Source organism: Rhodococcus sp. NPDC056506 (genome assembly GCF_042794945.1).
Classification (GTDB): Bacteria; Actinomycetota; Actinomycetes; order Mycobacteriales; family Mycobacteriaceae; genus Rhodococcus_F.
Window position 1 is genome coordinate 1 of the sequence record NZ_JBHTSW010000035.1, and the last position, 56,818, is coordinate 56,818.

The 56,818-nt window shown below is 62.2% G+C and carries 54 protein-coding genes, 1 tRNA gene and 2 pseudogenes (1 of these 57 cut by a window edge); 36 read left to right on the plus strand and 21 right to left on the minus strand.

The genetic code is table 11. The features are described 5' to 3' along the window. From ACFQ6H_RS22600 to thyX, 4 genes are all read right to left on the minus strand, one after another. Positions 1-220: maleylpyruvate isomerase N-terminal domain-containing protein (locus ACFQ6H_RS22600; RefSeq protein WP_378648721.1), on the minus strand; the 220-nt coding region annotated here is incomplete at its 3' end. Between the two features lie 58 nt (positions 221-278). After that, positions 279-2,303, minus strand: a complete 2,025-nt coding sequence (locus ACFQ6H_RS22605) for a ribonuclease J (protein WP_378449809.1) — start codon at positions 2,301-2,303, stop codon at positions 279-281. Then, positions 2,304-3,209 carry a 4-hydroxy-tetrahydrodipicolinate synthase gene (gene dapA, locus ACFQ6H_RS22610; RefSeq protein WP_003942142.1) on the minus strand — a complete coding sequence of 302 codons (906 nt, stop codon included), beginning with the start codon at positions 3,207-3,209 and terminating at the stop codon, positions 2,304-2,306. A 43-nt stretch (positions 3,210-3,252) separates the two neighbouring features. Then, complete coding sequence (gene thyX, locus ACFQ6H_RS22615; protein ID WP_095970584.1) at positions 3,253-4,005, minus strand: FAD-dependent thymidylate synthase; 753 nt, start codon at positions 4,003-4,005, stop codon at positions 3,253-3,255. 155 nt (positions 4,006-4,160) lie between these two features. Between thyX and ACFQ6H_RS22620 the strand changes: the two genes are divergently transcribed. The 26 genes and pseudogenes from ACFQ6H_RS22620 to ACFQ6H_RS22745 all read left to right on the plus strand — a co-directional run bounded on the left by ACFQ6H_RS22620 (position 4,161) and on the right by ACFQ6H_RS22745 (position 32,209). Continuing rightward, positions 4,161-4,643 carry a toxin-antitoxin system HicB family antitoxin gene (locus ACFQ6H_RS22620; RefSeq protein WP_378648723.1) on the plus strand — a complete coding sequence of 161 codons (483 nt, stop codon included), beginning with the start codon at positions 4,161-4,163 and terminating at the stop codon, positions 4,641-4,643. Positions 4,644-4,730: 87 nt separating this feature from the next. Further along, positions 4,731-5,165, plus strand: a complete 435-nt coding sequence (locus ACFQ6H_RS22625; RefSeq protein WP_378449811.1) for an SRPBCC family protein — start codon at positions 4,731-4,733, stop codon at positions 5,163-5,165. 180 nt (positions 5,166-5,345) lie between these two features. Next, complete coding sequence (locus ACFQ6H_RS22630) at positions 5,346-5,738, plus strand: hypothetical protein (RefSeq protein ID WP_230817164.1); 393 nt, start codon at positions 5,346-5,348, stop codon at positions 5,736-5,738. 228 nt (positions 5,739-5,966) lie between these two features. Then, on the plus strand, positions 5,967-6,326 hold the full coding sequence (locus ACFQ6H_RS22635; protein WP_378449812.1) for an NADH-quinone oxidoreductase subunit A: 360 nt from the start codon (positions 5,967-5,969) through the stop codon (positions 6,324-6,326). An 80-nt stretch (positions 6,327-6,406) separates the two neighbouring features. Continuing rightward, entirely contained in the window at positions 6,407-6,961 is a 555-nt protein-coding gene (locus tag ACFQ6H_RS22640; protein ID WP_095970587.1) for an NADH-quinone oxidoreductase subunit B family protein, read from the plus strand. Further along, positions 6,958-7,620: an NADH-quinone oxidoreductase subunit C gene (locus ACFQ6H_RS22645; protein WP_378648725.1), complete on the plus strand. Its 663-nt coding sequence runs from the start codon at positions 6,958-6,960 to the stop codon at positions 7,618-7,620. Before ACFQ6H_RS22640 ends, ACFQ6H_RS22645 begins: the two co-directional genes overlap by 4 nt. Then, the gene (nuoD, locus tag ACFQ6H_RS22650; RefSeq protein ID WP_378648726.1) at positions 7,620-8,951 is read left to right on the plus strand and encodes an NADH dehydrogenase (quinone) subunit D; all 1,332 of its coding nucleotides are present in this window, start codon (positions 7,620-7,622) and stop codon (positions 8,949-8,951) included. The genes ACFQ6H_RS22645 and nuoD overlap by 1 nt, the downstream gene beginning before the upstream one ends. Beyond that, positions 8,948-9,772: an NADH-quinone oxidoreductase subunit NuoE gene (gene nuoE, locus ACFQ6H_RS22655; protein WP_378648727.1), complete on the plus strand. Its 825-nt coding sequence runs from the start codon at positions 8,948-8,950 to the stop codon at positions 9,770-9,772. The genes nuoD and nuoE overlap by 4 nt, the downstream gene beginning before the upstream one ends. 1 nt (position 9,773) lies before the next feature. Continuing rightward, positions 9,774-11,093, plus strand: coding sequence for an NADH-quinone oxidoreductase subunit NuoF (gene nuoF / locus ACFQ6H_RS22660; RefSeq protein ID WP_378648729.1), 1,320 nt, complete (start codon positions 9,774-9,776; stop codon positions 11,091-11,093). After that, entirely contained in the window at positions 11,090-13,504 is a 2,415-nt protein-coding gene (locus tag ACFQ6H_RS22665) for an NADH-quinone oxidoreductase subunit G (protein ID WP_378648731.1), read from the plus strand. The genes nuoF and ACFQ6H_RS22665 overlap by 4 nt, the downstream gene beginning before the upstream one ends. Then, positions 13,501-14,868, plus strand: coding sequence for an NADH-quinone oxidoreductase subunit NuoH (gene nuoH, locus ACFQ6H_RS22670; protein ID WP_378648733.1), 1,368 nt, complete (start codon positions 13,501-13,503; stop codon positions 14,866-14,868). Before ACFQ6H_RS22665 ends, nuoH begins: the two co-directional genes overlap by 4 nt. Further along, positions 14,861-15,433 carry an NADH-quinone oxidoreductase subunit NuoI gene (nuoI, locus tag ACFQ6H_RS22675; protein WP_378648735.1) on the plus strand — a complete coding sequence of 191 codons (573 nt, stop codon included), beginning with the start codon at positions 14,861-14,863 and terminating at the stop codon, positions 15,431-15,433. The genes nuoH and nuoI overlap by 8 nt, the downstream gene beginning before the upstream one ends. Beyond that, positions 15,430-16,227: an NADH-quinone oxidoreductase subunit J gene (locus ACFQ6H_RS22680; RefSeq protein ID WP_378648737.1), complete on the plus strand. Its 798-nt coding sequence runs from the start codon at positions 15,430-15,432 to the stop codon at positions 16,225-16,227. The genes nuoI and ACFQ6H_RS22680 overlap by 4 nt, the downstream gene beginning before the upstream one ends. After that, a complete protein-coding gene (gene nuoK, locus ACFQ6H_RS22685) occupies positions 16,224-16,523 on the plus strand; it encodes an NADH-quinone oxidoreductase subunit NuoK (RefSeq protein WP_003942238.1) in 300 nt (99 codons plus the stop codon). Before ACFQ6H_RS22680 ends, nuoK begins: the two co-directional genes overlap by 4 nt. A 1-nt stretch (position 16,524) precedes the next feature. Beyond that, on the plus strand, positions 16,525-18,417 hold the full coding sequence (gene nuoL / locus ACFQ6H_RS22690) for an NADH-quinone oxidoreductase subunit L (RefSeq protein ID WP_378648740.1): 1,893 nt from the start codon (positions 16,525-16,527) through the stop codon (positions 18,415-18,417). Continuing rightward, positions 18,411-20,015: an NADH-quinone oxidoreductase subunit M gene (locus tag ACFQ6H_RS22695; protein WP_378648742.1), complete on the plus strand. Its 1,605-nt coding sequence runs from the start codon at positions 18,411-18,413 to the stop codon at positions 20,013-20,015. The genes nuoL and ACFQ6H_RS22695 overlap by 7 nt, the downstream gene beginning before the upstream one ends. After that, positions 20,012-21,607 (plus strand): NADH-quinone oxidoreductase subunit NuoN, encoded by a 1,596-nt coding sequence (nuoN, locus tag ACFQ6H_RS22700; protein ID WP_378648744.1) that lies wholly within the window; start codon positions 20,012-20,014, stop codon positions 21,605-21,607. The genes ACFQ6H_RS22695 and nuoN overlap by 4 nt, the downstream gene beginning before the upstream one ends. A 4-nt stretch (positions 21,608-21,611) precedes the next feature. Then, complete coding sequence (locus ACFQ6H_RS22705) at positions 21,612-22,295, plus strand: lysoplasmalogenase family protein (RefSeq protein WP_378545567.1); 684 nt, start codon at positions 21,612-21,614, stop codon at positions 22,293-22,295. Positions 22,296-22,362: 67 nt separating this feature from the next. Next, a pseudogene (locus ACFQ6H_RS22710) lies at positions 22,363-22,824 on the plus strand (RNA polymerase sigma factor); the annotation flags it as partial. Further along, positions 22,821-23,561, plus strand: coding sequence for a hypothetical protein (locus ACFQ6H_RS22715; RefSeq protein WP_378648746.1), 741 nt, complete (start codon positions 22,821-22,823; stop codon positions 23,559-23,561). The pseudogene ACFQ6H_RS22710 and the gene ACFQ6H_RS22715, both read left to right, overlap by 4 nt. A 20-nt stretch (positions 23,562-23,581) precedes the next feature. After that, positions 23,582-24,208, plus strand: coding sequence for a class I SAM-dependent methyltransferase (locus ACFQ6H_RS22720; protein WP_378648748.1), 627 nt, complete (start codon positions 23,582-23,584; stop codon positions 24,206-24,208). Between the two features lie 102 nt (positions 24,209-24,310). Then, a tRNA-Cys gene (locus tag ACFQ6H_RS22725) sits at positions 24,311-24,381 on the plus strand. Positions 24,382-24,541: 160 nt separating this feature from the next. Then, positions 24,542-26,134, plus strand: a complete 1,593-nt coding sequence (locus ACFQ6H_RS22730) for an ABC transporter substrate-binding protein (RefSeq protein ID WP_378533506.1) — start codon at positions 24,542-24,544, stop codon at positions 26,132-26,134. Positions 26,135-26,144: 10 nt separating this feature from the next. Continuing rightward, positions 26,145-28,499 (plus strand): molybdopterin-dependent oxidoreductase, encoded by a 2,355-nt coding sequence (locus ACFQ6H_RS22735; RefSeq protein WP_378648750.1) that lies wholly within the window; start codon positions 26,145-26,147, stop codon positions 28,497-28,499. Further along, positions 28,486-29,883, plus strand: coding sequence for a PLP-dependent cysteine synthase family protein (locus tag ACFQ6H_RS22740; protein ID WP_378630773.1), 1,398 nt, complete (start codon positions 28,486-28,488; stop codon positions 29,881-29,883). Before ACFQ6H_RS22735 ends, ACFQ6H_RS22740 begins: the two co-directional genes overlap by 14 nt. Before the next feature lie 877 nt (positions 29,884-30,760). Continuing rightward, positions 30,761-32,209 carry an MFS transporter gene (locus ACFQ6H_RS22745; RefSeq protein WP_378648752.1) on the plus strand — a complete coding sequence of 483 codons (1,449 nt, stop codon included), beginning with the start codon at positions 30,761-30,763 and terminating at the stop codon, positions 32,207-32,209. On the opposite strand, the gene ACFQ6H_RS22750 is transcribed toward ACFQ6H_RS22745, so the two are convergent. From ACFQ6H_RS22750 to ACFQ6H_RS22770, 5 genes are all read right to left on the minus strand, one after another. Further along, positions 32,158-33,003 (minus strand): siderophore-interacting protein, encoded by an 846-nt coding sequence (locus ACFQ6H_RS22750; protein ID WP_378648754.1) that lies wholly within the window; start codon positions 33,001-33,003, stop codon positions 32,158-32,160. The genes ACFQ6H_RS22745 and ACFQ6H_RS22750 overlap by 52 nt on opposite strands. Then, positions 33,000-34,301, minus strand: a complete 1,302-nt coding sequence (entS, locus tag ACFQ6H_RS22755; RefSeq protein WP_378648756.1) for an enterobactin transporter EntS — start codon at positions 34,299-34,301, stop codon at positions 33,000-33,002. The genes ACFQ6H_RS22750 and entS overlap by 4 nt, the downstream gene beginning before the upstream one ends. Continuing rightward, a complete protein-coding gene (locus ACFQ6H_RS22760) occupies positions 34,298-35,356 on the minus strand; it encodes a Fe2+-enterobactin ABC transporter substrate-binding protein (RefSeq protein ID WP_378648758.1) in 1,059 nt (352 codons plus the stop codon). The genes entS and ACFQ6H_RS22760 overlap by 4 nt, the downstream gene beginning before the upstream one ends. A 163-nt stretch (positions 35,357-35,519) precedes the next feature. Then, entirely contained in the window at positions 35,520-35,972 is a 453-nt protein-coding gene (locus tag ACFQ6H_RS22765; RefSeq protein ID WP_378545597.1) for a flavodoxin family protein, read from the minus strand. Positions 35,973-35,982: 10 nt separating this feature from the next. After that, entirely contained in the window at positions 35,983-36,105 is a 123-nt protein-coding gene (locus tag ACFQ6H_RS22770) for a hypothetical protein (RefSeq protein ID WP_378545600.1), read from the minus strand. Between the two features lie 85 nt (positions 36,106-36,190). Here ACFQ6H_RS22770 and ACFQ6H_RS22775 point away from each other — a divergent pair, with 85 nt between their 5' ends. Beyond that, the gene (locus ACFQ6H_RS22775) at positions 36,191-37,348 is read left to right on the plus strand and encodes an isochorismate synthase MenF (protein ID WP_378648760.1); all 1,158 of its coding nucleotides are present in this window, start codon (positions 36,191-36,193) and stop codon (positions 37,346-37,348) included. A gap of 7 nt (positions 37,349-37,355) precedes the next feature. On the opposite strand, the gene ACFQ6H_RS22780 is transcribed toward ACFQ6H_RS22775, so the two are convergent. Next, the gene (locus ACFQ6H_RS22780) at positions 37,356-37,790 is read right to left on the minus strand and encodes a DUF1801 domain-containing protein (protein ID WP_378648762.1); all 435 of its coding nucleotides are present in this window, start codon (positions 37,788-37,790) and stop codon (positions 37,356-37,358) included. Positions 37,791-37,995: 205 nt separating this feature from the next. Here ACFQ6H_RS22780 and ACFQ6H_RS22785 point away from each other — a divergent pair, with 205 nt between their 5' ends. Together ACFQ6H_RS22785 and ACFQ6H_RS22790 are read left to right on the plus strand one after the other, a co-directional pair. Next, entirely contained in the window at positions 37,996-38,955 is a 960-nt protein-coding gene (locus ACFQ6H_RS22785; RefSeq protein WP_378648764.1) for a hypothetical protein, read from the plus strand. Positions 38,956-39,003: 48 nt separating this feature from the next. Beyond that, positions 39,004-39,660, plus strand: coding sequence for a DUF3105 domain-containing protein (locus ACFQ6H_RS22790; RefSeq protein WP_378545612.1), 657 nt, complete (start codon positions 39,004-39,006; stop codon positions 39,658-39,660). Positions 39,661-39,694: 34 nt separating this feature from the next. Here the strand turns inward: ACFQ6H_RS22790 and ACFQ6H_RS22795 are convergent, their stop codons facing one another. Beyond that, the gene (locus tag ACFQ6H_RS22795; RefSeq protein WP_283303888.1) at positions 39,695-40,159 is read right to left on the minus strand and encodes a hypothetical protein; all 465 of its coding nucleotides are present in this window, start codon (positions 40,157-40,159) and stop codon (positions 39,695-39,697) included. Beyond that, positions 40,156-40,920 carry a 4-hydroxy-tetrahydrodipicolinate reductase gene (dapB, locus tag ACFQ6H_RS22800; RefSeq protein ID WP_378533533.1) on the minus strand — a complete coding sequence of 255 codons (765 nt, stop codon included), beginning with the start codon at positions 40,918-40,920 and terminating at the stop codon, positions 40,156-40,158. Before dapB ends, ACFQ6H_RS22795 begins: the two co-directional genes overlap by 4 nt. Before the next feature lie 102 nt (positions 40,921-41,022). Between dapB and ACFQ6H_RS22805 the strand changes: the two genes are divergently transcribed. Then, on the plus strand, positions 41,023-43,062 hold the full coding sequence (locus ACFQ6H_RS22805) for an ATP-binding cassette domain-containing protein (protein WP_378648767.1): 2,040 nt from the start codon (positions 41,023-41,025) through the stop codon (positions 43,060-43,062). Further along, a complete protein-coding gene (locus ACFQ6H_RS22810) occupies positions 43,059-43,793 on the plus strand; it encodes an energy-coupling factor transporter transmembrane component T family protein (RefSeq protein WP_378449847.1) in 735 nt (244 codons plus the stop codon). Before ACFQ6H_RS22805 ends, ACFQ6H_RS22810 begins: the two co-directional genes overlap by 4 nt. Here ACFQ6H_RS22810 and ACFQ6H_RS22815 read toward each other — a convergent pair. After that, on the minus strand, positions 43,744-44,415 hold the full coding sequence (locus tag ACFQ6H_RS22815) for a TetR/AcrR family transcriptional regulator (RefSeq protein ID WP_378545618.1): 672 nt from the start codon (positions 44,413-44,415) through the stop codon (positions 43,744-43,746). The genes ACFQ6H_RS22810 and ACFQ6H_RS22815 overlap by 50 nt on opposite strands. A gap of 225 nt (positions 44,416-44,640) precedes the next feature. On the opposite strand from ACFQ6H_RS22815, the gene ACFQ6H_RS22820 reads away from it, so the two are divergent. Together ACFQ6H_RS22820 and ACFQ6H_RS22825 are read left to right on the plus strand one after the other, a co-directional pair. Next, positions 44,641-45,588, plus strand: coding sequence for a metal-dependent hydrolase (locus ACFQ6H_RS22820; protein ID WP_378648769.1), 948 nt, complete (start codon positions 44,641-44,643; stop codon positions 45,586-45,588). Beyond that, a complete protein-coding gene (locus ACFQ6H_RS22825) occupies positions 45,588-46,748 on the plus strand; it encodes a hypothetical protein (RefSeq protein WP_378648771.1) in 1,161 nt (386 codons plus the stop codon). The genes ACFQ6H_RS22820 and ACFQ6H_RS22825 overlap by 1 nt, the downstream gene beginning before the upstream one ends. A gap of 53 nt (positions 46,749-46,801) precedes the next feature. Here ACFQ6H_RS22825 and ACFQ6H_RS22830 read toward each other — a convergent pair whose 3' ends face one another. Further along, positions 46,802-47,851, minus strand: coding sequence for a biotin/lipoate A/B protein ligase family protein (locus ACFQ6H_RS22830; RefSeq protein ID WP_378648773.1), 1,050 nt, complete (start codon positions 47,849-47,851; stop codon positions 46,802-46,804). A gap of 276 nt (positions 47,852-48,127) precedes the next feature. Here ACFQ6H_RS22830 and ACFQ6H_RS22835 point away from each other — a divergent pair, with 276 nt between their 5' ends. Next, complete coding sequence (locus ACFQ6H_RS22835) at positions 48,128-48,283, plus strand: hypothetical protein (RefSeq protein WP_003942131.1); 156 nt, start codon at positions 48,128-48,130, stop codon at positions 48,281-48,283. Between the two features lie 19 nt (positions 48,284-48,302). On the opposite strand, the gene ACFQ6H_RS22840 is transcribed toward ACFQ6H_RS22835, so the two are convergent. The 3 genes from ACFQ6H_RS22840 to ACFQ6H_RS22850 form a co-directional block, all read right to left on the minus strand. After that, a complete protein-coding gene (locus tag ACFQ6H_RS22840; RefSeq protein WP_378648775.1) occupies positions 48,303-49,118 on the minus strand; it encodes a MerR family transcriptional regulator in 816 nt (271 codons plus the stop codon). Between the two features lie 52 nt (positions 49,119-49,170). Further along, entirely contained in the window at positions 49,171-49,677 is a 507-nt protein-coding gene (locus ACFQ6H_RS22845) for a VOC family protein (RefSeq protein ID WP_378648777.1), read from the minus strand. Between the two features lie 71 nt (positions 49,678-49,748). Continuing rightward, entirely contained in the window at positions 49,749-50,930 is a 1,182-nt protein-coding gene (locus tag ACFQ6H_RS22850) for a GDSL-type esterase/lipase family protein (RefSeq protein ID WP_378648778.1), read from the minus strand. A gap of 108 nt (positions 50,931-51,038) precedes the next feature. Between ACFQ6H_RS22850 and ACFQ6H_RS22855 the strand changes: the two are divergent. After that, positions 51,039-51,610, plus strand: a pseudogene (locus ACFQ6H_RS22855) (TetR/AcrR family transcriptional regulator). Between the two features lie 175 nt (positions 51,611-51,785). Here the strand turns inward: ACFQ6H_RS22855 and ACFQ6H_RS22860 are convergent. The 4 genes from ACFQ6H_RS22860 to ACFQ6H_RS22875 form a co-directional block, all read right to left on the minus strand. Continuing rightward, entirely contained in the window at positions 51,786-52,694 is a 909-nt protein-coding gene (locus ACFQ6H_RS22860; protein WP_378648780.1) for a tyrosine-protein phosphatase, read from the minus strand. 325 nt (positions 52,695-53,019) lie between these two features. Next, the gene (locus ACFQ6H_RS22865) at positions 53,020-54,609 is read right to left on the minus strand and encodes an amidohydrolase (RefSeq protein ID WP_378648782.1); all 1,590 of its coding nucleotides are present in this window, start codon (positions 54,607-54,609) and stop codon (positions 53,020-53,022) included. Continuing rightward, on the minus strand, positions 54,609-56,102 hold the full coding sequence (locus ACFQ6H_RS22870; RefSeq protein WP_378545642.1) for a sodium:solute symporter: 1,494 nt from the start codon (positions 56,100-56,102) through the stop codon (positions 54,609-54,611). Before ACFQ6H_RS22870 ends, ACFQ6H_RS22865 begins: the two co-directional genes overlap by 1 nt. Further along, a complete protein-coding gene (locus ACFQ6H_RS22875; RefSeq protein WP_378545645.1) occupies positions 56,099-56,356 on the minus strand; it encodes a DUF3311 domain-containing protein in 258 nt (85 codons plus the stop codon). The genes ACFQ6H_RS22870 and ACFQ6H_RS22875 overlap by 4 nt, the downstream gene beginning before the upstream one ends. 192 nt (positions 56,357-56,548) lie before the next feature. On the opposite strand from ACFQ6H_RS22875, the gene ACFQ6H_RS22880 reads away from it, so the two are divergent. Beyond that, positions 56,549-56,818 carry the 5' portion of a PucR family transcriptional regulator gene (locus ACFQ6H_RS22880; protein ID WP_378648784.1) on the plus strand. The gene runs 900 nt beyond the window's last position, so the window shows 270 of its 1,170 coding nt (coding positions 1-270); its start codon is at positions 56,549-56,551; its stop codon lies beyond the right edge, outside the window.

The following is a 56,818-nucleotide window of genomic DNA, read 5'->3' on the forward strand; positions in this document are numbered from 1 at the left end:
CCTCCCACGGACGCGCCGCTGCGGCCTTTCGCACGCTCTCGGTGTGACCGGCCAGAGGGCTGAACATGATTCCGGGAGCGGCGTCGAGACGCCGCTCCCGGACGATCAGATGTGCTGCCAGGTCACGATTGGTCCACTCCCCACACAGCGTCGGAGCATCGGGGCCGAATTCGACCATGCTGTCCACCAGGGCGAGTCGTTCGTCATGAGCGAAGGTCACCTTCGCCAAAGTACTCGAACCGGACCGGGTTCGAGCGCAAGCGACCTGCTGTGCCGATCTACGGAACCGCGATGACCGTCGGAATGATCATCGGACGGCGGCGGTACTTGTCCGCGACCCAGCGTCCGACGACGCGGCGCACGGACTGCGCGATGCGATGAGCGTCGATGACGCCTTCGCTCGCCAACCGTGCCAGATCCGATTCCACGAGATCCGCGGCGGCCTTGAGGGCTGTCGGATCGTCGGAGAAACCGCGACCGGACACCTCGGGAGTGCTGACCGCGCGGCCCGTTGACTCGTTGATGACGATGGTGATGGCGATGAAGCCGCCCTCACCGAGCACCAGGCGATCGGAAAGCGTCGGCTCACCGACGTCACCGACGGACAGACCGTCGACGTAGACGTGTCCGACCGGTACCCGTCCGACGATCTCGGCGAGTCCGTCGACCATGTCGACCACGACGCCGTCCTCGGCCAATACGATGCGCTCTTCCGGAACGCCGGTGGCCTTGGCAAGTGCGGCGTTGGCACGCAGGTGGCGCCATTCACCGTGAACAGGCATGGCATTGGTGGGCCGAACCGCGTTGTAGAGGTAGAGCAACTCACCGGCGGACGCGTGGCCCGAGACGTGAACCTTGGCGCTCTGCTGTGTCACGACGGTGGCACCGCGCTTGGCCAAACCGTTGACCACGGCGAAAACGGAGTTCTCGTTGCCCGGGATCAGCGAGGACGCGAGAACGACCAGGTCGTTGGCGCGAATGTTGATCTGGCGGTGTTCGCCTCGTGCCATCCGCGAGAGCGCTGCCAACGGCTCGCCCTGCGAACCCGTGGAGATCAGAACCAGACGATCGTCGGGAAGTGTCGCGGCGGTGTCGATGTCGACGACCAGGCCGTCGGGCACCGTGAGGTAGCCGAGATCCTGTGCGATCTGCATGTTGCGGACCATCGAGCGGCCGACGAAGACGATGCGGCGGTTGTACCGTGCGGCAACGTCGACGACTTGCTGGATGCGGTGCACGTGGCTGGCGAACGAAGCCACGATGACGCGCTGCTTCGCCTTGCCGATGACGTTGTCGAGCACTCCCCCGATTTCACGCTCGGGCGTGACGAATCCCGGGACCTCGGCGTTGGTCGAGTCCACGAGGAACAAGTCGACACCCTCGTCGCCCAGGCGGGAGAAACCGGCGAGGTCGGTCAGGCGGCCGTCGAGAGGCAGCTGATCGAGCTTGATGTCACCGGTGTGCAGTACGACGCCGGCGTCGGTGCGAATCGCGATCGCGAGCGCGTCGGGAATCGAGTGGTTGACGGCGAAGTACTCGCAGTCGAACGGGCCGTGGGTGGTGGTGTTTCCTTCGACGACCTCGACGAGGTTCGGTCGCAGGCGATGCTCACGGCACTTGGCGGCAACGAGGGCGAGAGTGAACTTCGCGCCGATGACCGGAATGTCCGCGCGCAGGCGCAGCAAGAACGGCAGAGCACCGATGTGGTCCTCGTGTCCGTGAGTCAAGATGACGGCTTCGACGTCGTCCATGCGGTCTTCGATGTAGCGGAAGTCCGGGAGGATCAGGTCGACGCCAGGCTGCTGGTCCTCGGGAAACAGCACACCGCAGTCGACGATCAGCAGCTTGCCGCGGTGCTCGAACACCGTCATGTTGCGACCGATTTCACCGATGCCGCCGAGAGCGACGATGCGCAGACCTGATGCCGGCGCCTTCGGGGGTGTTCCGAGTCGACCCGTGGGATCGACGGCCGGACGGTTCTCGGGGCGCTTGTTTCCGCGCCCGTTGCCCGCCTTCGACGCTGCCGGACGGTTGCCGCCGGAAGATTTGCGCGGCGACCTGTCTTCGGTCGACTTCTTGGGTGCAGCAGATTTGGTGGCAGCGGACTTGGTCGCTGCAGACTTCGTCGCTGCGGATTTGGTTGCTGCGGCCTTCTTGGGCGGGGCGGCTGCGGCGGGGGCCGCTTCTGCCGCCGGCGCAGCTGGTGCCTCTACCGGTGCGGCCTTCGCGGCCGTTTCGGGAGCCGGAGGCGAAGGCGGACCGGCTTGACGACTGGCACTACGACGTCGGGGGGGACGGGTCATTTACAAAACTCCTGCCGCATGCAGATCGGCGGCAAGACCGTCGATCTGCTCTTTAGTGGGTGCAACCTGCGGAAGGCGTGGTTCTCCGACATCGATTCCGATGAGTCGCAGACCCGCCTTCGAAGCGCTGACACCGCCGAGGCGGGCAACGGAACGAATCACAGGGATCAAACTGAGGTTTATCTCGCGGGCGCGGGCGATGTCGCCGGACACGAACGCGGTGTGAAGGTCGCGGAGGCGACCCGGAACAAGATGGCCGATGACGCTGACGAAGCCGGTAGCACCGACAGCGAGCCACGGCAGGTTCAGCGGGTCGTCACCGGAGAAGAACTGAAGTTCGGTGGTGCCGATCAACTCTGCGCCGGCGTTGAGGTCGCCCTTGGCGTCCTTGACAGCCTTGATCCGCGGGTGCTCGGCGAGCCGGCGGATCGTCTCGGTCTCGATGGGGACGACGGAGCGGGGCGGAATGTCGTACAACATGACGGGCAGGTCGGTCGCGTTGGCGACGGCGGTGAAGTGTGCAAAAAGTCCGGCCTGGGGCGGACGCGAGTAGTACGGGGTGACGACGAGCAGACCGTGCGCTCCGGCGCGAGCCGCGTCACGGGCGAGTTCGACACTGTGGGCGGTGTCGTTGCTGCCGGCGCCTGCGACGATCTTCGCGCGGTTGCCGACGGCGTCGATCACCGCGCGGAGCAGGTCGAGCTTCTCGGACTCGGTGGTGGTGGGAGATTCACCGGTGGTACCGGCAAGGACAAGGCCGTCGCAGCCGTTGTCGACGAGATGGGCTGCGAGGCGCACTCCCGCGTCGACGTCCAACTTCCCGTCGGCAGTGAACGGGGTCACCATCGCAACGGAAATGGTGCCGAACGGACGCTCGACAAGAGAAGCGGAATCACCGTAGGTCATGGTCAGAAGGTTACCCGGTTCAGCTCTTACTTCTGCACACGAGTCACGACTCGGCCGCAAATGCACTGACGGCGATTTCCGATCCGTCGCTTCCGCGGAGAATCTCGTAGTCCCCGAACACATTTGGCGCGACGTCGCGAAGCTGACGCAGGCACTCGACCGCGACTCGCCGGATCTCCACATCCGCATGTTCGGTGGCACGCATCTCGACGAAGTGCCGCCAGGCCCGATAGTTCCCGGTCACGACCAAGCGAGTCTCGGTGGCGTTGGGCAGCACCGAGCGCGCAGCTTGCCTGGCTTGCTTCCCTCGCATCGGGGCGCCGGGCACTGATTGCAGTTTCCCTTCGAGGGCGGTGAGCAGTTCACCGTAAGCGCGACGGCTTTCGTCGGTGGCCGACAGAAACAGTGCTTCGAGTTCGGGATCGCCTTCGACAGCCGGAGGTACGACGACGTTCGCATCGTTCTCGCGGACGAATCGCTGCGAGAGTTGCGAGTACGAGAAGTGCCGGTGACGAATCAATTCATGAGTGCACGAGCGCGAGATACCGGTGATGTAGAAGCTCACGGTTGCATGCTCGAGCACCGAAACGTGTCCGACCTCGAGCAGATGCCTCAGGTAGCCGGCGTTGGTTGCCGTGCGCGGGTTCGGCTTGGACCAACTCTGATAGCAGGCTCGACCGGAGAACTCGACAAGCGCTTCGCCGCCGTCGGCGTCCGTCTCCCACGGAATATCCTCGGGCGGGAAGAACTCGGACTTCGCCACCAACTGTACTTTCAGCGACACCGTGTTCGGCACAACCCACTCCTCGACAAGCACGAGACAACCAGCACGAAACCCGGACGCTGTTCGCCTCAGGTGCGGGGCAACTCTATAGCGGTCGACCGCCCTCCGGATCGAGTGACGTCACAAGCATCCTTGACTGACGTCACTTTTGACGCCACTCTGGTGTCATGGACATTTCGGAGTACACCGCAAAGCTGCAGAACGACCTCGTCACCGCAGCCGAACTCGGCGACGATCACACGCGCCGGATTGCGACGTCGCTGTCCGCCGCCATCGAACCCTCGGTCCGCCTGGTCTTGCTGGCCGCGGGAACTGAGCTGGCCAAGGAGATCGGGGCGAAGCTCGGCGATCGAGAGGTCAAGGTCAATCTCGACGGCAGCGAGTTGCTGGTCGATGTCGTTCGCCGGCCCGGTTCGACTGGCGGCGAGGCCGCGGACAACGAGAAGGCAGACGACGAGAAGAAGGACTCCACCTACTCGTTCGACGACGTCAGCGGGGATATCAGCCGAGTGACTTTGAGGATGATGGAGCAGATCAAGGCCCGCGCCGAGGAGGCAGCCAATCAGAACGGAGTCTCCCTCAATTCGTGGGTTTCACAGGCCGTACAGGGCGCACTACGGGACCAGATGCGCAAGAACGGCATGGACTAGTTCGACGCCACCCCGATCGCCGAATGATCTAATTGCGCAACTGCAGTAATCACGAACCGTTGCCGCAAGGCGAGAAGGAGCACGTTCATGGCCGTTTCGGGCGTCAAGGAATTCGAGATCAAGGCTGATCCGGCAACGGTGATGCAGGCCGTCGCCGCGGTCGATCGACTGCCGGAGTGGTCGTCTGCGCACAAGAAGATCACCATCGAGAGCACCCACGACGACGGTCGCCCCCATCGCGTTCGCATGGCCGTGTCCATTCTCGGAATCAACGACGAGCAGGTAGTCGATTACACCTTCGAGGGCGACGAGAAGGTGACCTGGACCCTCGTCGAGAGCGGCCAGCAGAACCAGCAGGACGGCTCGTACATCTTGACGCCCACCGACGGTGGAACCAAAGTCACCTTCGAATTGACCATCGATCCCAAGATCCCGCTGCCGGGTTTCCTGGTGAAGAAGGCACAGAAGACGGCCCTGGAAACGGCAAGCAAGGGCCTGACGAAGTTCGTCGAAAACTTTTGAGCGCACACGCAATTCAGGTGGCCCTTACTTCGGCGTTCATCGCCGGGTAGGGGCCGTTTGCTGTGAAGCCGAGCTGCGATTTCGCGGAAGTTCTTGCCGATGTTGAAGATTCGCCGGTAGCCGGGGACTGCCCGGAGTAACGTCGGCCGCGTGTCCGCCGAGACCGCAGAGCCCAACTCCATGGCACCCGTGCGCATCCTCGTCTACAGCGACGACGCGCACACGCGCGAGCAAGTCCGGCTCGCTCTCGGTGAGCGTCCACATCCCTCCATGCCCACCATCGATTACGTCGAGGTCGCGACGGCGCCGATCGTCGTCGACAAGCTCGATGCCGGCGGAATCGATCTCGCCATCCTCGACGGCGAGGCCAGTCCGGCCGGCGGCATGGGCGTGGCGAAACAACTCAAGGACGAGATCGCCGACTGTCCACCGATCCTCGTACTGACCGGTCGACCCGACGATGCATGGCTGGCGTCGTGGTCGAGAGCGGAAGCCTCAGTGCCGCAGCCGATAGATCCGATCGAACTCGCTTCCACCGTCATCGCGCTTCTCCGTCGGCAACTGAGCCGGTGAGCACCCGTTGCAGCGGTGATTCGTTGCGGCGCCGACTACTTCGGACTTTCGAGAGCGAAACTCGGCACCCCGAAAATCAACCCAATGTCGGAGGCCTCCCCTAGTGTGGGTGTCGCAGGTCACATAAGTATCGAATTGCTGGCAGTATCGAAATCGAACGGCACCTTCGGGTTAACGGCACCTTCGGGCTAGGCGGACATCCGCACAGCAGAGAGGAGTTCGGGTGACATGAACGCTTACATCCCCATTCTCGTTCTCGGGGTCATCGCGATGGCCTTCGCCGTGGTGTCGGTTGTTCTCGCGTCCGTGGTCGGCCCGAAGCGGTACAACAGGGCAAAGCTCGAAGCCTACGAATGCGGAATCGAACCGGCACCCCGTGCCTCTGGTGGCGGCCGGTTTCCCGTCAAGTTCTATCTGACGGCGATGCTGTTCATCATCTTCGACATCGAGATCGTCTTCCTCTATCCGTGGGCCGTGCATTTCGATTCGCTCGGCTTGTTCGGTCTCGCGGCCATGGGCCTTTTCATAGTCAACGTCTCGGTGGCATACGCATACGAATGGCGACGAGGCGGTCTCGGTTGGGACTAGCTGGACGAAGACACGATCAACACAAAGAAGTCAGACAAAACCGGTCATACCGAAGCTGTTACGACTGAAAAGAGTCGGATATGGGTCTCGAAGAAAAGCTCCCCAGCGGATTTCTACTGACAACGGTCGAAGGCCTTGCCGGGTACGTCCGCAAAGGATCACTGTGGCCTGCCACCTTCGGGCTCGCGTGCTGCGCCATCGAGATGATGGCAACCACGTCCGGCCGCTTCGACCTGGCACGGTTCGGCATGGAGGCTTTCCGTGCGTCGCCGCGCCAGGCAGACCTTCTGATCGTGGCCGGGAGGGTCAGTCAAAAGATGGGCCCGGTACTTCGTCAGGTCTACGACCAGATGGCCGAGCCGAAATGGGTTCTCGCCATGGGTGTGTGCGCGTCTTCCGGCGGAATGTTCAACAACTACGCAGTGGTACAGGGCGTCGACCACATCGTTCCGGTCGACATCTACTTGCCCGGCTGTCCGCCGCGGCCGGAGATGCTCCTCAACGCGATCATCGAGCTGCACCGGAAGATTCAGGAGATGCCCCTCGGCGTCAACCGCGAAGAGGCTCGCGCGGCAGCCGAGCGCGCCGCACTGGCATCCACCCCCACCATCGACATGAAGGGGTTGCTGCGATGACCTCGGGCAACACCGGCGCGAGGGGGATGTTCGGGGTCCGCGGCAGTGGCGACACCTCGGGCTACAGCCGTCTTGCCCCTCCGATCTCTTTAGAAGACAAGGCTTCTCGACCGTTCGGTGGATACTTCGACGAGGTTGCAGACTGCTTGGACGCCACATTGCGCAGCGCGGGTGACACTTTCACTGACGCAATCGAGCGAGTAACAGTTTTTCGAGACGAGATGACGCTGCACGTCGAACGGTCTCACCTCCCGCAGGTCGCGCGCAGACTGCGCGACGAACCGGATCTTCGCTTCGAACTCTGCCTGGGTGTCGACGGAGTGCACTACCCGCAGGACACCGGTCGCGAACTCCACGCCGTGTATCCACTCGCCTCCATTACGCACAATCGCCGGATCAGGCTGGAAGTGTCTGTGCCGGATTCCGATCCGCACATTCCGTCGATCGTCGGGATCTACCCGACCAACGACTGGCACGAACGTGAGACCTACGACTTCTTCGGAATCGTCTTCGACGGTCACCCGGCACTGACCCGCATCGAGATGCCCGACGACTGGAAGGGCCATCCGCAGCGGAAGGACTATCCGCTCGGCGGTATTCCGGTCGAGTACAAGGGCGCCCAGACTCCGCCACCCGACGAGCGTAGGTCGTACAACTGATGAACAACACGACAGGAAGCAGCGCCGGCGCTACGACGGAAACCATCGTAACGGCGTCCGGTCAGGACTGGGACGACATCGTCACCGCGGCCGCCCGGCAGCGAACCGGCGAGGCCGAACGGATCGTGGTCAACATGGGCCCGCAGCATCCGTCCACGCACGGCGTCTTGCGCCTCATTCTCGAAATCGAGGGTGAGACCGTCGTGGAAGCACGGTGTGGAATCGGCTACCTGCACACCGGAATCGAAAAGAATCTCGAATACCGGAACTGGACGCAGGGCGTCACTTTCGTTACTCGGATGGACTACCTGTCACCGTTCTTCAACGAAACCGCCTACTGCCTCGGAGTCGAGAAACTTCTCGACATCACCGACGACATACCCGAGCGAGCCACCGTCATTCGCGTGATGATGATGGAACTTAATCGGATCTCTTCACATCTTGTCGCCCTGGCGACCGGCGGAATGGAACTGGGCGCCGTGACGGCGATGCTGTTCGGATTCCGCGAACGCGAACTGATTCTGGACGTGTTCGAGACGATCACCGGACTGCGGATGAATCACGCGTACATCAGGCCCGGCGGTCTCGCGCAGGATCTACCCGACGGCTCGGTGGCGAAGGTACGACAACTGTTGAAAGTCCTTCCGAAGCGGTTGCGCGACGTCGAACTGATGCTCAGCGACAACTCCATCTGGAAGGCCCGCACCCAGGGAATCGGATATCTCGATCTCACCGGTTGCATGGCACTCGGAGTGACGGGACCGGTCCTGCGCGCCACAGGTCTCCCCCACGATCAGCGTCGAGCGCAGCCCTACTGCGGCTACGAGAATTACGAGTTCGATGTCGTCACGCACGACGGATCCGATTGCTACGGAAGGTACGTCATCCGCGTCGAGGAGATGAAGGAGTCCCTCAAGATCGTCGAGCAGTGTCTCGACAAGCTGCAACCGGGGCCGGTCATGGTGGACGACAAGAAGATCGCCTGGCCTGCCGATCTCGCCGTCGGACCTGATGGCCTCGGCAACTCGCAGAAGCACATCGCCAAGATCATGGAGTCGTCCATGGAGGGTCTGATTCACCATTTCAAACTGGTCACCGAAGGCATCCGCGTGCCGCCCGGTCAGGTGTACGTCGCCGTGGAATCTCCGCGTGGCGAAATGGGGGTGCACATGGTCAGCGACGGGGGAACCCGGCCGTACCGCGTGCATTTCCGGGATCCGTCGTTCACAAACCTTCAAGCGGTAGCGGCGATGTGTGAGGGAGGCATGGTGTCCGACGTGATCGCTTCGGTCGCCAGTATCGATCCCGTCATGGGTGGAGTGGACCGATGACCGGCCCGAACGGTTCGACACGGGTGTTCGTCGAACTCGGACCGCGACCGGAGGAACCCACTCAATTGGTACGCCCAGGCGCACGGTCGAGCTATCCCCCCGACGTACTCGCCCGACTCGACGCCGATGCCGACACCGTCATCGCTCGTTATCGCGAGCCTGACGCCGCTGCGATAACCAGTCGATCGGCCCTCCTGCCGCTTCTTCATCTCGTGCAATCGGAGGACGGGTACATCACGCCGGCCGGGATCGATTTCTGCAGTGCCAAGCTAGGTTTGACGGGCGCTGAGGTCGCCGCCGTTTCCACTTTCTACTCCATGTATCGCCGTGGTCCGACGGGAGAGTATCTGGTCGGAGTCTGCACCAACACGCTGTGCGCGATCATGGGCGGTGACGACATCCTCGCGGCACTCGAAGAGCACCTGGGCTCGGCAGGCTCCAGGGACGAAGGCGGACACACCATCTCGACGTCCGACGGCAAGATCACCCTCGAACACATCGAGTGCAATGCGGCGTGCGACTACGCGCCCGTCGTGATGATCAACTGGGAGTTCTTCGACAATCAGACTCCGGAATCGGCGCGCTCACTTGTCGACGCGTTACGCGCCGGAGAGCGCGTGACGCCCAGTCGCGGTGCGACGCTGTGTTCGTTCCGACAGACCGCGCGCACCCTGGCCGGTTTCCCGGATACGCGAATCGAAGCGGCCGAAGCGCAGACCGTCGGCGGGGCAACTCTTGCCGGATTGCGTGTCAGCCGATCTCTCGACGACAACCGATCAGGCCCGGCTTCCGTGGTCGACGCTCCCGGCGAAGGGAAGTGACATGACACTCGCCCCCGTTCTGAGTCGTCACTGGGATCAACCGAACTCGTGGACCCTCGACAGCTACCTTCGTCACGACGGCTACCAGGCCCTACGCAAAGCTCTCGACGGCTCCCCCGATGCCGTGATCGAGACGGTCAAGGACGCGGGCCTTCGCGGGCGCGGTGGCGCCGGCTTCCCGACGGGCCTCAAGTGGAGCTTCATCCCGCAGGTCTCTGAAGACACGCCCGGAGACGGCAAACCTCATTACCTCGTCGTCAATGCCGACGAGTCCGAGCCTGGCACATGCAAGGACATGCCGTTGATGATGGCGACTCCCCACACGTTGGTGGAGGGAGTGATCATCGCGGCGTACGCAATTCGAGCAGCCAAGGCGTTCATCTACGTCAGGGGCGAGGTAGTCCCTGTCCTGCGACGCCTACAGACTGCTGTGGCCGAGGCCTACGCGGCCGGATATCTGGGCCGAAACATCCTCGGTTCGGGATTCGATCTGGATCTCGTCGTTCACGCCGGAGCCGGCGCGTATATCTGTGGGGAGGAGACAGCCCTTCTCGATTCCCTGGAGGGGCGGCGCGGTCAGCCTCGCTTGCGGCCGCCGTTCCCCGCTGTCGCCGGCCTCTACGCCTGCCCGACCGTCGTCAACAACGTCGAGTCCATCGCAAGTGTTCCGTCGATCGTCCTCGGCGGCCCGGAGTGGTTCCGGTCGATGGGAAGTGAGAAGTCACCGGGATTCACGCTGTACTCGCTCTCGGGTCATGTCACCACTCCCGGCCAGTACGAGGCGCCGCTCGGCATCACCTTGCGAGAGCTTCTCGACTACGCGGGCGGCGTTCGGGTCGGCCACACCCTCAAGTTCTGGACTCCCGGCGGATCCTCGACACCGATCTTCACCGAGGAACACCTCGATGTCCCACTCGACTACGAGGGCGTCGGCGCCGCGGGATCGATGCTGGGCACCAAGGCACTGCAGATATTCGACGACACAACCTGCATCGTGCGCGCGGTGTTGCGATGGACCGAGTTCTACGCCCACGAATCCTGCGGTAAGTGCACGCCGTGCCGAGAAGGTACGTACTGGCTGGTGCAGATCCTGCGGCGACTGGAAGGCGGAACAGGTACCGAAGCCGATCTCACCAAACTTCTCGACATCTCCGACACGATCCTCGGAAAGTCCTTCTGCGCGTTAGGTGATGGAGCGACCAGCCCGATCATGTCCTCCCTGAAGTACTTCCGCGAGGAATACGTCGCGCATTTCGACGGCAACGGATGCCCGTTCGATCCTCGCCGGTCCGTTCTCGCGACAGGAGCGTTCGTCTCATGACTGCAGCCGACGCTACCAAGGCCGACACGGCACCGCCTATTGATCTGGTCACCCTCACTATCGACGGCCGAGAACTTCAGGTTCCCAAGGGCACGTTGATCATTCGCGCTGCAGAGATGATCGGCACCCAGATTCCGCGGTTCTGCGATCATCCGCTTCTGGATCCGGTCGGGGCGTGCCGCCAGTGCATCGTGGAGGTCGAAGGTCAACGCAAGCCGGTGGCGTCCTGCACGACACCGGTTGCGGACGGCATGGTCGTCACCACGCAACTCACGTCGCCGGTGGCCGAGAAGGCGCAGCGGGGGGTGATGGAACTCCTGCTCATCAACCACCCGTTGGACTGCCCCGTGTGCGACAAGGGCGGCGAGTGCCCGCTCCAGAACCAGGCGATGTCGACCGGTCGCACGGAATCGCGGTTCGGTGAGGAGAAACGGACCTACCCCAAACCCATCCCACTCTCGTCCGAGATCCTCCTCGACCGCGAGCGTTGCGTCCTCTGCGCCAGATGCACGCGGTTTTCGGGCCAGATCGCCGGCGACCCGTTCATCGATCTCCTCGAGCGCGGTGCACTTCAACAGGTCGGGATTTACGCCAACGAGCCCTTCGAGTCCTACTTCTCGGGCAACACCATCCAGGTGTGCCCGGTCGGTGCACTCACCAGCACGGCATACCGATTCCGGGCGCGACCGTTCGATCTGGTGTCCAGCCCCAGCGTGTGCGAGCACTGCGCGGACGGATGTGCCCAGCGCACGGACCACCGTCGCGGCAAGGTTCTTCGTCGTCTCGCCGGGGACGACCCCGACGTCAACGAGGAGTGGAATTGCGACAAGGGACGTTTCGCTTTCACGTACACGACCCAAGGCGATCGGATCACCACCCCCCTCATCCGCAACGCTGATGGCGAATTGATTCCGGCGTCGTGGCCCATGGCACTCGACCTCGTTGCGCGAACCTTCGCACAGGCCCACGGTGACGCGGGCGTACTCGTCGGTGGACGCTCGACCCGGGAGGACGCGTACGCCTACAGCAAGTTCGCGCGAGTTGCTCTCGCTACCAACAATATCGACTTCCGGATCCGCGCTCACTCAGCCGAAGAGACCAGCTTTCTCTCAGCTCACGTCGCGGGCCGCACACTCGAAGAGTCGGTGACGTACCAAGATCTCGAATCAGCTCCGGCCGCGTTGCTGGTCGCTCTCGAGCCAGAGGAGGAGTCACCGATCATCTTCCTGCGGCTACGCAAAGCCGCTCGTTTCGGCAAGACAACAGTGCTCGCCAGCGCGCCGTTCGCTACGCGAGGCCTGCAGAAGATGGGCGGCGGTCTGCTTCGGACCGTACCCGGAAGTGAAGCAGCTCTGATGGATTCGTTGGCAGGCCCTGGAAGTGTGGAGGGTCAGCTCCTCCGACAACCCGGCGCAGTGATCCTGCTGGGCGAACGACTCAGTGAGGTGGCGGGCGGCTTCTCGGCGGCGGTACGCCTCGCCGAAGCGACGGGAGCTTGTTTGGCTTGGGTTCCACGCCGCGCTGGTGATCGCGGCGCCGTCGAGGCCGGCGCGTTGCCGGGATTGCTTCCCGGTGGACGCCCCGTTGCCGACCCGGCGGCACGTCAAGAGGTGGAATCGATGTGGGGCGCCTCCGTCCCGGCCTCCGACGGTCGCGATGTCTCCAGCCTCCTGGGTTCAGGGCGGTCGACTGCGGCGCTACTTGTCGGCGGCGTGGAGTTGGGTGATCTCCCGAACCCGGCAAAGGCACGAGCCGCGATCGAAGCCGCAGGGTTCGTGGTGAGTTTGGAGATCCGTCACAGCGAAATCACCGAACTCGCCGACGTCGTCTTCCCCGTGGCGCCGGTCGCCGAGAAGCCCGGTATCTTCCTCGACTGGGAAGGCCGCGAGCGCGTGTTCGACACCGCGTTGAGAACGACAGGAGTAATGCCAGATCAGCGCGTCCTTCACGCGATCGCAGCCGAGATGGGTATCGACCTGGGCTTGCCCGACGCAGCTTCCGCGCGCGCAGAGATACGCCGCCTCGGACCATGGTCCGGATTGCGCCCCACTTCACCTCAGGTACCCGCAGGCACCGTGCCCACACCGGCGCCAGGCGAGGCGGTGTTGTCGAGTTGGCGGATGCTGCTCGACAACGGCCGTTTGCAGGACGGCGAGCCCAACCTGGCCGGTACTGCACGGTCCCCGCTCGTGCGTTTGTCGGCCGAAACCGCGGCCGAGATCGACGCCGTGAGCGGCGATCAGGTTGCCGTATCGACTGAATCCGGCGTCGTCACATTGCCGTTGGAGATCACCGAGCTACCGCCTCGAACAGTCTGGTTGCCGCTCAATTCACCGGGTAGCACCGTCTACGAAACGCTCTGCGCCTCCGTGGGGTCCGTGGTGAGGATCGCGAAGGTGACGGCGCAATGACTGGCTACGAGTACTTCGCGAACGCCGATACCGTCGCCGCTCCAGTCGACCTGTCGGCGTTCGGGCACGACCCGTGGTGGTTGGTGATCGGCAAAGCTCTCGCCATCTTCGTGTTCCTCGTACTCACTCCGCTGGTGGCGATCTACGCAGAACGAAAAGTCATGGCGCGTATGCAGATGCGTGTCGGACCGAACCGCGTCGGCCCCCGTGGAATGCTCCAGAGTCTCGCCGACGGAATCAAACTCGCCCTCAAGGAAGGCATCACTCCTACCGGAGCCGACAAACCGATTTACCTCCTCGCGCCCGTCATCGCAGTCGTGCCCGCGTTCATGGCTTTTGCCGTCATTCCGTTCGGTCCGCAGGTGTCGATCTTCGGAACCCTCTCACCCCTGCAACTGACCGATCTGCCGGTCGGAGTTCTCTACATCCTCGCCGTGACCTCGATCGGTGTGTACGGCATCGTGCTTGCCGGCTGGTCCTCGGGATCGACATATCCACTACTGGGCGCACTTCGATCGACCGCGCAGGTCATCTCCTACGAGGTAGCGATGGGACTGTCCTTCGCCGCAGTCTTCCTCTACGCCGGAACGATGTCCACGTCCGGAATCGTCAGTGCCCAACAAGGTGCCTGGTACGTCTTTCTCCTCCTGCCGTCTTTCCTGATCTACGTGACAGCGATGGTCGGCGAAACCAACAGAGCGCCCTTCGACCTTCCGGAGGCCGAGGGCGAACTGGTAGGTGGGTTCCACACCGAGTACTCCTCACTCAAGTTCGCGATGTTCATGCTCGCCGAATACGTGAACATGGTGACGGTGTCCGCTCTGGCCACGACGCTGTTTCTGGGCGGGTGGCATGCACCATTCCCATTCAACCTGTGGGACGGAGCCAATTCCGGTTGGTGGCCCGTGCTGTGGTTTGTCGCCAAGGTGTGGGGCTTCCTCTTCGTCTTCATCTGGTTGCGCAGCACCCTTCCGAGGTTGCGCTACGACCAGTTCATGAATCTCGGCTGGAAGATTCTCATCCCCGCAGCCTTGGCGTGGGTGATGGTGATCGCGACTGTTCGCGCCTTCCGCAACGAGGGTTACAACACGTGGCTCGTACTGCTCTGCGTCGCACTGGTTCTCGGAGCTGCGCTGCTCACGGTGTTGGCCGGAACCTACCGGGGCCGTCGCCGAACCGCGGCGTTGGTGCCCGATTCGGGGACTCGGCCTTTCGATGCGATGTCGGGCGGCTTCCCGGTTCCACCCCTACCTGGTCAAACGCTGTCTAATCAAACGGTGCCGGACCGAAAACTACCGGGTCAGAAGGTGCCACCGCCGCGGCGGACAGATGTTTCCGACACATCGGAGGACTCCCATGCCTGATTTCCTCGGACCTATCGCGGGTTTCGGAGTGACGCTCTCGACAATGTTCAAGAAGCCCGAGACAGAGTTCTATCCGGAGGAGAAGCGCCCCACCGCGCCCGGATATCACGGTCGCCACCAACTCAACCGGTATTCGGACGGACTCGAGAAGTGCATCGGGTGCGAACTGTGCGCGTGGGCCTGCCCCGCCGACGCAATCTACGTCGAAGGTGCTGACAACACCGAAGAAGAACGGTTCTCCCCAGGTGAGCGTTACGGGCGGGTGTATCAGATCAACTACCTGCGGTGCATCGGCTGTGGCCTCTGCGTCGAGGCTTGCCCCACTCGGGCCCTCACGATGACCAACGAGTACGAGATGACCGACGACAACCGAGCCGGGTTGATCTACGAGAAGGATCGCCTCCTCGCACCATTGAAGCCCGACATGACAGCACCACCACACGCGCTGCGTCCCGGCACAACTCAGGACGACTACTACCGCGGCGACATCGCAGCAGCTGCCGAGCAAGCAGCACCCGAGCAAGCAGCACCCGAACCGGAGCCGAGCCAGGAGACCGAGAAATGATCGCGGCGGTCACGACCACGATCCTGGCGGAGGGAACGATGACTTCGACCTCCACCGGCGAAGCGGTTCAGTTCTGGATCCTCGGAACCTTGGCGGTGATCAGCGCTTTGGGTGTCGTCGCCGCTCCCAAAGCCGTCTATTCTGCACTCTTCCTTGCAATGACGATGATCATCCTGGCCGTGTTCTACATCGTGCAGGGCGCACTGTTCCTGGGCGTCGTCCAGATCGTCGTCTACACCGGCGCAGTGATGATGTTGTTCTTGTTCGTCCTGATGCTCGTGGGCGTGGATTCTTCGGATTCCTTGATCGAAACTCTACGGGGACAACGAGTCAGCGCGATCGTGATCGGCGTCGGATTCGGGCTGCTGCTCATCGGTGGCCTCGGTAATGCGTCGATCTCGGGCTTCACCGGCTTCACCGGACTCGAGCAGGGCAACATCGACGAACTCGCCGATCTCATTTTCATCCGCTACGTCTGGGCCTTCGAACTGACGGGCGCACTACTGATCACGGCGACACTCGGCGCCATGATGCTCGCGCATCGGGAGAAGATCGGAGCCACACTCAGCCAACGCGAACTCTCGCAGCAACGGTTCGCGTACCTGGGCAGCGATGAGAACAATCCCGAAAAAGGCTCGGCCACTCCACTCCCGAGCCCCGGCGTGTACGCACGACACAACGCGGTGGACATGCCGGCTTTGTTGCCGGACGGATCGTTCTCGACACTCTCCGTCAGCAGTGCGCTCACTCCGCGATCCCCGGATCCGAGTACCGGTGAGGAGTCTGCGCGATGAATCCCGAGAATTACCTGTATCTGTCGGTCCTGTTGTTCACCATCGGGGCTGCGGGAGTCCTCCTGCGACGCAACGCCATCGTGGTGTTCATGTGCATCGAGCTGATGCTCAACGCCGCCAATCTGGCGTTCGTGACTTTCGCGCGTATGCACGGCAATCTCGACGGCCAGATTTTCGCCTTCTTCACGATGGTGGTCGCTGCAGCCGAAGTTGTCGTCGGCCTGGCAATCATCATGATCATCTTCCGATCTCGGCGTTCTGTATCCGTCGACGACGCAGACCTGCTGAAGTACTGACATGTCAGGAGGAATCACGTCCGCCATCTGGTTGCTCCCCGCCCTGCCGCTGTGCGGCGCCGCTGTTCTTTTGCTGGCCGGTCGCCGCACGAACGTGTGGGGTCACCTGCTCGCCTGCGTCATGGCTCTCGCGTCGTTCGTCGTGGCAGTAGTATTTTTCATCGCGATGCTCGGCCGCGACACCGCCGACCGCACCGTTACCGAGCACCTGTTCAGTTGGGTCCCGGTCGACAGTCTTCAAGTCGAGTTCGGACTACAGCTGGACCAACTGTCGATGTGTTTCGTCCTGCTCATCACGGGTGTGGGTTCGCTAATCCACATCTACTCCGTCGGCTACATGGCGCACGACCCCGAGCGTCGTAAGTTCTTCGCGTACCTCAATCTATTCCTGGCAGCGATGCTGCTCCTGGTGCTCGCCGACAATTTCCTCGGACTCTACGTCGGCTGGGAAGGCGTCGGTCTGGCGTCGTACCTGCTCATCGGATTCTGGCAGCACAAGCCCTCGGCGGCGACCGCGGCGAAGAAAGCATTTGTCGTCAATCGTGTCGGCGACATCGGCTTGATGATCGCAATGATGTTGATGTTCAGCACATTCGGATCGCTCTCGTTCAGCAATGTCTTCGGCGACGCATCGGGCGCAAGCGAAGGTGTCCTGACGGCGATCGGTCTGATGCTCCTCCTCGCTGCGTGCGCGAAGTCGGCGCAGGTGCCGCTGCAGTCGTGGCTCGGCGACGCGATGGAGGGCCCCACCCCTGTATCGGCGCTGATCCACGCCGCCACGATGGTCACTGCCGGCGTGTACCTGATCGTGCGCTCGAATCCGATCTTCGATCTCGCGCCCGACGCTCAGCTCGTGGTTGTCATCGTCGGTGCAGTGACGCTCTTGTTCGGTGCGATCATCGGCTGCGCGAAAGACGACATCAAGAAAGCGCTCGCCGCATCGACCATGAGTCAGATCGGATACATGGTCCTGGCCGCGGGTCTCGGGCCGGCCGGGTATGCCTTCGCGATTTTGCACCTCATCACCCACGGATTCTTCAAGGCGGGTCTGTTCCTCGGCGCAGGTTCGGTGATGCACGCGATGAACGACGAAACCGACATGCGGCGCTACGGCGGACTCCGAGCGTTCATGCCACTGACTTTTGTCACCTTCGGACTCGGTTACCTTGCCATCATCGGTGTTCCGCCGTTCGCAGGGTTCTTCTCCAAGGACAAGATCATCGAAGTTGCGATCGGTGAGGGTGGCGTGAAGGGTGTCGTGCTGGGCCTTGTCACCCTGTTGGGCGCAGCGCTCACTGCCTTCTATATGAGCCGTGTGATGCTGATGACCTTCTTCGGGAAGGCCCGCTGGGAAGACCAGAAACCTCACGAATCTCCCGCGGTGATGACATCTCCGATGATCATCTTGGCGGTGGGGTCCGTCGGGGCCGGCATGCTCCTGACCATCGGGTCCAGCTTGCAGAACTGGCTCGAACCAGTAGTCGGCTCCCATCACGTCGAACCGCCCATACCAGCATGGTCCATCACCGCGCTGGCGCTGCTCGCAGTTGCCGCGGGCGTCGCGATTGCTTACCGCGAGTACGCCACCCGTGAGATTCCACTGGCGCCGCCGACTCCGGCCTCCCCGTTGACCGTTGCGGCTCGCCACGATCTCTACGGCGATGCCTTCAACGAGGCGGTGTTCATGAAGCCCGGTCGACAACTCACCAAGTCGTTGGAAGTGGTCGACACCAAGGGAATAGGCGGCATGGTGGGCAGCTTTGCGGTGGTAGTCACCGGGTTGTCTGCGCTCACGCGGAAGCTGCAGACCGGGTTTGTTCGCTCGTACGCGCTGGTGATGTTTGTCGGAGCAACACTCGTGGTCGCGACAATGATGGCGGTGACACTGTGGTGATACAAGCGGCGGTGAGCGACTCTGTGACAAATGCCGGCTTCCCTGCGCTGACGGCGCTCTGGCTGCTTCCGCTCATCGGAGCGGGTGTAGTCCTCGCCCTACCGGCACGGTCGTACCAATTTGCCAAGTCTCTCGCGTTGACTGTGTCCGTGGCGGTCCTGGTGGTCGCCGCCGTTCTCGGAGTTGCGTTCGACCGCGGCGGCGAACAATTTCAGTTTGTCGAAAGCCACAGCTGGATACCGACTTTCGGTACCAGCTACACACTTGGACTCGACGGGATCGCTCTCGTTCTGGTTCTTCTCACCGCCGTGCTGGTTCCATTACTTCTGATCGCGGGCTGGAATGACGTCCCGGCAGACCCGGCATCACCCAAGAGAATGCCGCACACCTACTTCGCCCTGATCCTTGTTGTCGAGTCCATGGTGATGATTTCGTTCAGCGCCTTGGACATTCTCTTGTTCTACATTTTCTTCGAAGCGATGCTGATACCGATGTATTTCCTCATCGGCGGGTTCGGTGGAATGGGTAGATCTCGCGCCGCCGTGAAGTTTCTGCTCTACAACCTCCTCGGCGGCCTGGTCATGCTCGCCGCCGTCATCGGCCTGTACGTGGTCACCACTCGCGACGAGAGTCCGTTCACCAGCGGCACTTTCGACTTCCGGGCGATCGCCTCAGCGGCAAACAGCGGTGAACTCGGCGTGGGCCCCGGGGTGCTCAACGCCTTGTTCCTCGGATTCATGTTCGCGTTCGCGGTGAAAGCACCCCTCTGGCCGCTGCACAGTTGGTTGCCCGACTCCGCGGTGGAATCGACTCCGTCGACAGCGGTGTTGATGATGGCGGTCGTGGACAAGGTGGGCACCTTCGCGATGATTCGGTACTGCCTGCAACTGTTCCCGGAGTCGTCGTCGACTTTTGCACCGTGGATCATCACGCTCGCCGTGATCGGGATCGTCTACGGGGCGATACTGGCGATCGCGCAAACAGACGTGATGAGACTGATCGCCTACACGTCGATCTCACACTTCGGCTTCATCATTCTCGGAATCTTCGCGATGACCAGCCAGAGCCAGGCGGGTTCCGCGCTGTACATGGTCAATCACGGAGTCTCCACTGCGGCACTGTTCTTGATCGCGGGATTCCTCGTCTCACAGCGAGGTACTCGATCGATCGCAGCGTACGGCGGCGTCCAGAAAGTCGCACCCGTCCTGGCAGGCACATTCCTCGTAGCGGGGTTGGCAACGCTGTCGCTGCCGGGTCTGGCTCCGTTCATCAGTGAGTTCCTGGTGCTGATCGGAACGTACTCGCGCTACCACGTGGCCGCTATCGCAGCCACCGCCGCGCTCGTGCTGTCCGCGATCTACATCCTCTGGCTGTATCAGCGCATGATGGGCGGACCCGTGAAGGAAGGACAGGGAACGATCCGCGACCTCGCGCGACGCGAACTCGTGGTGGTCGCCCCTCTGATCGCTCTCCTGCTGCTACTGGGCATCTACCCCAAGCCTGCCTTGGACGTCATCACTCCTGCAGTGAGTCACACAGCGGTCGACGAGGCGCCGACCCCGCTCGTCGCCGACCACGAAGGAGGTGCCCACAAATGAGCTCCTTCAACGACGTGACCGTCCTCGGCTCAGCCGGCACGGCGTCACCCAGTGTCGAATACAGCCTGCTCTCGCCGATGTTGATCGTGTTCGGTGTTGCGATTGTGGGCGTACTCATCGAGGCATTTGCACCCCGGCGTTTTCGATACCCCGTGCAACTCGTCCTCGGTGTCGCAGGCTTGGCGGCCGCATTCGTGGCAGTGCTTCTGCTCGCCGGCACGCGGTCGACGGCGATGATGGGTTCTGTAGCGGTCGACGGTCCGACCCTTTTCCTGCAGGCCACGATCCTTCTCGTGTCGATCCCCGCAGTACTGCTGATCGCCGAGCGAGGCTCGGGCAACACCGCCGAGGTGATCGCGCAACACGACGCGCTCGGCAGCTTCACCCCTCAAGCGTCGAGCGTCCCGGGAAGTGTTGCGGAACAAGAAGCGGTCAAGGTCGGTATCGCCCAGACCGAGGTCTTTCCGCTCACGCTTTTTGCGGTCGGCGGCATGCTCCTCTTTCCCGCTTCGAACGATCTACTGACGATGTTCGTTGCGCTCGAGGTGTTCTCACTGCCTCTGTATCTCCTGTGCGGCCTGGCGCGTCGACGTCGTCTGCTCTCCCAGGAAGCCGCGCTCAAGTACTTTCTCCTCGGAGCATTTTCGTCGGCGTTCTTCGTTTTCGGAATCGCGTTGCTGTACGGCTATGCCGGGACGGTCACACTCTCCGGTATCGCCGACGCAGCACGCATCGGGTCGGGTACCGACGCCTTCCTGTGGCTCGGGACAGCACTCGTGGCAGTGGGATTGTTGTTCAAAGTCGGTGCGGTGCCGTTCCATTCGTGGATTCCCGACGTCTATCAAGGGGCGCCGACGCCGATCACCAGTTTCATGGCGACCGCGACCAAGATCGCCGCATTCGGTGCCATCCTTCGTGTCTTCTATGTGGCTCTGCCCAACGAATACGTGAACTGGCGTCCACTGATGTGGGCGGTCGCGATACTCACGATGGTTGTCGGATCGATCGTCGCTGTGACGCAGACCGACATGAAGCGGATGCTCGCGTATTCGGCCATCGCGCACACCGGATTCATTCTGACCGCTGTGGTTGCGGATTCGGACGCCGGCCTGGCCTCGGCGATGTTCTACCTTCTGGCTTACGGATTCAGCACAGTGGGCGCGTTCGCAGTCGTGAGTCTGGTTCGGGACGCAGACGGTGAGGTCGCGACGCTCTCGCGCTGGGCCGGATTGGGCCGGCGCTCACCGCTGGTCGGGGTTGTGTTTGCACTGTTCCTGTTGGCTTTCGCCGGGATCCCGTTGACCAGTGGGTTCATCGGAAAGTTCGCCGTGTTCAGCGCGGCCGCCGAGGGTGGTGCCGCACCTCTCGTGATCGTCGGCGTCCTGTGCAGCGCGATCGCCGCGTACTTCTACGTGCGAGTGATCGTGTTGATGTTCTTCACCGAATCGGCCGCAGACGCTCCGACCGTCGTGGTGCCGAGTGCACTGACCAGCAGTGTGATCGGCCTCGGCGCCGGTGTCACGCTCATCCTCGGCATACTCCCCCAGCCGGCGCTCGACCTCGCCGAGCGTGCAGCGGACTTCCTACACTGAGCCGATGCGTGAATCTGATTGGGACGCCGGACTGCCGAGCACCATCCGGTCGCCATGGTTCGTGGGGTTTTCAGCGGTAGCGATTGTCCATCTGATCCTCAATGCCGCTGATGCTGCGCCCTGGGACGGGATCACCAAGGTCATGCTCGCTCCGATTCTGGCTGCCTGGGTTGTCGCCCGCCGCGGACCTCGAATTGTGGCTGCGGCACTGATTGCCTGTGCTTTCGGAGATTTGTTCCTGATCTGGGAGAGCACGTTTGTCATCGGGATGGCAGCCTTCGCGATCGGTCACCTCTGCTTCATCCGATTCTTTCTCTCAAGCGGCGCTCTTCGGGAGATACGAAGGCGGCCATGGTTTCTGTGCGCTTACACCGTCGCTGGAATCGCTCTTGTGTCGTACACCTGGACCGGTCTCGAACCTGAACTTCGAATTGCTGTCCCCGTGTACGCCGCAATCCTGGTGGGAACTGCATCAACCGCACTGGCGTACAACACGATCACCGGTATCGGCGGCGCTCTCTTCCTCGTCTCCGACGCCCTCATCCTGCTCGGTCAGGCCAACAGGTGGCAGCCTGCCGCTGCGGGCATCTGGATCATGACGCTGTACATCCTCGCTCTGTTGCTTCTGACAGTCGGAGTTCTCGGCCGGAGTAATACGACAAACCGTCCATTAGCTCAGAGACTGTAAGGATCAGCAACCAGCTGGACATCTCTTCATATGACCCACCTACCGCCACGTCGATCATCACAGCGCGCAGGAAGTTGTCGCCGAGACTTTCCTCGTAGCCTGGCGACGCTTGGACGAAGTTCCCGAGCAGGCACTGCCGTGGCTGTTGGTGGTGGCTCGAAACACCGTGAACAACAACCGTCGCAGCGTTCGGCGCCTTGACGCGCTCACCGAGAAGATGGGACGCATCGAGCAGATTGCGGCATCGACGCCGGGCGCCGACGTCACTGTCACCGAACGCACGGAACTGGTCGAAGCACTGGCAACACTCACCGTCACCGAACGTGAAGCCCTGCTCCTGACTGCCTGGGACGGATTGACCGCCACCGAAGCCGCGCGGGTCGCCGGGTGTTCGGTTCCGGCCATGCATGTTCGTCTCTTTCGCGCTCGGCGTCGATTAGGCGCCGGGTTGGCTTCGGAATCCGTCACCGTAATCCCGATGAACACCGCCCGACCTTGCGCTGCCGCCGAACACGGGAGTACCCCATGAGCAAAGATCTGCTGACCACGCTCGAGAAGCTGCGACCGAGCGATACGGTATCCGCCGAATTCTGGCCCGAGAACGTCCAGGAGGCCGCCCGCGCGCGAATAATGGCTACCGAAAACAACATTGGGGCAACCAAAGCTCCACGCCGCCGAGTCAGTGTCATCGTTCTCGTCGCAGCGGTCTGCGCTGCGGGAGTGGTGGGCTGCGCCGCTGCCACGGCGATGATGCCGAAACCGTTCACCGACATGTACTCGGGTTGGCAGACGATGCCGGGAACCAACGGCGGAATCGATCCGTCCACCGCCGAGCGGGTCGGGTCCATTCCCGGACCTGACGGAACCCTGTTCAGCGTCTTCGTTGCCCACGGCGCCAATGGCTGGAGGTGCGTCGCCCCGGTCTTCGAATCTGCCGAAGATCTCGATCAGCGAGCACCCTCCGATTTCAGCCACCTTGGAGACAGTTGCTTTCCTGCTGCAGATCCCGATATGTACCCGGAGGAGGCGTCACCCTTCCTGTTCGGAGGCGGCGCCGGCATCATGGTTGCGGGTCCGCACGAGGCAACCTACGACGCAGGGGCAGGAGGCGCCGTTCGGGCCGAACTCCACACCGTTGACGGCAATATCTATCCGACTGTTCTAGCCGAAGACCGCTTCTACGGTTGGATTCCATTGACGCTCACGTTCCCGCGACCAACCCTCGTCGGATATGCCGCGGACGGGACGGTCGTCGGCACCAGGTGAGCTGTCGGTACCCTCGGAAGATGACTGCACAGGCCCCGAACGAGCGCACCCCCAGCCAGTGGGAAGAGATCACTGCAGCCGACTCGACGCATTCCACACGATATGTCGAGCGTTTCCGTTCCATGAGAGCGGACGGCAAGGACATTGTCGGGGAAGCACGTTTGATCGACGCGATGCTCGGACGCGGTGGTCGGGTTCTCGATGCAGGGTGCGGGCCTGGCCGACTCGGCGGTTACCTGCACGACGTCGGTCACGCGGTTGTCGGCGTCGATGTCGACCCGGTTCTCATCGCTGCCGCGGAGGAGGACCATCCCGGCCCGACGTGGCTTGTCGGCGATCTCGCCGAACTCGATCTTCCGGCCCGCGGTGTCGAGGCAGATTTCGACGTCATCGTGTCGGCAGGCAACGTGATGGCATTTCTCGCCCCGTCCACCAGGCAAGCAGTACTGGCCGGATTCGCTCGTCATCTCGCTCCGAGCGGCCGAGTGGTCATCGGGTTCGGCGCCGGGCGCGGATACGAGTTCCCCGAGTTCCTTGCCGACGCGACCGCGAGTGGCCTCGAGACTGATCTGCTGCTCTCCACGTGGGATCTGCGCCCCTTCAAGGACAATTCCGAATTCCTCGTCGCGGTGTTCTCGCTCTCCTAGCCCGGCAATAGCCTTCCGCCCTGCAACCCGTCACACTGCGATCAACTCACCCTGATCGCAATCATGGCGATTGTTGTTCACTACGAACACAATTGGATCAATGCGGGTGTGGCCGAGCGGCAAGGCAGCGGTCTGCAAAACCGTCCACGCAGGTTCGACTCCTGCCATCCGCTCTAACTGCAATCCAACACCGACACCGAACCTTAAGGCTGGATCCTGCTTCGAACGAGAGTTTGAATCAGCGTTCGTAGAAGTCGACGTAATCCGAAAGATTACAAGTACTTTGACAATCGTTGAACGACAACTAGTTACGAAGACAGAACAGGAATACCCATGAAACGAGGATTATCGGTCCTCGCGATCGTAGCCATCACTGCCGCCATCGCAAGTTGCAGTTCCACCCCCGATGCTGTCGGGGTCGTCGGCGAGCCACAGACCGGGGGCCATCTCACGGTCGGCATCATCGCACCATGTGGGTTGGACAAGGCACAGACGTCCGGTTGCAATTTCACAAACGTCGAAATCGTCGACAATCTGACCGAGCAACTCCCGGACACCGGCGAAGTAGTGCCATGGTTGGCAAAGTCCTGGGATGTCTCCGAAGACGGGACCTCGTACGTCTTCCATCTCTTGGATGGTGTGACATTCAGCAACGGTGAAACGTTGGATGCAGAAGCCGTGAAGCTGAACTTCGACAATATCGTCGAACTCGGCAAGCAAGGCCGGGCTTTCCAGTCGTCTGCCTACCTGCTGGGATATCAGGGATCGACCGTCATCGACCCACGTACGGTCCAGGTGACATTCAACCAACCCAAAGCTGGTTTTCTGCAAGCCCTTTCAGAGAAGCCCCTGGGCATCATCGCCCCTGAGACGATCACCACGAAAACACCCGAGGAGCGGCTCGCCCAGGGAGTCATCGGCAGCGGCCCCTTCGTGATCAGCAATGTCGTCCAGGACCAGAAGATCGAGGTGAAGCGGCGCGACGATTACCAGTGGTCCTCGCCGAAGAACGCTCACCAGGGACCTGCGTATCTCGACGGAATCACTTTCCAAATCCTGCCCGAGAACGCGGTACGCACCGGCGCCCTTCTCAGCGACCAGATTCAGGTTGCCACCACCGTCCCGGCGAATGACTCCGAGAACATCTCGGCGCAAGGTTTCGACATCGCTTCGCGCTCGTCCGCGGGGGTGGTCTACACCTACTACGCCAACGTGAAAGACCCTGTGCTCCGCGACGAATCTGTCCGCCGCGCGATCCAATCCGGGCTCGACCGAAACGAGATCCACGACACGATCTTCGACCGGTATCAAAAGGTCCCAACCAGCATCTTGTCGTCGACTCATCCGAACTTCACGGACTTGAGCGCCGATCTTGCCTACGATCCGGACCGAGCGAGGGAGATCCTCGACAGAGCTGGATGGAAGCCAGGATCCGACGGCATACGGGAGAAGGACGGCCAGAAACTTTCCGTCAGTATCCAATTCAGCGCTTCGAGTGACAAGCCACTTCACGAACTTGCACAGCAGGAACTGAAGAAGATCGGAGTCGAGCTTCGTATCGACCAGGTAACCGCCGCCGAAATAATCACCAACCGCAATTCCGGTAACTGGCAACTGCAGTACGGAAATCTCACGAGACCCGACCCCGACGTGCTGGTGTCATCCTTCGGCCCCGGATTCAGTCTGTACTTCACCGAGGATTACGACCCCGAACTGCAAAGTTTGCTGACCGCCCAGAGCACCGAACTCGATCCGAGCCAGCGCAACGAACAAACCGCTGAAATACAGCGGATCATCGTCGAGAAGGGGTACGCGTTCCCCGCCACCGAAGGCAGCCAGACCCAAGCCGCCGGACCGAAGGTGCACGGGCTCGCCTTCCAAGCACCGTGGTGGCCGTCCTACGTGGATGCATGGATCGAGAAGTAGTGAAGTCGAAATGACGCAGATCGATTCTCGCGCAGTCACCGAATTTCCCACCGCCGGACACTTCGGTACATATCTTGCACGGTCCGATGGCAACCAGATCTTCGGACTTCGCCCCAACCCCATCGACGGCGATCCGTCTTCGATCGGGTTGGGGGTGCCGTCCACACTCGACGCGCCGTCGCGCCTGACAAGACCGCTGGTTCGTCGGAGCTATCTCCGACACGGGCCTGGAGATACACGCCGCGGTTTCGCCGCGCGTGGCGACGACCCGTATGTACCAGTCAGCTGGGATACTGCTACCGGACTGGTGGCCAACGAAATTGCAAGGGTACGTACCGAACACGGAAACGCGGCGATCTTCGGCGGCTCCTACGGATGGGGATCTGCCGGACGATTCCACCACCCGCAGTCGCAGATCCATCGCTTTCTCAATCTCGCCGGCGGATACACCGCGTCAGTCGAGTCGTACTCGTCCGCCGCGATGCAGGTCATTCTCCGTCGAGTCGCCGGAGGCTACGCAGGGGTCCTCGCATCGAATCCAACATGGGAAGAAGTGGCGCAGCATCGCAGTCTCGTTGTCGCCTTCGGAGGAATGGCCGCACACAACAGTTCCGTGAACGGCGGCGGGATAGGTGTCCATCGCAATCTCGGAGACCAGTTGACCGCCCGCCGCGCGGGAGCAGAATTCGTATTGATTTCTCCCGCCTCGGGCGACGCGCATCCAGGGCTCGAGGCAGACTGGCTTCCCGTCATCCCCGGCAGCGACGTCGCAGTCATGATGGCGCTGGCGTACGAGCTGGTTGTCTCCGGCCACCATGACCGGGAATTCCTCGATGCTCACACCGTGGGATGGCCTCAGTTCGAGGCATACTTGCTGGGGCACAGCGACGGAATACCCAAGACCCCGAAGTGGGCGGGAAGAATCTCAGGTATCGCGCCGACTACCATCGCCGAGCTGGGACGGAAGATCGTCGGCCGGAGAACGGTTTTCACCACCTCGTATTCGTTGCAACGAGCGGATCACGGCGAGCAAGCGCCCTGGATGGCGCTGACGCTGGCCGCACTGACAGGAAATCTCGGGCTTCCCGGGGGCGGTTTCGGATGTGCGTTGGGCGCATTGCACCAGGTCGGCGTACCACAGAACGGATTCAAGCCCGCATCCTTCGATCAGGGGGTTCGGCCGATCGACTCGTTTATCCCCGTGGCTCGCATCACCGACATGCTCGAAAACCCCGGCGGCACATTCGACTACGACGGCGGTCGGTACACATTTCCCGACACGAGACTGATCTACTGGGCCGGCGGTAATCCGTTTCACCACCACCAGGATCTCAACCGCCTCGTTCGTGCGTGGCAGACACCGGAGACGATCGTCGTCCACGAGCACTTCGCCAATTCGCTTGCACGACACGCTGATATTGTCCTGCCTGCAGCGACCTGGCTCGAACGTAACGATTTTGCCGCCGGCGCCGATGACCATATATCCGCGATCGTGAAGGCTGCCGAACCACCACCCGACGTGCGCACCGATTACGAGATCTTCAGCGCAATAGCCAGTCGACTCGGGTTCGGAGGAGAGTTCACCGAAAACCGCACCGCCGACGAATGGGTGCAAGAGCTGTATCGCAGGACTCGGGAGCGCGCAGCAGAGTCGGGCTTCCCAATCCCCGACTGGGACGAATTACGCCGTCGCGGAGTCATTCCCGCGCCGCCGATTCCCACGCCGCCGGGGCCACTGCGACTCCTGCGGGAGAATCCCGAGGCAAACCCGCTCGCGACGCCGTCCGGCATGGTCGAGATCTTTTCCGAGACGATCGATTCCTTCGGATACGATGATTGCCTCGGACACCCGGCGTGGTTCGAACCTCGTGAGTGGCTGGGATCAACGGCGCAACGTAACTACCCGTTCCATCTTCTGTCCGGACAACCGGAGAGACGCCTGCACTCGCAGTTCGACAACGGATCCCATTCACGCGCAGGAAAGATCCGTGAGCGAGAACCAATCCAGATCAATACAACGGACGCGCTCGAACGCGGTATCGCCGACGGCGACATTGTTCGCGTGTACAACGAGCGAGGTCAGGTTCTCGCGGGCGCGCGGTTGACGAAATCACTTCGCCGGTCTGTCGTTCGACTGTCGACCGGGGCATGGTACGACCCGATCGCCCCCGGAGGCCTCGACGTCCACGGGAATCCAAACGTTCTGACAGCCGATCGAGGGACGTCCCGGCTCGCGCAAGGACCCAGTGCTCACAGCGCACTCGTTCAAATCGAAAAGTACAACGAACCCCTACCTCCGATTCGGGCTTTCGAATCGATGTGGGAGATCGAGGACGGATCAGAAATCACCGATGGTCACCACTGACAACTGGAAGTCCGCCGCACAAGGAGTCGGCGTGTACGACTCAGTCGCAGACGCAATCGGAAACACTCCCCTAGTCAAACTCAACAGCGTGACCGACGGTGCAGCCGCGACGGTCTACGTGAAGCTCGAATATCTCAACCCGGGTGGGAGCGTGAAGGATCGCGCAGCGCTGGCGATGATCCGTGCGGCTGAAGCCGCAGGCGACCTACGCCCCGGTGGAACGGTGGTCGAAGGAACGTCAGGAAACACCGGCGTCGGCTTGGCAATGATCGCGGCCTCGCGTGGATACCGGACCGTTGTCGTGGTTCCCGACAAGACAAGCTCGGAGAAGATTGCTCTTCTCCGAGCGCACGGAGCAGAAGTGCGGGTGACACCGGGTGGTCGCCCTTCGCATCATCCCGAATTCGTCCGCAACATCGCTGCTCGCCTCGCTCAGGAGATTCCGGGCGGCTGGCTGGCCGGTCAGTACGACAACCCCGCCAACCCTGCTGCTCACCGCACATCCACAGGCCCGGAGATCTGGAACCAGACCTCCGGCCGGATAAGTCATTTCGTCGCGGGGATCGGCACAGGTGGAACCGTGACCGGAGCAGGCGGATATTTGAAGGAAGTGTCCGGTGGGACGGTCACCGTTATCGGAGCCGACCCGCAGCACTCCGTCTACGGTGGCGGCGACGGACGCGCCTGGCACGTGGAGGCGGTCGGCCACTTCTTGCATCCGGACACGGAGAAGGATGATTGGCCGGACTCTTACCACACCGACATCGTCGATCAGATCGAACAGATCACCGACCTCGAGGCTATCGTCACGCTTCATCGGCTGGCTCGTGAGGAGGGGCTGCTGCTGGGAGGTTCGAGCGGTATAGCGGTGGCGGCCGGGCTGAGAGCAGCGCGAATCCTCGGCGCAGAGGACGTCGTCGTCGTTATTGCACCGGATTCCGGAAGGGCTTACTTGTCGAAGTATTTCGATGACGACTGGCTCGGTCCACTTGGATTTCCCCTGTACCGCAGTGCTCCCGGCCCGGTCGTCCGCGACACACTGCAGAACCGCTACGACCTCTTTCGATACGTCCCGGCATCCGCGTCGGTCGCAGTGGCACGAGAGCTGATCGGCAATGGCGAATTGTTGCCCGTAGCGTTACAACGATCTGTCCGCGGGTCCGTTCCGGTGACCGAGATCCTGGGAATCGTAACCGTCGATGGGCTACGCGAGGCGGGCGATGCTGAACTGGCAGTCTCGCATCTCGCGCCGTCCCTACCGACGGTGGGTCTGACGGAGCCAACTTTTGCAGCTGCGCTGCGGCTCACCGGTCATATCGGGTACGTCGTTGTCGCCGATGCGGGTGCCGCCGTCGGGCTGGCCCATATCAGCGATATCAGCTGACGCACCTCACATAGCTTCCGCTCGAGCGGAACCATTGTCGTTGAAACCTCGCACCACCAAGATGCTTGCATGCCCCCGGAGCACCATGGTTCCGTTCGTGTCGCAGAACGTCCCGGTCGATGCACGAACTGCACACATCCCGCCCCTTCGCTGGAGCGCGGATGGATCGAGCGCTGCCTCAGGCTCGCACCGCAGCCCGCTCGGTGCGCAGAAATACTGGTAATGGACCACTACACCGGAGCGATGGAATTCTGCCGGTGCCGACATCCGTTCCACGGATCCTGATCGCGGCCGAATCGTCGACGTCCGCTGTCGAGCCGAGTCCCTCGGCGCCCCGGCTCGACAGCGGATCTCACACCTGAATCAGCTCAGCGAGCTCAGCAGCGGCTCGAGAAGCTTGTAGAGCTCGAAGATGCCGATGATCGTCGAAATGGAACCCATGGTGATCCTCCGTAATTCGTGAACTTTCCGTGACGTCGCGTCACAGGCAGAAAGCTAACAAACCCGGCATTCAAACGGGGACCTTGGATGTGTCCGGCAGATGAACTCCCTGCTCGCAGAATCATTTTGGTGACCAGCGTCATGCTTGTCGAGAAATAGGCCCGATCGTCACATCACCTGACACTGGCCGACGGCGACGGCGAACTTCGCCCGTCGTGGTCTCGCGATACCTGGCGCCACTTCCGCCCCATTCGACTCTTGCTTTGTGCGCTGACTCCGACTACATTTCTCCACAATAACGATACGCGTAACGAAATAACAAGACGCTCTACTGCACTGCCCGATACAACCAGTGCCACAACCCTTCCGGACTCTTGGTGGGGTGGCGCTTCGTCGCGTCCAGAAGCTCCTCACTCCCCGATCGAAAGAGAGCCCGATGACCACTGAGAGCAACTCCGGAAATCGGCAGCGACCGGTAGCAACAATTGCCAGCCTGACATTGCTGATCGCTGCGGTCGCCGCTCTCGAAAGCATCATCGTCCCCGCACTCCCCCTGGTACAGAGGGACTTCGGGGTGAGTGCCGACGTCGGGGCGTTGGCATCCGTCGCTCTGACGTTGAGCACCGTTCTCGTCACGCCGATGGCCGGCCGAATAGCCGACGTGTACGGCGCCCGTCCCACGTTGCTCGCGATCACGACCATCGTCGTCCTCGGCGGCACCGTGTCCGCTCTCGCAACGATCTTCCCGCTGTTCGTCCTCGGCCAGTTTCTCCAGGGATTCGGGCTCGGGTTGTTGCCCGTGAGCTTCGTGGTCCTGCGACGCACTTTGTCCTCGGAACAGCTGAAGACTGCCACCGGATTGCTCGGTGCCGTCGTCGTCGCGGGCGGCGCTCTGGGAGTCGTGCTGGCGGGACCGGTGGCCGAAAACATCTCCCGCACGGCGATGTACGCAGTGCCGACCGCCTTCGTCCTCCTCGGCGCTCTTGCTTTTGCCGTGAGCACACCACGGGATCACAACTCGAATATCGGCGGCCGTCTCGATTGGCCGGGAGCGGGTGGATTGGCGCTGGGGCTGCTGACGCTGACAGCATGGCTGGCGAGCGCGTCGAGCAACGGGTGGGGCGCACCGACGTCGATGCTGCTTGTTCTCGCTGCCGCTGCGGTGTTCTCGATCTGGGCCAGGTATCAGAGCCGGACACACGAGCCGATGGTCGACCTGACGATGATGCGGCATCGTTCGATGTGGAGCGCTGTGGTCGTCGGCGTGGTTTTCGGATTTACCTACGGCGCAGTCGTCTATCTACTTCCGCAACAACTCGCCGTACCGGCGGAGAGCGGATTCGGCCGCGGCGCGTCGACCAGTGCCATCGGATTCCTGCTGTGCATCGGCTACGGTGCAGCGGTGATCGCCTCGGTGATCTCCGGAAAGCTGGCACAACGTGTGGGTACGAAAGCCGTTGCAGTAGCGGGAGTTGCCTTCCTCGGCCTCAGCGGCGCGGTCGGCGTCTTTGCCACGACAATGTGGCAGATCGTTGTCGTCCTGATCCTGGCGGGTACCGGCGTCGCCGCCGCGTCGACAGCAGTGTTCGTCATCTCCGCCGACAGCGCAGCGGCAGACCGAGTGGGTGTCACCACGGCGATCATCACTATCGCCAGATCGTTGGGTTCCGCCGTCGGAACCCAGATCGCCGCCGGGATCATCGCGGGCGCGACTTCATCCGGCGGCCTTCCCCAGCACTCGGCATTCGCCACAGCTTTCGGAGTAGCGGCAATCGTTGCGATTGTCGGACTCGTTGTCGCGGTGACGATGCCGAAACCGGCGTCAACCGATGTTCAGTGGTCGTCGTCGTCCTCGTCGAAGTCCGCGACTCCGCGCTTCCAGTAGCCCGTGATCAGGTGGTCGCCCGAACTCAATCCGAGTTCGTCGCGCACGAATCTGCGAATCGGCTTGAGACTGGTGGCCTCACCGGAGATCCAGGCGTAGACGCGCTCGCCCTCGGGGACGGTGACCGTCCGCACTGCCTCCTCGAGCAGATCCGAGTGACCGGCTGGGACGTCGCCGCGGTGCAGCCATCGCACCTCGACGCCTTCCGGAACGGTGAGTTCGATTTCCTGCGAAGGGTCGGTGATCTCGACGAACACCCACCCAGCTGCAGCAGCGGGCATCATCTCGAGCCAACGAGCAATGGCAGGAAGGGCGGTGATGTCGCCGGCGAGCAGGTAGCGGTCGTACGTCCACGGAACCACGACGCCGCCGGGCGGCCCGGCCACGTGCACCCGAGTGCCGATCGTTGCGGCCTGAGCCCAGTCAGAGGCGTACCCCCCTTCGTGGAGCGCGAAGTCGAGGTCCAACTCTCCTGCTTCGGCGTCGTAGCGACGGACGGTGTACTCACGCGAAATTGGCAGCGGACGAGGCCATTTCAGGCTGAATCCGTCTCGTTCGGGCAGTCGCAAAGTGCCGTCGGCATCCGGGTAGACGAGGCGGACATGCTCGTCGGGAGCGTGCGATTCGAAGCCCGCCAACTCGGGTCCACCCAAGGTCAGACGCAACAGTCCTGTCCCGACCATTTCGCTGCGAACAACTTCGAGTTCGCGAATACCGATGGGGTACGGCACTTTTGCGCCGGTGGTTCCCGCCAGAACTTCGGCGATGGTCGCGAGGTGGTCTCCTCGGTTCATGAACTACCTTCCTTTTCCGGCGGAGCATTCCCCACCGGCACAGTGTTTTCGGAGTGATCGACTTCGTTGATCTCCGAAGTTACCCGGCGCACCGAACCCAATGCTGCCAGGAGCAGCAGGCCCAATGTCAGACCGGCGAGACCCAAGGCCAGCAGCGCAGCGCCAGGCTCGAGCCACTGCCCGAGGAACCCGGCTGCCATCGAACCGATCGCCGTACCCGTGACGGCTTGCACCATCCACAGACTGGACACGCGTCCGCGCAATTCGTCCGGCGTGTTCTGTTGAAGGACTGCAAATCTCAGAATGTCGTTGAGTGCGCGGCCAAGGCCGAAGCCGGCCAGGCCCAGGAACGATACGATCGCTGCTCCCGACGCACCCAGTACCACCAGGCCGAGAGGCATCAGCGCAACAGAGATCAACATGGCGGCGCCGTTGTGGTGGACCCGTCCCGTCCAACCACTGGTAAGTGAACCGATCACAGCGCCGACAGCCGGTGCGCCGTAGAGCAGACCGAGCATGGTGGGTCCGCCGCCGAGAACCTGGTCGACGAATGCCGGCAGCAGCACCATCGGTCCGCTGACGAACATGACCAACAGTCCGCTGATCAGGATGCCGCGAATGACTGTGTGCGTGCCGGCGAATTTCACGCCGGTCACGAGAGCGCGTATCGGGCTTTCGTGACTCGTGCCCGGCGCAGGGGAAGGGCCGATGGCTTGGAACAACGTGACAGTTGCTGCGGTGGCCACCGCGGCAACAAAGTATGTCGCGGGGATGCCGCCGGAGGCGATGATCACGCCGGCGATTGCCGGCGAGATCATCGTCCCGATGTCGGTGGTCAGCGCTACCAAAGCGCCGGCCGCAGCCATCTTGTTGCGCGGCAACAACATCGGCATCAAAGCCATCAAGGCCGAGCTGCTGACACCGCCGGCCAAGCCGTCGACAGCGGCCGCGACGTAGATGACCCACATCGACGGGTGCGGCATAAGCGCATTGCACCCGAGAATGACAAAGCCGAGACCCGCAGCACTGCGGGCCAACTGGATTGTGCGTCGCCGGTCGTAACGATCAGCGAGCACGCCGCCGATCAGGCTGCCGAAGAACATGGCGATGGCCATCGCCGTGGACACTCCGGCAACCTGCAAAGTCGACCCGGTGAGCTGGTACGTCTGCGCGGGGACGGCTACGACGAGCAGTCCGATCCCGAGCAGCGAGATCAATCGTGCGCAAAAGGCGTACCTGAAGGGACGGCTGGTGCGCAAGGGTGAAACATCGATCACCAGCCCACCGAATCGAGTCATGCGAAGGTCTGGCCGATCAGGTCGAGGGTAGCCATTGCGCCGTCGTAGTCAGGACGGTAGCTGCTGGCGGGGAGCTCGAACGTCGTGCCTGCCTTGAACGACGGCAACTGCGAGTAGAGCGGATCGGTGGCAAGCTCGGCCATCGGGCGACCGGACACCGGAATGACAAAGGCGACAGGCGCATCGGCGACCTGCGAGAGCAGTTCCGGGCTGACCTCGAACGAGTCACCCGAGCCGAAGAGCTGCGGGTTGCCGGCCTTGGCCATGACGTCGTCGGCCTTGAAACCGAGCTCGGCGAGCATCGCGGGCAGCGCGGCCGTCGGCGGCACGAGGTACGGCTTGTTGCTCGAGACCGAGAGGAAGTAGACGACGTTGCCCTCGGGAACCTTGATCTTGCCCTTGACCTCTTTGACCTTGTCCTCGTACGCGCTCATCAGTGCCGGAACCTGGTCGGAACGGCCAGCGGCGTCGGCGACGATCTCGAGCTGCTTGTCCCACGCGGCGACCGTCTTGGGGACCAGGACGGTGGGTGCGATAGCAGTGAGCTGATCGTAGAGTTCCTCGGACTGAACAGAGGTGATTCCCTGGCCACCGCCGATGATCAGGTCGGGTTCAGCTGCCGCGACGGCTTCGATGTTGAGCTGCTCGCCGGCAGGCAATTCCTTGGTGCCCTGCGCCTTTGCGGCATCCGACCATGCCGGCGGGAATCCGCCCTCGAAGTTGGTGACACCGAGGACGCGAGTATCGGTGGCCACTACCGGTGCGTCCAGGGCGTACAAGTATCCGGCGAGTCCGCCGCTCAGAACCACGATGCGCTCCGCCGACGCGGGCACGGTGACCGAACCCTTCGCGGTTTCGATCACGCGGGTCGTGGGCTCTGCAGCCTTGGTCGGTTCGTCGTTCGAATCGCTACTGCAACCGATCATCGCCACGAGAGCGACAATCAGCAACCCTGCGATGGCCACGAATCGTCGCAAACTCCGTATCGCCAACGGTGGCGTGGAGGTTGTCCTACTTTCTCCTGCACTCTTCTTTCGCACTGAGCCGTCTCCCATGTGGATTCTTCAGTTTGTGACGTGACCCGGCACACGAATACCGGGGCGTTCCACTAGAGGCTGCTGGGAGCAGCACTCACCGAATATGGGTAGCCTAAACTAAGAAGCTCGACGACCGGAAATTTCTCTTTCGAAATCCACCGGCGAAGAATCGCATAATCGATCAGATAGTCATGACAGCAGCGACCGTTGCCCCCAATTCATAGCATCGCTCTCGGACCGATCTGTCAACACTGCCAGCACTTTCGAGAATGTCGGCTACGCGATTCAAACCGAGTCCTTTCACGATCTTGTCCACGGAAGCGACCGCACCAGCGGTGTCGTTATTGCCGTGAACCCACAACCCGTACGGCCTGCCGTCTACCGCACCGAGGCATTGGTAGTAGGTGGTGTCGAAAAAATACTTCAAGGCGCCGGACATGTATCCGAAGTTCGCCGATGTTCCGAAGATATAACCGTCTGCACCCAATACGTCGGGCACCGTTGCAGCCAATGCCGGAATCACCTTGACTTCGACACCCTCGATATCAGGATCGTGGGCACCGGCCACAACAGCATCGAGAAGTTCATGTGTTCCAGGCGAGGGTGAGTGGTGAACCACCAAGAGCGTCTTCACCAGTCCGACACTACGGCGATTCGACGCGAACGTGCCGCAAAACCGCACCGTAGGTAGCGACGACCGTTGCCGTGAAGTAGCGGACAAATTCGAGTACACGAACGCGTCCGCCACCCACAATTTCTGTCCCCATCGACAGAAATCGTGGCGACGTAAATCGCGCAAACTTAGGCTAGCCTCAATATAGCAGATGTTCCGATCGAACTGGAAGGGTGTCCATGTCAGCACTCGCCGAAGTATCCGAATTCCCGTTGCGCAACAACCGGACTGACGATGAATCGGACTCCGTTTTCCTGCTCTCACGTAGGCAAACGTCGATCCGCACTTCGGGAGTAGTCGAAGAATTCAACTCGGCCTTCGACGCGGCTGAAGCCCTCAAAACGGGGCGTATCGACTCGGTCGTCGGCGCCCTTCCTTTTTCTTCGGAGACGCCGTCCGCCCTCACTGCGCCACTGAGTTTCACGCGAGTCAGGGGTGATCTCCATCACTCGAACATTCAGGCCCTCCCCACTGCGCGAGTTGCCGGATTCGAACCGAGCCCGCAGATCCACACCGACAGGGTCCGCGTAGCCATCGAACATCTTCGAGCAGGCGAACTCGACAAAGTTGTCCTCGCACGCTCCCTGACACTCGAGGCCGAGTCCACGATCTTCCCCGTCGCTCTGGCCGAGACACTGATTGCACTCGATCACGCGCACAACGGTTTCTGCGTCGACCTGTCCCCCGCCGGAGGAAAGTACCGCGGGCGTTCGCTGGTCGGTTCGACGCCCGAGGTTCTGATCGAAAGGCGAGGCGGCGTCGTCACCTGCCACCCTTTGGCGGGCTCGATTGCGCGCCACCCGAATTCGGATCAGGACGAGGCGAATGCCGAGCAACTCCGCGCGTCGACCAAAGATCTCGCCGAACACGCGTTTGTGGTCGACTCCATCAGCGCGATACTCGGACCACTGTGCACGTCCTTCAATGCACCCAGCGCACCGGAAATCCTTCGGACACCGCAACTGTGGCACCTCGGGACCAAGATCGAAGGAGTCCTGATCGACCCGAGCCTGACCTCGCTCGAACTCGCAATGGCGCTGCATCCGACTCCGGCTGTCTGCGGCACACCGACGGTCGCCGCACGCGAGTACATCACCGCAACCGAAGCCGATCGTGGGTTCTATGCCGGTGCCGTGGGGTGGTGCGACCGGACTGGAGACGGCGAGTGGATGGTAGCTATTCGTTGCGCCGAGGTCGCAGCAGACGGCCTCTCGGCGCGGGCCTACGCCGGCGGCGGCATCGTCGCTTCTTCCGATCCTGAAACCGAACTGCGAGAGACCAGTACAAAATTCCGCACGCTACTCAGCGCGTTCGACCTCGCTGAATATCAACTCTGACAAGAAGTCACTTTTTCGAGGTGTTCAGGGCAATCGCGGCGTGAACGAGTGCCTTGAACGCCTTTTCGTTGACGGATTCGCCCTCGTGAAAGTCGATCGCCCGCCTCGTATTGCCCTCGAGGCTGGAGTTGAAGAGACCTGAGGAGTCCTCGAGTGATGCGCCTTTGGCAAAAGTCACCTTGACTGCACTCTTGTACGTCTCACCGGTACAGATCATTCCGGCGTGGTACCACACCGGAACTCCTCGCCACTTCCATTCCTCCACTACATCCGGATCCGTCTCTTTGATCAGAGTGCGTATCCGCGAGAGCGTCTCGCCCCGCCAATCTCCGAGTTCCTCGATTCGCTTGTCGATCAACTGAGACGGGGAGTCTGCTCCTTGCTTTTCGGGATCACTCTGCTTCTCGGGATCACTGTGCTTTTCGGGATCACTCTTCGCCATCGCTTCGTCACTTCCTGCTCGTTGTCGCCGATCGCCGGTGAGTCGAGTATCCCCTCCGGCACCCACATTCATTCGGCGAACCACTGACGCATCACGACGTCGAGGCGTAGTCCATTTCTTGCTCTTTTCTGACAAACCGAGACGGACGTCCAGTATTGTCTGGGTACTAAGTCCCGATTTTCGGCCAGAAGGACTCCATTGTGATGTGGAAATTGTGATGTGGAAACGCGCGCTTGCCCATTCGATCTCCGCGGCTGCCGGCTCGGTTGCTCTCGCCGCCGCAATCGTCGGCGTTCACGCTGCTCCGGCGGCGGCGCACCAGGCCTCGCGCGTCTTCGACGCACTGTGCACACCCATCGATGCGGGCCTTTCCGAGCTGTCCGGACTCACCGTCACCGCGGCCGGGATGTACGCAATCGGCGACAGCGGCTCTGACGATCGCGTCGCCGAACTCGATTCGAACTGCCACGTTCAGCGCTGGATCAATGTGGGCACTCCTCGCGTCGATGTCGAGGATCTCTCGTCGACTCCTGACGGCCATCTGTGGCTGGCAGACATCGGCGACAACAACGCGGTACGAACGTCGATCGGGCTGATCGAACTCGATCCGACTTCAGGTACCGCTACCTCCTACCCCCTTGTTTATCCAGACGGGGCGCACGACGCCGAGACACTGTTGATCCAGAGCGACGGCCTTCCCGTCATCGTCACCAAGGACTATTTCGGCGCAAGCGTCGTCTACACAACCGCTGAGCGACAGCATGTTCAAGATCTGAGTACGTCGTCGCCGACCATATTGGCCGAAGTGGGCCAGCTGATGATGACACCCACCCTCACTTCCGGTGGGCCGGTTCCTCATGCCGGCACGATGGCCGTCACGGGCGGCGCTGTGAGCAAGGACGGCACGGTAGTAGCGCTTCGCACGTACACGGACGTCTACCTGTATTCAGCTCCCGATGGTGATGTCGTGAAAGCGTTGACCACCAAACCGATTCGTGTTCCCCTTCCCGACGAGCCACAAGGTGAAGCGATCGCGTTCGACGCTGCGGGTGATCTGATCAGCGGTTCCGAGGCATACAAAGGGCCGTTGCCGCCGCTGCGAATTCTTCGCGGTGCCAGTGACATCGCACTGTCGGGCGGTGCGAGCGGCTCTCTCGGCTCGTAGTCGATTCACGTCCCAGGGAAACCGATCGGACGCCGCTATCATGACCGAGTGAACAAACAACTTCGAGCGACAGTGGCGATCTCGGCAGTTCTCGCGCTGGCTTCGTGCGCGAATTCCGTCGAAGGAACACCTCGTCCGGATGCGTTTGTTCCGAGCGTCGACAACCCGGATCCGTCCGAAGCCATCGACGGAGTTGTCGCGGTCGATTACCCAGCCGCTCAACACGTACGCCCGAACGAACGTGTGGCGTACACGCATTCACCGCCTTTCGGCGGCCGTCATGATTCGGTCTGGGCAAACTGCACCGGAGTTGTTTATCCGCAAGCGATTCGGACCGAGAATGCGGTTCATTCTCTCGAACACGGAGCTGTGTGGATCACGTACAACCCCGACCTCGTCTCGGGCGAGGATCAGACCCGCTTGGCGCAGCGAGTCGAGGGCATGAGCTACACACTGATGTCGCCGTACCCGACCCTGGATTCGCCGATCTCGCTGCAGTCATGGGGCCGTCAACTCAAGCTCGACAACGCCGAGGACGCTCGCATCGATCAATTCGTCTCGGCATTGCGGGTCAATCCGAACACGTATCCCGAAGTGGGCGCGACGTGTTCGGTGCCGGTAACGAGCTTCGACCCGAACAACCCGCCGCCATTCGACCCCACCACTCCGGATCCGTCTTCTCCCACAACGGTTCCGGAGCGCTAGCACCTCACCGATCCCCTGGTCTCAGCAGAGGAAACTACTTGCCTCGCGAACGACGTTCCAGTTCCACTGCCCGGCGCATGGTTTCCCGCGCCCGGCTTCGATCACCGGCGTAGTCGTAGGCGCGAGCGAGTCGGAAGTTCTGCTTCCAGTTGTCCGGATCTGCTTCCCAGTCGACCTTGATCTGAGCGAACAACTCGTCGGCGGCCGCTCGCTCGATCCGACCCGAAGGCAATTTCGGAAGCGAAGAGGCGTCGACCGTGAGGCCCTCGTCGTGGATCTGCTGCGCGAGACGCTGGTGCGTGAACCCCGCACGGAGCGTGGCGATGACGAGCCACAGCCCCAGGAACGGCAGGATCAGCACTCCGATCCCGAGACCGATTGCGGCGCCACCGCCGTCCTGGATGAGCTGGATTCCGCGCTGACCGAGCAGCACGAAGTACACCGCGAGCGCGATACAGATCGCAACGATCAGCGCGAGGGTGCGGGTGGTCTTGTTCATAGATCGAGGAAGGAATCGATACCGACCGTCAGACCCGGATGCGAACCGATCTGACGAACACCGAGCAGAACGCCCGGCGCGAACGAATTCCGATCGATGGAGTCGTGCCGAATGGTCAGCGTCTCGCCCTGCGTTCCGAGAATCACTTCCTGATGCGCAACCAGGCCGGCCATGCGCACGGAGTGAACCCGGACGCCGTCGACGTCGGCTCCGCGCGCACCCTCGAGTTCGGTCGTGGTGGCGTCAGGACTGCGTCCAACGCCTGCTTCCGCGCGAGCCTCGGCAATCATGGCGGCCGTTCTGTATGCGGTGCCCGAAGGCGCGTCGGCCTTGTTGGGATGGTGAAGTTCGATGACCTCGACGGAATCGAAGAAGCGCGCCGCCGCGGCCGAGAAACGCATCAACAGCACCGCACCGATGGCGAAGTTGGGCGCGATCAGAACACCCGTTGCCGGCTGGGCGTCGAGCCAGGACTGCACAGTCGCGAGCCGGGACTCGTCGAAACCGGTGGTGCCGATCACAGCGTGAATTCCGTTGGCCACGAGGAATTCCAGATTTCCCATGACGACGTCGGGGTGAGTGAAGTCGACCACTACCTGAGTGCGGGCGTCGACGAACGTCTCGATGCGATCACCGGTGTCGACCTGCGCAACAAGTTCCAGATCGGGAGCAGCTTCCACTGCCTCGCAGATCGCTCGACCGACCTTGCCCTTGGCTCCCAGAACCCCGACCCTGATGGGTGCTGCACTCACGTCTTCCACGCTCCGTCCGATGCATTGTTTGAGGTGAAGCCTACGCAATCGCGCTGATGCGCTCACCATCAGTCGGGCAGGAGTTATGTCACCACTGGCACACTGGATGTGGTGAGCAACCGTCCGCAAGTCCGCGAAACCGGCAGCCTTCGACCACTCGAGTTGGCAACGGGTGCCGTCATGGCCGGATTCACGGTCGCGTTGTCCGTCATCGCCACGGTCATCCCCATGGCCAGCGCCCTCAACCTCGTGGCTGCGGTTCCGATGGGAATTGTTGCCCAGCGCTTTCGGGTCCGTGCGGTAGTGACGGCCGGAGTGTCGGCTACTGCGGTCGCCTTTGTCGCCGCCGGTTCCGGGTCAGCATGGGCGGTGGCACTGTGCGCCCTCCTCGGCGGAATCATCGGCACGGTCAAGCGACGTGGTCTCGGCTTCATCTCCGCATTGCTGTCGTCATTTGTCATCGGGCCGGCGCTGGCGTTGTTCTCCATAGTCTTGTTGCTTGTTCTCGCGCCCCTGCGCAACTTGTTCCTGAACTCGCTCGAGAACACCGCGCTGGGTGTGTCCACAATCTTGAAGCGTGCGCCCTCCCTGGTCGGGGCAGCCGAGTGGATCGAGAACAGCATCGGCTCGATCATCGACTACTGGTGGTTGTGGATCGCCGCGTCGATCATCTCCGGGATCGTCCTGAGCACCGTCGTCTCCTATTTTGTCCTCGGTGCCGTCCTCGATCGATTGGCTGCACTCCCATCGTCCGACCCTCTCGAGACAACACCCGACGACCGTCCGATCGATCCGTTGCCGGTGACTTTCGATCACGTGGGCTTCACCTATCCGGGTGCATCGACGCCGGCCCTCGTCGATGTCAACTTCACAGTCCGACGCGGAGAGTTCGTCACTGTCGTCGGCCACAACGGCTCGGGCAAGTCCACACTCACCCGGTTGCTCGCCGGTCGCGCACCGACCGTCGGGGCCCTGACGAGGCCCGGGTCCGCCGGCCTCGGCCGACAGGGCGGAACCGCCGTCGTCTTGCAACGACCGGAGAGCCAGATCCTCGGAACCCGCGTCGCGGACGACGTCGTCTGGGGGCTTCCCCCAGAGTCACATCCCGACGTCGATGCACTGCTCGCTGAAGTAGGGCTCGCCGGCATGGGTATGCGCGAGACCTCGGGGCTCTCCGGTGGCGAGATGCAACGTCTGGCAGTTGCTGCCGCTCTGGCGCGGCGCCCCGCTCTCCTGATCGCGGACGAAGCCACCGCGATGGTCGATCAGGCCGGCCGGGAGGAATTGGTCGCACTCCTCGCCGAACTTCCACGACGCCATCCCATGGCCGTGGTACTCGTGACACATCACCACGCCGACACCCGCGCGGCAGATCGGGTGATTCAACTGCAACGCGGACGGCAGATCGACCACCAACCCGGTTGGATGACGTCGACGTTTGCAGGTCCGCCCGCGGCGCCCTGGCCGGCCGGCACTCGCACGGTCCTCCAACTCACCGATGTGACGCACACCTACAACGACCGGACTCCGTGGTCGAGACGTGCACTGTCGGAGGTGAACCTGACCATCGGCGACGGGGACGGGCTACTGATCCTGGGCGGCAACGGCTCCGGTAAGTCGACCCTGGCCTGGATCATGGCCGGCCTGATCACACCGAGCAAGGGAACCGCAGTCTTCGACGGCAAACCTGTCTCGCGCCAACTAGGCACCGTCGGGCTCACGTTCCAACATTCGCGGCTGCAATTGCAACGCCGAACCGTCGCCGATGACATCGAGGCCGCCGGTGGTCCGGAGATCGGATCCGTACAAGTGTCCTGGGCGCTCGACGCCGTCGGACTCGACCGTCACATCGCCGGCCGCAGTATCGACGAGTTGAGCGGCGGGCAGATGCGACGCGTCGTGCTGGCCGGTCTCCTCGTCCGCCAACCCCGAGTGCTCATTCTCGACGAACCTCTCGCCGGTCTCGATCCACCCGGCCGCCACGAAATCCTGAACGTACTCCGCTGGATTCGTCGGAACGGAACAGCAGTTGTCGTCATCTCCCACGACGTCGACGGCATGGATGCCGTGTGCAGCAGAACGATTCGACTGTCGCAGGGTCGCATACTCGATCCGTCCGCCGGCGCAGCTTTGGAAGGATCGACAACGTGACCACCCTCCTGCGTGAAGTTCCGACTTCTTCTCCGGTCCATCGACTGTGGGCCGGAACGAAGATCGTGGCCGTCGTACTCGTCAGCATCGTGGTGGTTGTGACACCGTCCTGGCCGACGATCGGCGTCGTGCTCGGACTGCTGCTGCTGACAGCGGTGATCGGACGCATTCCCCCGACAGCAGTTCCCCACCCTCCGTGGTGGCTGTGGGCGCTTATTCTGCTCGGCGCATTGATCAACCTTCCGATCGGCCTCGACGCGGTGTTCCTGTACCTGCAAGCCGTGACCTTCGGCCTTGTATTGCTCTGTGTCTCACTGATGTTGGCGTGGACGACGTCGATGAGCGATGTGGCCCCTGCCCTGGCCACTCTGGGCCGACCGCTTCGATTCTTCAAGATTCCCGTCGACGAGTGGGCGATCGCGACAGCCCTCTGCATTCGTTCGCTTCCGCTGTTGATCGACGAGATGCTCACTCTCGTTGCAGCACGGCGACTGCGCCCGAAAGCTGTGGTGAACAGCGCTGCCGACAACTCGATAGTCGACCTGATCACCACAACCATGTCGGTGGCAATTCGGCGATCTGCCGAAATGGGCGAAGCGATCTCCGCTCGCGGGGGCACCGGATTGATCGCGGCGTACCCCAAGCGCCCTCAGCTGGCCGACCTGTTCGCCTTGGTCGTAGTCATTGTTGCGTGCGCGAGCGCGGTCGCTTTGACGATAACTCTGCGCTGACCGGGTCACTCTTCATCGAACCCGACTGCGCGATGATCGCGGAACCCATCCAGCGTCGTAAGTATCGCCGCAGTTCCTCATCGCTCCGCTTCGGATCGCCGGGCGCGAGGAAAAACGACTGCATAGTCCGCAGGACGTATTCGACCAGTTCCTGAAGTGATGCGTCGTCGTATCCGTAGCTCAGCCAGTCCACGTCGAAGCGGGTGATCATCGCCATTCCGAAGGCCTGCGCCTCCTGAGAGGTCAGACCTTCGGGATGAAGACTCGAATTCGTGCTTGTGAGCAGAATGCCGAGATGGGGCGTTCGGTGGACCTGGGTCAGGGTGTAGACGACACCCTCGGTCATCGCCTCGACGGGGTCTTCGATGCCGCTCACGTGCGTGGTCAGTCGATCGAGATAGCCGTCGACCGACGCGATCGCAGCTGCCCTCATCAGAGCGTCGGCGCTGGGAAAGTATCGATACACGGTCTGCCGGATCACGCCGAGTGACTCGGCGACGTCGCCGATGCTGATTTCCGAACTCGTCCGTCCGATCAGCTCGACCGCGGCCTCGACAATGCGACGAGACGCATCTTCGTCACTGTCCGGTGGATTGCCGCCCCACCCACGCCTTCGTGCCACTGCCCACTTCCTCGCTCGAACGAGGCTCGAACCATGTCTTTGCGCTCGAAGTCCAAGAGCCACAGGCTAACACAGGCGACATTTGCATCCGGACCGCTCGAATTTCCCTCCGTCGACAAAAGTGAACATACAACTGCACACCAATATGTATGATTACCGCCACACGTGGCTTCCAGTGCCAGAGCGGCCACCTGACCAGCCCCTCCGAAAGACGAGGTTCGACAAGTGACCAACCTTCAGCCCCGAAAGATGGATTTCGGATTCGAGGATCATGACGTTCCCTTCCTGTGGAACCCGGAGAACCCGGCCTGGTCGAGCATGTCCAACGCGGTCTCGTTCCTGGCCATCGGTTTCGAGAAGATGATCGTGAAGATGATCATGCAGACCAAGTCGAGGATCAGCGATCCGGAGGTCGCCGAGGAAGCCGTGGCATTCATGCGTCAAGAAGGCCATCACTCGACCGCGCACCGCCAGCATGTGAAGGCTCTGATCAGGCGATACCCCGGACTGCAGAACACACTCGACGCCGTGATCGGTGAATTCGATCTACTGACCGAGGCAACCTCGCTGAACTACCGGCTCGCATACACCGCTGATCTGGAGGCGACCTTCACTCCGGTGTTCAAGCTGATGCTCGACAACGAGGCGACCTTGTTCCGCCCGGGAGACGACCGCGTCGCGTCGCTGTTCATCTGGCACTTCGTCGAGGAGGTCGAGCATCGCAGCTCGGCTCTGATCATCTTCAATTCCGTTGTCGGAAGCGAGCTTTACCGGATGCGGATGGCACCGTCGATCTTCGCGCACGTGATGAAGGTGATTCGTATCGCCTGCGCAGGCTTCAACCAGCACGTTCCGCTCTCCGAGCGGCAAGTCGACTCACTGTCGATGTTCGCCACCCACCGCACCAAGCAGAAGGTTCTGACGTCGTTCGCTCCGTATCTGACCAAGGGCACGATGCCTCGCGCCTTCGATAACCTTCGACTCGGAGAACAACTCGTCGCACTCGGCGGTGTCTTCCGCAGCCAGATGCCCAATCACAACCCGGACCTCGAGAAACTCCCCGCACTCGCCGACCAGTGGTTCAAGCGTTACGACGACGGCTACGACTGCACACGCTGGTACACCGCCGAATCTCAGGCACAAGCCGAGTCGATCACGTCAGGGGCCAACTGATGGCAGAACACTGCTCCCCTACGTTCTCCCAGCTCGCAACAGAACTCGGTTTCTCCTGTCAGGAAGCAGGTGGACTCGTCGAGTTCCGTAACCCGGCGGCGCTGGAGAACTGGACCCTGCCCGTCCTCGAATGGACCATCATCGTCGGCTCGGTGCTCGCACTGGTCCTGGCGATCGTGCGGTTGCGCCGCAACGGCGACCCCACCAATCTGGTTCTCTGGTTCGGCGCCACCGCCTACCTGTTCATCATCGAGCCTCCGCTGTACTTCCCGGCGGCGTTCGGCATCGAAGAACAAGTGGACACGATGTTCGCGCACAACGTGTTCACCGTCGACTTCATGTGGGGTCGACTGCCGCTGTACATCGTTGCCATCTATCCACTGATGGCGACGTTGGCCTTCGAAATAGTCAGAATGCTGGGCGTTTTCCGCAAATACGGTCCACTACTGGGCGCAGTCTGCGTCGGCTTCGTCCACCATGCGTTCTACGAAATCTTCGATCACCTCGGACCCCAGTTGCGGTGGTGGGAGTGGTCGACGTCGAACCCGATCAACCAACCCATGTTCGACGCGGTTCCACTTCCCAGCGTGGTCGTCTTCGCCGCGCTGTGGCCCATGTCGCTGGCATTCTGCGTCCAGTACTTCGTCGGACGGCACGTCGATGCCGGCAAGCACTTCTCCGGGCTTCAGTTGGTATGGCGCACCATCGTGATCGGCCTGCTGGCCTCGCTGGGTACGTTCATCCTCCCGCTCCCGGCGACGGTCTTCGGGATGGGCAGTGACACCGTTCGTGGGTTCCTCTACGCCGCTGAACTTGCAGTCCTCACAGTGGTCGCGATCGTGGTTCTCGTCCGCCAATGGACGCACCTGCGCTCGGCAGAATCGAACACTCCTGTACACACCAACAGGTTCGTGCAGATCTACAGCGTGGTGTACCTGGTTGTCATGGCCGTCCTGTGGGCGAGTGCGCTTCCCGACTTCTTCGACGCGGTCGACGGTTCCACCAGCGCGGGAGATCCCATCGGGAACCTCTGGTACACAGTGGCGTGCTTCGTCATCGCAATCCTGTGCGTGAGCGCAACTTTCACCATTCCGAAGCGGAACTCCGGGACGGCCGACGCCGAGCTCCTCGGGGCAAACTCAGCGACTCCGGCTACCTAGGCGACCGGGACGAGACCGCTCGGGTCTCGTCCCGGTTTCTCGGTTTCACGGCGTCACGGGACGCGGTGAGTCCACTCTTCGGTTCTGAATTTCGTCTCCACCAGCTTGCGCGCCTGCTCCAACTCCGAGTCCGTGTAATCGCTGTCGTGGGTGTCGTATTGACCTCGGAAGTGCTGCGCAAACGACTCCAGGATTGCTGCACGCGTCATTCCGGTCTGCGAACGCAGCGGATCGACGCGCTTGGCCGCACTCTTGGTTCCCTTGTCCGACATCTTTTCTCGTCCGATTCGCAACACCTGCGTCATCTTCTCAGCGTCGATGTCGTAGGCCATGGTCACGTGATGGAGCACGGTGCCGGACGCGAATCGCTTCTGAGCGGCGCCGGCGATCTTGCCCTTGTCCGAGGCGATGTCGTTGAGCGGCACATACCGAGCGTTGATACCGACCTCGGCAAGCGCTCCCATGACCCACTGATCGAGAAACGCGTAGGACTGCTCGAAACTCAAACCCTCGACCAACGACGCCGGTACTGCCAACGAGTACGTGATGCAGTTGCCTGGTTCCATGAACATCGCGCCGCCACCGGAGATTCGGCGCACCACCCCGATGCCGTGCCGAGCAGCCGCCTCGGAGTCGACCTCGTTACGCACGGACTGGAACGATCCGATCACGACCAAGGGCGAGTCCCAGTCCCAGAAACGCAATGTCGGCGGACGCTCACCCGATGCGACCTCACGCGCGATGACCTCGTCCAGCGCGACGTGCATCGCGGGATCGAGAACCACCGGCGGGATGAGGTCGAACGTGTGATCCGCCCAGCTCGTGGCGTGGCCGAGCGCTCGCCGGATCGCGATACCGACCGACTGCGGCGTGAAGCCGATCATCGAGGCGGACTCGTCGAGCGCAGCGGAGATGGCATGCGCCAACTGTTCTGCATCCGAGTCGGCGGGCATTCCGCGCAACGCCGCGTTGATGTCGTCGAGCGCGCTGTCGGGCTCGAGGAAGAAGTCCCCCGAGACTGCGACTTCGGACAGCCGACCGTCCGCCACCTCGACGTCGACCGCGACCAGTTTTCCACCAGGAACCTTGTACTCTCCACGCATCCGTCCAGCCTATCCCTGCGGGATTCTCTGCGGTGAGCGCCGTCGAAGATCACACCGCGCGCGCAGTGCGCATCTGTTCGGAAGGCAAGGCGACCAAGCAACCACACCTGTAAGTCGCTGCGGGGCAGCACAATCGCGCGGACGGGACCGCACGTGTCGACCCCTGGCAATTTGGCCGAGCAACGGCCCTGCTTCTGCCGACAGGCGAGATGATCTCTGTGGTGGGAGGATTGCCGCAACGAGCCAACTCCCTGGCGAGCCACAACGGAGGTAGACATGAAGGTCCCGGCGTTCCACTCGACGGTTCCTTCAGATCTCGACGTCTATCACGACAACGAAAGCTGCATTTTGGCCGCGCGCATCGCAGTGTCCCATCGTGCCCCCGGAGTCGACGGCCGACCGTGGTGCACTGCCTGCGCGTCTTTGGACTGACGAGCGACCACCAGCTCACTCACACCCACGTCGCCGATTCGGGGACAACCCCGTTGGCCCGAGCATTCGCATCGATGACAGCGCGGAGCCACACTGTCAGACCGGTCTCGACCTGCTCGTAGAACGCGGTGAATCCCGGATCGGCCACGTACATCCGTCCCAGACACACCTGCATCGAATGTGTGCAGTCGAAGTAAACCCCGATCGACGCTCGGTGCCGTTCTGCCAGCGAATTCGCCTCGGCGCTTCCCGGTTCGACACCGGATCGGCACGCCAGCGCCAGGTCTTCGTTGAGCATCTCGACGCAGTCGGCAATCTTCTGCCAATCCTCAGCGGTCCTACCTGCCGACCGTTCCGCGTGCTGCGCCCACTGCGCGCTGTCACCCCAACGCTCGTTCGCCTCCGGCCCCCATGACGGCTGCCAATGTCGGCCGAAGATCGACACCTGCTCGTGTGCCGGCAACAGCACACCCGACTTCCTGGCATCGATGATGCGATCCAAGGACTCGCCCAGTTCCTCCAAGTCGGCTATCCGTTGCCGCAACTCGGCGCGCTGCCCGCGCAGCGTCTCGTCCACGTGGGCTGCGGGCGCACCGAGCAATATCCCGATCTCGTCGAGCGACAAGCCCACATCACGGTAGACAAGCACCCGGCCGATGCGGCCGAGGTCCGCGTCGGTGTACAGCCGGTAGCCCCCGTCACTGCGCCCGGACGGGCGCACCAAACCGATTGCGTCCCAATGATGAAGGGTACGTACGGTTATGCCTAGTCGTGATGCGGCAGCACCGACGGTGAGAGCGCTGTCTGCGTCGTCTCCGAAGAGTTGCTCCGTCACGGCATCCAGTCTGACAGACGCGGTTCGGGAGGCCACAGCGTCAGACCGCCGCTCAGTCGTCGGGTCCGTCAATTCCCATGCCTCGCAGATGCTCGGCCTCGGCGCTGTTCGGGTCGTACGGACGAGCGGCCGTCATGATCACACGCGCGTTCTCCGGTGTCACAATCTCCAACTCCAGTGAATTCCACGGCTTCAGATGTGGACCGCTGGTGCATCCGGGCCGCAATTCCTCACACGCCTTGGCTATCTGATCGATCTGACTCAGCACACACGCAAAGCTCACGCTGACGGACGGTGGTGAATCTGCACGCTCGCCGGGCACGAGCAGAACGTCTTGAAATGCCCAGCGTCGCAGGTGCGTCAGTCGATCCGGTGCCGAAAAGAGGTCGAAGAAACCGAGCCCACGGATCCAGAAGTCGGCCGATTCGGCCAGATTCGAAGTCGGAACCGACACGAACATGGGCATTCCGTAGAGACCTCGGAACTGTTCCGGAGGCACGGCATCTGTAGCGGGGACAGGGACGGGGCTGATGTCGAATGCTGGGTAAGTATCGGTCATGAAGTCATCGTGAGCCCTCACGCTACGTCAGGGTCAAATCGTGTGAAATCCGATCGAACCGGATTGCGCGATCACACCGTGCGTGCGAATGCACCGTCGTCTGCGAATACACGTTGGGCAAAGCGTTCGCCGATGAGGCGGTGCGTCGCAGCGTCCGGATGGAGCTGATCGGGAAGCGGCAACTCTTCGTTCTCGGCCGCACCGTAGAGATCGCAGCCGTCGACGTAATGCAGATTGGGATCATCCGCCGATCGCTGGGTTACGATGCGCGCCAACTCTTCCCGAATAGAGCGCAGCGTCAGCTTTCCGGCTGCGCGCTCGGCGGGATCGCCGGTAGCAACGAATCGCATTTCGCCTCTGGCAAGCGCGTCGAAATCGAATGCACCAGGCCCAGGCGTGTCTTCGTGAATCGGGCAATAGACAGGCGAGACGACCAGCAGTGGAGCCACTGGGTGACCGTCGCGGACCGTGTCGAGGAAGCCGTGCATTGCCGACGTGAAGGCCCGCAGGCGCATCACATCGGAGTTGACCAGATTGATGCCCATCTTGATGCTGATCAGGTCAGCTGCGGTGTCTCGCATAGCGCGGGCGGTGTACTGGTCCAGCAGGGCGCTGCCGCTGAACCCGAGGTTGATCAGATCCACGCCGCCGAGGGAGGCTGCGAGAGCAGGCCAAGTGCGGGAGGGACTTTCAGCGCCGGAGCCTTGACTGATCGAGCTTCCGTGATGGAGCCACACGCGACGCTTCGTCTCGACCGCGAGTTCGAGTGGGGCGTCGGTCCGTAGTGCGACAAGTTCGGTGGTTTCGTTGTGCGGCAACCAGATCTCGACAGCCTTTGATCGCGCAGGCAGGTCCACGAAGCGGATGGTGCTGACGGGTCCGGACTGCCTCTGAGCGCCACCGGTCGCCATGTCGATCGTCACCGTGTTGCCGCCCTCAGCGATTGCGTGCCCAGCTGGTTCGCCGTCGACGAGCAGGTCGTACACCCCCTGTGGCCTCGGCGGGGCACCGATGTAGATCATTTTTGTGGGCAGAGTGTCGAGTTCGATGGCCGTAGCGCTGGTTCGGAACACCAGCCGCACTCCGGACGGTTGTGATTGCGCCATTGCCATCTGCCCGTCAGCGAATTGTGTGCGAGCCCTGGCGGGCAGACGGTGTGTCAGCACACCGCGTTCGGTCCGCTCGAGCTCGAGGGCTCCGCGCACGATGTCCTCGGAAATTGCGGTAGTAATCCAGCTGCTCTGGCTGTTCATCTCATTCACCTGTAGATAAGTCGAGAAGGTTTTAACTACAGCACACAGTAATTTGCCTATACTATTTAGGCAAGCGGTTTCACTTCTCGACGAACAGGATCAACGGACATGCCTCGCGCAGGACTGACACCCGAACGCCTCGCCGTGGCGGGCGCCGAATTGGCCGACGAGGTGGGCTTCGAGCAGGTGACCGTATCGGCGGTCGCCAGAGCGTTCGACGTCAAGGTCGCAAGCCTGTACTCGCACGTGAAGAGTTCGAACGACCTCAAAACCAGAATCGCACTGCTTGCCCTGGAGGAGATGGCCGACCAGGCTTCCGACGCCGTGGCCGGTCCGGCCGCGACGCCTTGACCGCCTTCGCGAACGTGTACCGCAACTACGCGAGGGCACACCCCGGCCGATACGCCGCGTCACAGATGCGCCTCACACCGGAGGCCGCAGCTGCGAGCGCGGGCTTCAGACACTCGCAGATGATGCGATCAATTCTTCGCGGGTACAACCTCACCGATCTCGATCAGACCCACGCAGTTCGATTGCTCGGCAGCGTTTTCCATGGGTACGCCAGCCTCGAGTTGGGTGGATCGTTCAGCCACAGCGCACCGGACAGCGCCGAAAGCTGGTCCAAGATCCTCGAGGCACTCGATTCGATGCTGACCAATTGGCCAGCATCAAGTGCGTGATCAGGCTTGCTTTCTGCCAGCAAAGTGCTTGCGCCACTTGGTGATCGCACACGGCCAAGAAACCTCGGGCCCACCACAGGAGCAGTGCCACACAATTACGCGTTCCCTCAACCATCAGTCGCACTGGGACAGCAGCGGGTCCGAGTGGGCAAGAAGCCGAGGTGTGGGGCTACCCCTAGAGGAGAAGCTTGGCACGCAGAGAGTCGATAGTGCCCTGGTCGACGCCTAGGCCCTCCCGTACGTAAGTATCCATATCGCCGTAGAGCCGGTCGACCTGTGCATACGCCGCATCGAGCCACGACAGGTCCACCGCGTCGTCCCGGCCCAGGTACGTGTTCGACGCCATGAAATCAGCGCTGATGAACTCACGCGGGACACCGAGAATGGTCAGAAGGATCGCGGTACCCCAACCGGTGCGGTCCTTCCCTGCACTGCAGTGGTAGACGGTTGCGCCGTCGGAGTTGTTCGCGATCGCAGTCAGCAGGTCACGGAAGGCGACATCGGAACCACGGTAGTTGACCATGAACGGGTAGCCGATGCTCTGGCCGATGTTCGAGGTTCCCTTGACTGCGCCGTCGATCAACGCGCGACCGAGGGTCAGGGGAACGAACTCGTGGAACGCGATGCCGTGTTCGATACTGACGACGTCGGCGACCTGGTAGGTGACCCCGGCGGGGATCCGATCGGGATCCTCTACGCGTTCGGAGGCGTTGCGCAGGTCGACGTCGAGGGTCAGGTTCGCGGCGGTGAGTTTTGCCAGATCAGTCTCATTGAGCGAGCTGAGCTTGTTGGAACGGAACACCAGGCCTGTCCGGACGGTCCTGCCGTCGGTAGTCCGGTAGCCGCCGATGTCGCGGAAGTTCCGCGCCTCGTCGAGCCTCATCTCGGCGGCGGACGGCGGTGGGATCTCCGGCAGCGGCGGGTGCTCCCCGGACGATCCGAACTGGCTCGAACCCAATTGCAGGTCGTCGCTCGAGGCGGAGGCGAGAGTGGGACCGGTCAGGGCCGCACCCACGGCAACCAGTGCAGCGAGGGTGATTCCGAATGGGCGCACCCCTCGGCGGCGCGCGTAAGCAGTCGTCATTCTGATCCTCTCACTCGCTGTGCGGGAGGACCCCTCGCCCCGCAAACCACGTGCGAGATTACAAGGGCGGCGCGCTCCTCGTCCCGACTTTGCCCCAGAAACCGGACATGTGTTCAGGTGCCCGGACAGCCGCCATCATGCGGGAGGGAACACAATCCCGTCACTGCAGTGCCATCGACCACGCCGGACCCGCTCGAACGACAGACCGCGGCCGCGGCCGCGGCGGCACCGGTATCTGTCCGTCGCTGAACAACTTCACTGTCGAGCAACTGCACAAATCTCGACATCGAGCTGGTATCCGTTGCGAAGAAATCAATCTCACGAGCTACCGGCCGTCGACCATGACCAGTGCAGGCTGCGGAATGGCGATCGAAGCATCTGCCAGAGCAGCAAGAGTGCCGTCGAGTGCGACAAGGTCCGCACGGCGACCCGGCGCCAGCATCCCTGCCCGTCCTTCATCGTGAACTAAGTACGCACTGTCCACAGTCATGGCCTGTACTGCACGCTGCACTCCGATCCGTTGGTGGGAGCCAAGCACGGCACCGCCCATGGTCAGTCGATTCACAGCTGTCCTAATCGTCTGGAGGGGATCCATCGGAGTTATCGGACAGTCCGAGTGCAGCCCGAATTTCAAGCCGATCTCGTCAGCGCACGCCAGCGGGTCCAGGTTGCCGGCTCTCTCAGGACCGAGGAAACGGTCACGGTGACGATCGCCCCAATGAAATACATGGTTGACGAAAAAGCTCACCCCGATCTCGGCATCACGTATCGCTTCCAGGTCCGCAGGCCCACTGACCTGGCAATGCTCGATACGGTGCCGCGCTCGACGATTGTCGCTGCAGTGTGCACTTCGCAGAGCCGAGATAGCGGCGGCTACGGCCGCATCGCCGTTGGCGTGCACCGCGACCTGCCCTCCCTCGCGGTGGACCCGGAGAACCATGGCGTCGAGTTGCTCCTGAGGATAGAGCAGGTCACCGTGATGGTTCGGGCTGCACGTGTACGGGGTCCGCAGAGCTGCGGACAACCCTTGAATGGACCCATCCGCCCAGAATTTGGCGCCGGCCAAACGGAAGCGTGACCCTGGGTCCGGATTAGCTGCGAAAGCAATGTTCCCTCCCTCCAGTTCCGCGATCGCGAGATCACCCCGAAGGAAGCCAACCGTGTGCACGGGCATCTCGCCCATGGCGTCCAGGGCACGATAGGCGGCCAATTCCTGCATGCCCGCCGACAGGCCGACCCCGAGATCGTGCACGGTCGTGATTCCTCGCGAACGCGCCAGCGTCAAGCTACGCAGCAGCGCGGTCCGCACCTCCGCCTCTGTCAGGTCTGGGATCGCGGCGCTCAGCCGGGCCACGGCATCGATTTCCCAGGCCATCCCGGTGAGCCTCCCGTCCGCCCCACGCGGAAACTGCGAGTCCTCGGGTTCCACCGTCGATTCGTCGATACCTGCAGTTGCGAGCGCAACGGTGTTTGCCACCGCAAAGTGCCCCGAGATGTGCAGAACGATTATCGGGCGGTCAGTGCAGACTGCGTCGAGGTCATCGCGTGTGAGATGGCGACCTTCTCGAAGTTGGGTGTCGTCGTATCCCCATCCACGTATCCAGCCGTGAGTGGGAGCGGAGTTCCGTAGCGCCACTTGGATATCCGCGATCGAGGCGCACGGGGGTGTCCGGCAATCAGCCCATCCGTCAGTCAAGCCGGCGTAGGTCGGGTGAATGTGCGACTCGATGAGCCCCGGGATCACAGTTGCGCCAGGTAGATCGAGCCGACGAGTTTGCGGTCCGACGTGCTCCCCCATGTCCTTTCGACTTCCGGTGGCGACAACCAGGCCTCCATCGAGCACAAGGGCCTCCACCTGAGGTGACGCCGCATCGTGGGTGAGGATTGCATCTGCGGTGAGTAAAGTCCTGGTCATCAGATATCCGCCTTCGCGGTCGGGGTGACGGGGCAAGGCGCTGGTGCCGATCGATTTTCTGCGCGGAGGCCCGAAACCGCTTCGACAGGAGGCCACATCAGCCGGGTAGCGAACACGAACAGCACGTTCAGCACGAGGGCTGCGGCACCGATGTTGATGCCGTGGTCCGACAACCACGTCGATACCGCTCCGTGTGTGTCGAGGTACAGCCAGAGCACCACCACGTCGCCGAGTACCACGCCCATCGCGAGCGCTGCCGGTCGCAGTTTCCATCCGAAGATCATCGTCGCGAACACCACCACGGCCTGGGTCACCCCGTAGTACGCGGTGTTCACCAGCGTCAGCAGCAATTGGGGTGCGGCGAGCGTGAGGAGCAGCGAGAGGCCGAGATAGGCGACGATCACCCCGCGCACCCACACTCGCTGACTTGATTCGGGTATTCCAGGAACGATGTTCCGAGAGACGATCGAGCCGATTCCCAGCGCCGAACCACACAGAACCACGATCGCGCACAGTGCCGCACCACCCGCCACCACTCCGGTCAGCCAGTCCGGAAGCACGAGGCGGGACAGTTGCAGGAGCACCTCATTGGACTCTGCGCCCTCGAGCTTGTTCGGCAGCAACGAAATTGCGCCGAAGGCTGCAGCGACGAGGAAGGGATACATCAGCATGTACAGCGGGTTGAATCGGGCGACTCGCTTGAGGGTTGCCTCGGACTTCGCCGATAGCACCGCCTGCACGATGAACGGGAAAACGAAAAAGCCGAGTGACTGGAACACGATTGTGGTGAGCACGAAGGTCAGCGACGAACCGGTGACGGTGGATTGCGAAGCCTGTCCGGCCCCATGCGTTGCCGCATCGGCGAAGAGCTTCGTGATGCCGCCCGATTTGGCCGTGGCGGCGAGTCCGATCAAGATCGCTCCCAACAGCAGAGCTGCATCCTTGACGTAGGACACGAACGCCGGTGCTCGCACACCCGAAAGCAGGAGGAAGAGGAGAGCAAGCGCGGCGCCGACAAAAACCGCCACCGTCGGGTTGATGGTGATGCCCAGTCCGCTCAGTGCGACCTGGAGGCCGGCAAGCTGCAACTGCCCCCAGGGAATGAGGAACACTACCGAGGCAATCGCGATTGTCAGTTCCAGTCCGCGCGAGCGAAAGTGCCGCCCTGCCACGTCGGGTAGCGTCATCGCGTTGTACCGCTTGCCTGCCCGCCAGAGATAGGGCGCAAAGAAGTATCCGATCGGGTAGGCAAGCAAGATGTATCCGATGAACCAGACGCCGTAGCTTGCCCCGTGGGCGTACACGCCGCCGGGGAATCCGATGAGCGTGCCGATGCTGTACGCCTCACCTGCCCCCAGGATGAAAACCAGTACGGGACCGAACGATCGCCCACCCACCAGGTAGTCGGAGATCTCCTTCTTGCTTCCACGGCGTGAAAGCACCCCGGCGCCGAGCGCGAGGAGAAGCACGAGCGTAAATGTTGCAGCGATCATGTCGGATCCCCGATCTCGGCCTTGGCCTGAGCCAGTTCGATTCGTTCCGCTTCCTCGAAGTCCTTGCGGTCGAATAACTTCCATGCCAAATGGAGACATAGCGAAGTCAAGGGCATCCACAGGAAAAGCCACGCGAACAAAATCGGGAATCCGAGAACGGTCATTTCGGATTCGGAGAGCGCAACTATCCCGCCCAGCACCCCGACGAACGGAACTCCGATTGCGAGCAAGGCACTCTTCGCCTCGTTGGACATGATTGTGGCTCCTTAGCCGTTGATCGATCCGGAGCAGATGAGGCGAGGGGCGTTTTGCCGTCGAATCGTCGTCCGGTCTAGCGTTGAGTGTGCCTCCCGTCACTATGGCGGGACCATGGGCGAACCCCAGAATCCGCGACGCTCGTTCGTGATATTCACGGGACGCACCAAGCACGCATGAAGGAGAAGCCGGTGAACGTGTCCGACGTCGAAGAAGAGGACACGATCCGCCGGTTGTGTCGCGAGGTTTCCGACGAGCTCGAAGCGCTCACCGAGCGCGCGGTACAGCAGATTCGCAGCGAACTCCCGGCCTACTCCGCGGTACCAGTGGCCGAGCAAGGCAACTACATCCGTAAACAGTTGTCCGCAATGCTGTGTGCCGTTGCCGAGAACGAAACGTTCACCACAGAAGACACCGACCGAAACCGCGAGCTCGGGCGCCGCCGTGCGATGCAAGGGCTC

What these genes read in the sequence shown, in the direction of transcription:
- nuoL (WP_378648740.1), top strand. Translation starts at nt 16,525, where the DNA reads ATGTCAGGAGGAATCACGTCCGCCATCTGGTTGCTCCCCGCCCTGCCG.
- ACFQ6H_RS22715 (WP_378648746.1), top strand. Translation starts at nt 22,821, where the DNA reads ATGAGCAAAGATCTGCTGACCACGCTCGAGAAGCTGCGACCGAGCGAT.
- ACFQ6H_RS22860 (WP_378648780.1), bottom strand. Translation starts at nt 52,694, where the DNA reads ATGACGACTGCTTACGCGCGCCGCCGAGGGGTGCGCCCATTCGGAATC.
- ACFQ6H_RS22630 (WP_230817164.1), top strand. Translation starts at nt 5,346, where the DNA reads ATGGCACCCGTGCGCATCCTCGTCTACAGCGACGACGCGCACACGCGC.
- ACFQ6H_RS22795 (WP_283303888.1), bottom strand. Translation starts at nt 40,159, where the DNA reads ATGAACAAGACCACCCGCACCCTCGCGCTGATCGTTGCGATCTGTATC.
- ACFQ6H_RS22835 (WP_003942131.1), top strand. Translation starts at nt 48,128, where the DNA reads ATGAAGGTCCCGGCGTTCCACTCGACGGTTCCTTCAGATCTCGACGTC.
- ACFQ6H_RS22605 (WP_378449809.1), bottom strand. Translation starts at nt 2,303, where the DNA reads ATGACCCGTCCCCCCCGACGTCGTAGTGCCAGTCGTCAAGCCGGTCCG.
- ACFQ6H_RS22845 (WP_378648777.1), bottom strand. Translation starts at nt 49,677, where the DNA reads ATGACCGATACTTACCCAGCATTCGACATCAGCCCCGTCCCTGTCCCC.
- ACFQ6H_RS22780 (WP_378648762.1), bottom strand. Translation starts at nt 37,790, where the DNA reads ATGGCGAAGAGTGATCCCGAAAAGCACAGTGATCCCGAGAAGCAGAGT.
- nuoE (WP_378648727.1), top strand. Translation starts at nt 8,948, where the DNA reads ATGACCGGCCCGAACGGTTCGACACGGGTGTTCGTCGAACTCGGACCG.
- nuoI (WP_378648735.1), top strand. Translation starts at nt 14,861, where the DNA reads ATGCCTGATTTCCTCGGACCTATCGCGGGTTTCGGAGTGACGCTCTCG.
- ACFQ6H_RS22870 (WP_378545642.1), bottom strand. Translation starts at nt 56,102, where the DNA reads ATGATCGCTGCAACATTTACGCTCGTGCTTCTCCTCGCGCTCGGCGCC.
- nuoH (WP_378648733.1), top strand. Translation starts at nt 13,501, where the DNA reads ATGACTGGCTACGAGTACTTCGCGAACGCCGATACCGTCGCCGCTCCA.
- nuoD (WP_378648726.1), top strand. Translation starts at nt 7,620, where the DNA reads ATGAACAACACGACAGGAAGCAGCGCCGGCGCTACGACGGAAACCATC.
- ACFQ6H_RS22665 (WP_378648731.1), top strand. Translation starts at nt 11,090, where the DNA reads ATGACTGCAGCCGACGCTACCAAGGCCGACACGGCACCGCCTATTGAT.
- ACFQ6H_RS22850 (WP_378648778.1), bottom strand. Translation starts at nt 50,930, where the DNA reads ATGAACAGCCAGAGCAGCTGGATTACTACCGCAATTTCCGAGGACATC.
- ACFQ6H_RS22775 (WP_378648760.1), top strand. Translation starts at nt 36,191, where the DNA reads ATGTCAGCACTCGCCGAAGTATCCGAATTCCCGTTGCGCAACAACCGG.
- ACFQ6H_RS22620 (WP_378648723.1), top strand. Translation starts at nt 4,161, where the DNA reads ATGGACATTTCGGAGTACACCGCAAAGCTGCAGAACGACCTCGTCACC.
- ACFQ6H_RS22640 (WP_095970587.1), top strand. Translation starts at nt 6,407, where the DNA reads ATGGGTCTCGAAGAAAAGCTCCCCAGCGGATTTCTACTGACAACGGTC.
- ACFQ6H_RS22770 (WP_378545600.1), bottom strand. Translation starts at nt 36,105, where the DNA reads ATGGGGACAGAAATTGTGGGTGGCGGACGCGTTCGTGTACTCGAATTT.
- nuoK (WP_003942238.1), top strand. Translation starts at nt 16,224, where the DNA reads ATGAATCCCGAGAATTACCTGTATCTGTCGGTCCTGTTGTTCACCATC.
- ACFQ6H_RS22730 (WP_378533506.1), top strand. Translation starts at nt 24,542, where the DNA reads ATGAAACGAGGATTATCGGTCCTCGCGATCGTAGCCATCACTGCCGCC.
- nuoN (WP_378648744.1), top strand. Translation starts at nt 20,012, where the DNA reads ATGAGCTCCTTCAACGACGTGACCGTCCTCGGCTCAGCCGGCACGGCG.
- ACFQ6H_RS22635 (WP_378449812.1), top strand. Translation starts at nt 5,967, where the DNA reads ATGAACGCTTACATCCCCATTCTCGTTCTCGGGGTCATCGCGATGGCC.
- ACFQ6H_RS22680 (WP_378648737.1), top strand. Translation starts at nt 15,430, where the DNA reads ATGATCGCGGCGGTCACGACCACGATCCTGGCGGAGGGAACGATGACT.
- ACFQ6H_RS22750 (WP_378648754.1), bottom strand. Translation starts at nt 33,003, where the DNA reads ATGAACCGAGGAGACCACCTCGCGACCATCGCCGAAGTTCTGGCGGGA.
- nuoF (WP_378648729.1), top strand. Translation starts at nt 9,774, where the DNA reads ATGACACTCGCCCCCGTTCTGAGTCGTCACTGGGATCAACCGAACTCG.
- ACFQ6H_RS22720 (WP_378648748.1), top strand. Translation starts at nt 23,582, where the DNA reads ATGACTGCACAGGCCCCGAACGAGCGCACCCCCAGCCAGTGGGAAGAG.
- entS (WP_378648756.1), bottom strand. Translation starts at nt 34,301, where the DNA reads ATGACTCGATTCGGTGGGCTGGTGATCGATGTTTCACCCTTGCGCACC.
- dapA (WP_003942142.1), bottom strand. Translation starts at nt 3,209, where the DNA reads ATGACCTACGGTGATTCCGCTTCTCTTGTCGAGCGTCCGTTCGGCACC.
- ACFQ6H_RS22740 (WP_378630773.1), top strand. Translation starts at nt 28,486, where the DNA reads ATGGTCACCACTGACAACTGGAAGTCCGCCGCACAAGGAGTCGGCGTG.
- ACFQ6H_RS22875 (WP_378545645.1), bottom strand. Translation starts at nt 56,356, where the DNA reads ATGTCCAACGAGGCGAAGAGTGCCTTGCTCGCAATCGGAGTTCCGTTC.
- ACFQ6H_RS22735 (WP_378648750.1), top strand. Translation starts at nt 26,145, where the DNA reads ATGACGCAGATCGATTCTCGCGCAGTCACCGAATTTCCCACCGCCGGA.
- ACFQ6H_RS22830 (WP_378648773.1), bottom strand. Translation starts at nt 47,851, where the DNA reads ATGCGTGGAGAGTACAAGGTTCCTGGTGGAAAACTGGTCGCGGTCGAC.
- ACFQ6H_RS22645 (WP_378648725.1), top strand. Translation starts at nt 6,958, where the DNA reads ATGACCTCGGGCAACACCGGCGCGAGGGGGATGTTCGGGGTCCGCGGC.
- ACFQ6H_RS22760 (WP_378648758.1), bottom strand. Translation starts at nt 35,356, where the DNA reads ATGGGAGACGGCTCAGTGCGAAAGAAGAGTGCAGGAGAAAGTAGGACA.
- ACFQ6H_RS22865 (WP_378648782.1), bottom strand. Translation starts at nt 54,609, where the DNA reads ATGACCAGGACTTTACTCACCGCAGATGCAATCCTCACCCACGATGCG.
- ACFQ6H_RS22705 (WP_378545567.1), top strand. Translation starts at nt 21,612, where the DNA reads ATGCGTGAATCTGATTGGGACGCCGGACTGCCGAGCACCATCCGGTCG.
- ACFQ6H_RS22745 (WP_378648752.1), top strand. Translation starts at nt 30,761, where the DNA reads ATGACCACTGAGAGCAACTCCGGAAATCGGCAGCGACCGGTAGCAACA.
- ACFQ6H_RS22825 (WP_378648771.1), top strand. Translation starts at nt 45,588, where the DNA reads ATGGCAGAACACTGCTCCCCTACGTTCTCCCAGCTCGCAACAGAACTC.
- ACFQ6H_RS22625 (WP_378449811.1), top strand. Translation starts at nt 4,731, where the DNA reads ATGGCCGTTTCGGGCGTCAAGGAATTCGAGATCAAGGCTGATCCGGCA.